The organism is Streptomyces sp. NPDC093252 (genome assembly GCF_040683675.1).
GTDB lineage: Bacteria > Actinomycetota > Actinomycetes > Streptomycetales > Streptomycetaceae > Streptomyces.
In genome coordinates this window covers 56,591-113,438 of record NZ_JBFBEM010000016.1, presented here as the reverse complement: position 1 = coordinate 113,438, position 56,848 = coordinate 56,591, and the positions used below count along the sequence as shown (strand labels likewise).

The following is a 56,848-nucleotide window of genomic DNA, read 5'->3' as shown; positions in this document are numbered from 1 at the left end:
GCGCACGGCGCCTCCGTCGTCTCCGCCAACAAGGCGCTGCTCGCCCAGGACGGGGCCGCGCTGCACGCCGTCGCCGAGGAGCACGGCAAGGACCTGTACTACGAGGCCGCCGTCGCCGGTGCCATTCCGCTGATCCGCCCGCTGCGCGAGTCCCTGGCCGGCGACAAGGTCAACCGGGTCCTCGGCATCGTCAACGGGACCACCAACTTCATCCTCGACAAGATGGACTCGACGGGGGCCGGGTACCAGGAAGCCCTTGATGAGGCCACCGCGCTCGGCTACGCGGAGGCCGACCCCACCGCCGATGTCGAGGGCTTCGACGCCGCCGCCAAGGCCGCCATCCTCGCCGGGATCGCCTTCCACACCCGGGTCCGGCTGGACGACGTCTACCGCGAGGGCATGACCGAGGTCACCGCGGCCGATTTCGCCTCCGCCAAGGAGATGGGCTGCACCATCAAGCTGCTCGCCATCTGCGAGCGGGCCGCCGACGGGGGCTCGGTCACCGCGCGCGTGCACCCGGCGATGATTCCGCTGACCCACCCGCTCGCCTCCGTGCGCGGCGCGTACAACGCCGTCTTCGTGGAGTCGGACGCCTCCGGCCAGCTCATGTTCTACGGGCCCGGTGCCGGTGGCGCGCCCACCGCCTCGGCCGTCCTCGGCGATCTCGTCGCCGTCTGCCGCAACCGCCTCGCCGGGTCCACCGGGCCCGGTGAGTCGGCGTACGCCGCGCTGCCCGTCTCGCCCATGGGTGAGGTCGTCACGCGGTATCACATCAGCCTCGACGTGGCCGACAAGCCGGGTGTCCTCGCCCAGGTGGCCACGGTGTTCGCCGAGCACGGGGTGTCGATCGACACCGTTCGGCAGCAGGGCAAGGACGGCGAGGCGTCCCTCGTCGTCGTCACCCATCGCGCGTCCGACGCCTCCCTCAGCGGGACCGTCGAGGCGTTGCGCCAGCTCGACACCGTGCGGGGTGTCGCCAGCATCATGCGGGTTGAAGGAGAGTAACCAGCAATGACCCACCAGTGGCGCGGCATCATCGAGGAGTACCGGGACCGGCTGCCCGTCTCCGCCAGCACGCCGGTCGTGACGCTCCGTGAGGGCGGCACGCCCCTCGTCCCCGCGCAGGTGCTCTCCGAGCGCACGGGCTGCGAGGTCCACCTCAAGGTGGAGGGCGCCAATCCGACCGGGTCCTTCAAGGACCGCGGGATGACCATGGCGATCACCCGGGCCAAGGAGGAGAGCGCCCAGGCGGTGATCTGCGCCTCCACCGGCAATACGTCCGCCTCGGCCGCGGCGTACGCGGTACGGGCCGGGATGGTCTCCGCGGTGCTCGTCCCGCAGGGCAAGATCGCGCTCGGCAAGATGGGCCAGGCGCTGGTCCACGGCGCGAAGATCCTCCAGGTCGACGGCAACTTCGACGACTGTCTGACGCTGGCCCGCTCGCTCAGCGAGAACTACCCGGTCGCGCTGGTCAACTCGGTCAACCCGGTCCGGATCGAGGGCCAGAAGACCGCCGCCTTCGAGATCGTCGACATGCTCGGCGACGCGCCCGACATCCATGTCCTCCCGGTCGGCAACGCGGGCAACATCACCGCGTACTGGAAGGGCTACACGGAGTACGCCGCCGACGGCCCCGCCACCCGCACCCCGCGCATGTGGGGGTTCCAGGCGTCCGGCTCCGCGCCCATCGTGCGCGGCGAGGTCGTCAAGGACCCCTCGACCATCGCCACCGCCATCCGGATCGGCAACCCGGCCTCCTGGAACCTCGCCCTCGCCGCCCGCGACGAGTCCGGCGGGTTCATCGACGAGGTGACGGACCGTGAGATCCTGCGCGCCTACCGGCTGTTGGCCGCGCAGGAGGGCGTCTTCGTCGAGCCCGCCTCCGCCGCCTCCGTCGCCGGTCTGCTCAAGGCCGCCGAGCGCGGCGAGGTCGACCCCGGCCAGCGGATCGTCTGCACGGTCACCGGCAACGGTCTGAAGGACCCCGACTGGGCCGTCGCCGGCGCCCCGCAGCCGGTCACCGTGCCGGTGGACGCGGCAGTGGCGGCGACCCGGCTGGGCCTGGCGTAAGCGCCCGAGCCCGCCCGTGAGCGTCCGAGCCCGCCCGTAGGTGCCCCGAGCCCGCCCGTGAACGCCGGGCGGGCTCCCGGGGGGGGGCGTCCCGGGGGCTTGCCCGCCGGGGGTGGCACGGGGGGCTTACGACACGCATCGTGCGCCTCCTGTGCGCCCTATGTCGCCCGGGAACCTTCCTTCGATAGGCTGTACTGAACCCGCCCGCCGCATATGCCGCGGTGCCGCGCCGTCCCCCGGCCCGGTATCCGGCCGCCGACCGCCCCGGACGAAAGCGGTCGACGGCGGCCCACGGTGGTCCACGGCGGCCGAGGGTTCGTCGTACGTCATCGAATGTCGTCCGTCGTCGCATGTCATCGAGTCTCATCGCATGTCATCGAATGTCATCGAGTGTCTTCGACAGTCACGCAGCTCAAGGAGAGTCATCGAGCGATGGCCGGTCCCGCCTTCCGCGCCGCCGCCGTACGGGTGCGCGTCCCCGCCACCAGCGCCAACCTCGGTCCGGGCTTCGACGCCTTCGGCCTCGCGCTGGGCCTCTACGACGACGTTGTCGTCCGGGTGGCCGACTCCGGACTGCACATCGACATCGCGGGCGAGGGCAGCGAGACCCTCCCGCGCGACGAGCACCATCTGCTCGTCCGGTCCCTGCGCACCGCCTTCGACGTCCTGGGCGGACAGCCGCGCGGACTGGAGATCGTCTGCGCCAACCGCATCCCGCACGGCCGGGGCCTCGGCTCCTCCTCCGCCGCCATCTGCGCCGGGATCGTCGCCGCGCGGGCGGTGACCATAGGCGGCGAGGCCCGCCTCGACGACACCGCCCTGCTGGAGCTGGCCACCGAGATCGAGGGCCACCCGGACAACGTCGCCGCCTGTCTGCTCGGCGGCTTCACCCTGTCCTGGATGGAGGCCGGCGCCGCCCGCGCGATCAGGATGGAGCCCTCGGATTCCATCGTTCCGGTGGTTTTCGTACCCGGTCGGCCGGTCCTGACCGAGACCGCCCGCGGACTGCTGCCGCGCACCGTGCCCCATGTCGACGCCGCCACCAACGCGGGCCGCGCCGCCCTGCTCGTCGAGGCCCTGACCAGGCGCCCCGAGCTGCTGCTGCCCGCCACCGAGGACCGGCTCCACCAGGAGTACCGCGCACCGGCCATGCCCGACAGCGCGGCGCTGGTGGAGCGGCTGCGGGCCGACGGCATCCCCGCCGTCATCTCCGGCGCCGGACCCACCGTGATGGCGCTGGCCGACCGGGACAGCGCCGACAAGGTCGAGGCCCTCGCCGGGGCCGACTGGGCCGCCAACCGGCTGAGCCTGGACCCGCAGGGAGCCTGTGTGCTGCCGCTCGCGACGACCGGCACCGATGCCGTCGATGCCGATTAGGGCCGAGCGGGGCACACGATTGCCGGATGTGGAGAGGGGGAATGTTTGTTGGATCCGGTAGTGTTAATCTCAAGTCTGCACCCGACCCCACCATGGCGAGGTGCCTCGTGTCCCCGTCCGGGACAGACATTCTTCCGGGAGCCCCCCAAGCCGCACTGTGTCTCGTACTTCGTATGCGGGCAGTACGCCGTACGCCGACATTGAGCGGGCCGTCGGTGGGGGCACCCCCTCAGGGGAAGCTCCGGAACCGGTGCGACCACGCCTCGTGACACTGGGTGCCACGGCTGGGGAAGCGCCACTCACCAGAAATTTCTTCCGCCGCTTTGGCGGACCACCGCCCCGGCACGGTCCACATCGAACGGACCGAAGCCGGACAGCACAACCGGTCGCCGAGCCAGACAGGCCGACGTCCGCTCCAGGGAAGGACCCTTCGTGAGCGACACCACCGATCTGATGGGCGCACGTGTCGAGGAGACCGCTGCCGCGCCCGCCACGGACGCTTCCGCGCCTGCCACCGGTGCCGGCTCCCGGCGGCGCCGCGGTACCGGCCTCGAGGGCATGGTGCTGGCCGAGCTGCAACAGGTCGCATCCGGCCTCGGTATCAGGGGCACCGCGCGGATGCGCAAGAGCCAGCTCATCGAGGTGATCAAGGAGGCGCAGGCGTCCGGCGGGGCGGCCCCCAAGGCCGAGGCCACCGCCGAGACCAAGCCCAAGCGCCGCACCACCTCCAGGACCCGTACGGGCGACACCGCCGACGCGGCCGAGAAGCCCGCCGCGAAGAAGGCGGCCCCCAAGGCCGAGGCCGCCGTCGAGCAGGCCGCCGGCCAGCAGCAGATCGAGATCCCCGGCCAGCCCTCCAAGGCCGCCTCCGGTGCCGAGCAGGCCGCCGAGGAGGCCCCGGCCGAGCGCCGGCGCCGCCGGGCCACCGCCGAGGCGGGCAGCCCCGAGACGGTCACCGCCGAGGCCAGGACCGAGCCGCGGGCCGAGACCCCGGTCCAGCAGCAGCCGCAGGGCGACGCCGGTGACGGCGGCGAGGGCCGCCGCCGCGACCGCCGCGAGCGGGGCCGCGACCGTGACCGGGACCGCGACCGCGACCGCCGGGGCAACAAGGGCGAGGACCAGCAGGGCGGCCAGAGCCAGCAGCGCCAGCAGCAGCAGAGCCAGAGCGGCGGCCAGGGCGGCGCCAACCGCCAGCAGCAGCAGGACGACGACGACTTCGAGGGCGGCCGTCGCGGTCGCCGGGGCCGCTACCGGGACCGCCGGGGCCGTCGGGGCCGCGACGAGATCGGCACCAGCGAGCCGCAGCTCGCCGACGACGATGTCCTGATCCCGGTCGCCGGCATCCTCGACATCCTCGACAACTACGCCTTCATCCGTACCTCGGGCTACCTCCCGGGCCCCAACGACGTGTACGTCTCCCTCGCCCAGGTCCGCAAGAACGGCCTGCGCAAGGGCGACCACATCACCGGCGCGGTCCGCCAGCCCAAGGAGGGCGAGCGGCGCGAGAAGTTCAACGCGCTGGTCCGTCTGGACTCGGTCAACGGCATGGCCCCCGAACACGGCCGCGGTCGCCCCGAGTTCACCAAGCTGACCCCGCTCTACCCGCAGGACCGGCTCCGCCTGGAGACCGACCCGGGCGTGCTGACCACCCGGATCATCGATCTGGTCTCGCCCATCGGCAAGGGCCAGCGCGGTCTGATCGTGGCCCCGCCGAAGACCGGCAAGACCATGATCATGCAGGCCATCGCCAACGCGATCACGCACAACAACCCCGAGTGCCACCTGATGGTCGTCCTGGTCGACGAGCGTCCGGAAGAGGTCACCGACATGCAGCGGTCGGTCAAGGGCGAGGTCATCTCCTCGACCTTCGACCGCCCGGCCGAGGACCACACCACGGTCGCCGAGCTGGCCATCGAGCGCGCCAAGCGCCTGGTGGAGCTGGGCCATGACGTGGTGGTGCTGCTGGACTCCATCACCCGTCTGGGCCGCGCCTACAACCTGGCGGCGCCCGCCTCCGGCCGCATCCTCTCCGGTGGTGTCGACTCGACCGCGCTGTACCCGCCGAAGCGGTTCTTCGGCGCCGCGCGCAACATCGAGGACGGCGGCTCGCTGACCATCCTGGCCACCGCGCTCGTCGACACCGGGTCCCGGATGGACGAGGTGATCTTCGAGGAGTTCAAGGGCACCGGCAACATGGAGCTGAAGCTCGACCGCAAGCTCGCGGACAAGCGGATCTTCCCGGCGGTGGACGTGGACGCGTCCGGTACCCGCAAGGAGGAGATCCTGCTCGGCGGCGAGGAGCTGGCGGTCGTCTGGAAGCTGCGCCGGGTGCTGCACGCCCTGGACCAGCAGCAGGCGATCGAGCTGCTGCTGGACAAGATGAAGCAGACGAAGTCGAACATCGAGTTCCTGATGCAGATCCAGAAGACGACGCCCACGCCCGGAAACGGCGACTAGCCGTCGCGGTGCGTGGCAGTGGCCGTCCCCTGACAGGGGGCGGCCACTGTGCTTGTTGTACGATCGGCGCCTTCCAAACTGCCGATCCCTAGGGGGGACTTGAGTGGGTACGTCCGTCTCTGCGGGGGGTGAGGGGCGTCACAGACGGCGGATACGGTTCGCGGTGTCCGCCACCGCCGCCGCACTCGCCGCGGCGCTCGGGGCCGCGCTGCTGACCTCGACCGCCGATGCCGCCGCACCGCCCGTCCCGACCGGGGTGACCCCGGGCCCGACCACTGTGACCCGGGCCGAGCTGGTCGACCGGGTCACCGGGGCCCTCGCCGAGGACGACCTCGCCGGGCAGGGCAACAAGACCTCGCTGAGCACCGGCGGCAGTGTCGCCGGCGGCAAGGAGGCCAAGATCATCGGTGGCGCCACCACCGCGATCACCACGGCCCCCTGGATGGCCCAGCTCTGGTACTTCGACGACCGCGGCACCACCGGCACCGCCGACGACATCGGCTTCTTCTGCGGCGGCGCGGTCGTGGCGCCCACGAAGATCCTCACCGCCGCGCACTGCGTCAAGGGCTACAACTGGTACGCCAACGGCGCCGTCATCACCGGCACCGCGAAGCTCCCCACCGACACCGGCACCGACGGCACCGTCACCCTGCCGCTGCGCCAGTGGCAGCACCCGTCCTACAACGCCAGGACGCTGGACAACGACATCGCGGTCATCACCCTGGACGTCCCGGTGAAGGCCAAGCCGATCCCGATGACGACGGCCGGGGACAGCGCCTCGTACGCCGCCGGGACCAGTGCCAAGGTCTACGGGTGGGGCCGGACCAGCTCGACCAGTGACGAGATCTCGCCGCTGCTGAAGACGGCGACCCTGCCGCTCCAGTCCGACAGCACCTGTACGCGCGCCTGGGGCGCGGAGTTCGTCAAGGGGCACATGGTGTGCGCGGGCAAGCCCGCGACCGGCAGCGACACCGGCACCGTCAGCGCCTGCAACGGCGACTCCGGCGGGCCGCTGGTGGTCAACAACCGGATCGTCGGCGTCGTCTCCTGGGGCGTGGAGGACTGTGTGGCGGCGGGCGCGTACAGCGTCTTCACCAAGGTCACCTCCTATGTCGGCGCGGTCTACCCGCGGCTCGACGACAGCAACCTCAGCCGGGACAGCCGCGCCGACATGTGGGTGCGCAAGTCGGCCGACAAGATGGGCTACTCCAAGGCGTCCAAGGGCACCACGTTCGACGCCCGCGAGGAGTGGGGCACCTGGGACGGGGTGAACAAGGTCCTCCAGACCGACCTCGACCGCGACGGCTTCCAGGACCTCGTCTACCGGCGCAGCAGCGACGGCGATGTCTTCTGGAACCACTATGTGATCGCCTCGGACACCTGGGTCACCACCAAGCTCGCCGACAACTGGAAGACCCGCACCCAGATCGTCGTGCCCGGCGATGTCACCGGCGACTATCTGCCCGACCTGCTCTCGGTGGACTCCGGCGGCGTGCTGTGGATCTACCCCGGCAAGGGGAACGGCACCTTCTCGCCGCGGGTCCGGTTCGGCGGCGGCTGGGGCCAGTACAACGTGCTCCTCGGCCACGGCGACTTCACCGGCGACGGCCGCACCGATCTGATCGCCCGCGCCAGGACCGGCAGCGCCGTCTACCTCTACAAGGGCACCGGCAAGTCCGGCTCCGCCGCCTTCTCGGCCCGGATCAAGGTCCGCACCTGGAGCGGCTTCAACGCCTTCGACGCCGTCGGCGACATCACCGGCGACGGCAAGGCCGACCTGCTGGCCCGCACCCCCGCGGGGACGCTGTCCCTGTACCCGGGGACCGGCAAGGCCAGCAGCGAGATCTTCGCCACAGCCATCACGATCGGCACCGACTTCAAGCAGTACGACATCTTCGGCTGAACCCGCAGGTGAGCGGGGCACACCCCGCCCACCTGGCTACTCCCTGTGCCCACCGCCCCCGGCGGTGGGCACAGTGCGTTGTGCAACCCTGTGCCGAGTTTCCCCGTCTGACCGTACGGAGCACGATGGATACGGGGCTCGCACCCGGTGTCGTCGGCGCGCGCCCCGCCCGCCCTGTCCGTCACCGCTGGGGGTCACCGACCGGACGAGAACCGAGGAGCACATGTCTGCCGAGAGCACGCCGGGATCCGGCATACCGGGCCCACCCGGCTCCAGAGGTTCCCGTCGCCGGACGAAGGGCCGCCGCCGCAAGCGCCGCAGCACCGGGGTGCACATCGCGGCCTGGGTCGCGGCCGGGATCGTCCTCCTCGGCGGCACCGGGGCGGGGTACGTCTACTTCAAGCTCAACGGCAACCTCAAGAGCGTCAACATCGACCAGGCCCTCGGCTCCGACCGCCCGGTCAAGGTCGACGACGGCTCGCAGAACATCCTGGTCCTCGGCTCGGACACCCGCGCCGGCGCCAACCAGGAACTCGGCGGCGGCGAGGACGACGGCAGCGCCCGCTCCGACACCGCGATGATCGTCCATGTCTACGAGGGCCGTAAGTCGGCCAGCGTCGTCTCCATCCCCCGCGACACCCTGATCGACCGCCCGGAGTGCACCGACACCGACGGCACCACCCATCAGGCGGCCGGCGGCGTGATGTTCAATTCCGCGTACTCCACCGGCGGCGCCGCCTGCGCGGTGAAGACCGTCGAGACGCTCACCGGCATCCGGATGGACCACTATCTGGAGGTCGACTTCAGCGGCTTCGAGAAGCTGGTCGACGAACTCGGCGGGGTCGAGGTCACCACCACCGAGCCCATCAGCGACCCCGACAGCCATCTCGACCTCCCCAAGGGCACCCACCAGCTCACCGGCGAGCAGGCCCTCGCGCTCGTCCGCACCCGGCACGGCGTGGGCGACGGCTCCGACCTCGGCCGGATCCAGCTCCAGCAGGCGTTTGTGAAGGCGCTGGTCGAGCAGGTCAAGAGCATCGGCCTGTTCACCAACCCGACCCGCCTCTACGCCCTCGCCGACACCGCCACCAAGACCGTCACCACCGACTCCGACCTGGGCTCGGTCGACGCCCTGATGTCCTGGGCCAACGGTCTGAAGTCCATCGGCTCCGCCAACCTGGACATGGTCACCATGCCGGTCCAGTACGACCCCGCCGACCTCAACCGGGTCCTGCTGGACGAGGCGAAGGCGGACCAGGTGTGGGCCGCCCTGAAGGCCGACAAGCCGATCCCGGAGTCGGCCACCGAGGACACGGCCACGGGCCAGGCGGACGGGGTCGTGGCGCCGTAGCCGCCGTAGGCGCCGGTGCCCCGTCGCAGGTGCCGGAGCCCCGGCACGCCCCCGGAACAGGTGCCCCTCCCCGCCCCCGGAATAGAAGACCGCAACCCCCGGTTTTGGGGGATGGCCCCAGTCCTGGCAGACTGGACCGTCGGCCCCGGTTCACGCCCCGCACCCCGCGGCGGCGACCCGGCGCCCTCCCGAAACTAGGAGACACCTTGAAGCGCGACATCCACCCCGAGTACGTCGAGACGCAGGTGAGCTGCACCTGCGGCGCGTCGTTCACCACCCGCAGCACCATCGAGTCCGGCACCATCCGGGCCGAGGTCTGCTCCGAGTGCCACCCGTTCTACACGGGCAAGCAGAAGATCCTCGACACCGGTGGCCGTGTGGCCCGCTTCGAGGCCCGCTTCGGCAAGGCCGCCGGCTCCAAGAAGTAGCGAGCCACCAACCGCCGGTCCACGGTCACGCCCTCACGAGGCGTGCCGGGACCGGCGTTTTTGGTCGCCCGCCCCTTCTTCACCGTCGTACACACAGGAGCCCAAGATGTTCGAGGCCGTCGAGGAGCTGGTCGGGGAGCACGCCGACCTGGAGCAGAAGCTCGCGGACCCCTCGGTCCACGCCGACCAGGCCAACGCGCGCAAGCTCAACAAGCGCTACGCCGAGCTGACCCCGATCGTCGCCACCTACCGCTCCTGGAAGGCGTCCGGTGACGACATCGACACCGCGCGTGAGCTGGCGGCCGACGACCCCGACTTCGCGGCCGAGGTCAAGGAGCTGGAGAAGCAGCGCGAGGAGCTGACCGAGAAGCTGCGGCTGCTGCTCGTCCCGCGCGACCCCAGCGACGACAAGGATGTGATCCTGGAGATCAAGGCGGGCGCCGGGGGCGACGAGTCCGCGCTGTTCGCCGGGGATCTGCTGCGGATGTATCTGCGCTACGCCGAGCGCGTCGGCTGGAAGACCGAGATCATCGACGCCACCGAGTCCGAGCTGGGCGGCTACAAGGACGTCCAGGTCGCGGTGAAGACCCGGGGCCAGACCGAGCCCGGCCACGGGGTGTGGGCGCGGCTGAAGTACGAGGGCGGGGTGCACCGGGTGCAGCGGGTGCCGGCCACCGAGTCGCAGGGCCGGATCCACACCTCCGCCGCCGGAGTGCTGGTCACGCCCGAGGCCGAGGAGGTGGACGTGGAGATCAACCCGAACGATCTGCGGATCGACGTCTACCGCTCCTCCGGGCCCGGCGGGCAGTCCGTCAACACCACCGACTCCGCCGTCCGCATCACCCATATCCCGACCGGCGTCGTCGCTTCCTGCCAGAACGAGAAGAGCCAGCTCCAGAACAAGGAGCAGGCGCTGCGTATCCTGCGCTCCAGGCTGCTGGCCGCGGCGCAGGAGGAGGCGGAGAAGGAGGCCGCCGACGCCCGCCGCAGCCAGGTCCGCACCGTCGACCGCTCCGAGAAGATCCGTACGTACAACTTCCCGGAGAACCGGCTCTCGGACCATCGCGTCGGCTTCAAGGCGTACAACCTGGACCAGGTCCTGGACGGCGACCTCGACGCGGTGATCCAGGCATGCGTCGACGCGGACTCGGCGGCCAAGCTGGCGGCGGCGTAACGCCACCCCCGGCGCACAGAGAAGCAGACGGCACGGCGATCGAGTACGACGACGGAGGACGGGCGTGCAGCAGTCATTCGGGGGGCGGCCCCCCAGCCCCCGCAGCGTGCTGCTCGCGGAGGTGGCCCAGGCCACCCAGCGGCTGGCCGACGCCGGTGTGCCCTCGCCCCGCACCGACGCGGAGGAGCTGGCCGCGTTCGTGCACGGGGTGAAGCGGGGCACCCTGCACACCGTGCGGGACGCCGACTTCGACGCCCGGTACTGGGAGGTCATCGCCCGCCGCGAGCAGCGTGAGCCGCTCCAGCACATCACCGGCCTCGCCTACTTCCGCTATCTCGAACTCCAGGTGGGACCCGGGGTGTTCGTGCCCCGCCCGGAGACCGAGTCGGTGGTCGGGTGGGCCATAGACGCCGTCCGGGCGATGGATGTGGTCGAGCCCTGCATCGTCGATCTGTGCACCGGCTCCGGCGCCATCGCGCTGGCCCTCGCCCAGGAGGTGCCGCGCTCCCGGGTGCACGCCGTGGAGCTGTCCGAGGACGCCCTGGTGTGGACCCGCAAGAACGTCGAGGGCTCCCGCGTCGACCTGCGCCAGGGCAACGCCCTCACCGCCTTCCCCGACCTCGACGGCCAGGTCGACCTGGTGGTCTCCAACCCGCCCTACATCCCGCTCACCGAGTGGGAGTACGTGGCGCCGGAGGCCCGGGACTACGATCCGGACCTCGCCCTGTTCTCCGGCGAGGACGGCCTCGATCTGATCCGCGGCCTGGAGCGCACCGCGTTCCGGCTGCTGCGGCCCGGCGGGGTCGTCGTCATCGAGCACGCCGACACCCAGGGCGGCCAGGTGCCGTGGATCTTCACCGAGGAGCGGGGCTGGGCCGACGCCGCCGACCACCCCGACCTCAACAACCGCCCCCGCTTCGCCACCGCCCGCAAGGCACTGCCGTGAGCACCCGCCCGACCCGTCCGACCCGACCGACCCGACCCATTTCATTCCCGCAGTTCGCGTACCGCGCGTACGTCCGCTCCGAGGAGGCCCGCTAGATATGGCACGGCGCTACGACACCAATGACGCGACCGACCGGGTGACCGGTCTGCGCGAGGCCGGGTCCGCCGTCCGCCGGGGCGAGCTGGTGGTCCTCCCCACCGACACCGTGTACGGCATCGGCGCCGACGCCTTCTCCGCCGACGCCGTCGCCGACCTCCTGGAGGCCAAGGGCCGGGGCCGCAACATGCCCACCCCCGTCCTCATCGGCTCCCCGAACACCCTGCACGGTCTCGTCACCGACTTCTCCGAACTGGCCTGGGAACTGGTCGACGCGTTCTGGCCGGGCCCCCTCACCCTGGTCGCCAAGCACCAGCCGTCCCTCCAGTGGGACCTCGGCGACACCCGGGGCACGGTCGCGGTCCGGATGCCGCTGCACCCCGTCGCCATCGAACTGCTCACCGCGGTCGGCCCGATGGCCGTCTCCTCCGCCAACCTCACCGGCCACCCGGCGCCCGAGGACTGCGACGCCGCGCAGCAGATGCTCGGCGACTCCGTCTCGGTCTACCTCGACGGCGGCCCCACCCCCGGTATCGTCCCCTCCTCCATCGTGGACGTCTCCCGCCCGGTGCCGGTGCTGCTGCGCGAGGGCGCGCTCTCGCCCGAGGAGCTGCGCAAGGTCGTACCCGACCTTGAGGTGGCCAATTGACAGCCCCTGACGCGGGGCGTGGCATAGGCAACGGGGAGAGCGCGGCCGAGATCACCACCACTTTCGTGGGGCTGCCGCGCGACAGCTTCCGGATCCTCCACGTCAGTACCGGCAATGTCTGCCGTTCACCCATCACCGAGCGGCTGACCCGGCATTACCTGAGCCAGCGGCTCGGGGTCCTGGGCGGCGGGCTGATCGTGGAGAGCGCTGGCACCTGGGGCCATGAGGGGGCGCCCATGGAGGCCAACGCCGAGGCGGTGCTGGCCGACTTCGGTGCGGACGCCTCCGGCTTCACCGGGCGCGAACTCCTCGACGAGCACGTCATCATGGCCGATCTGGTGCTCACCGCGACCCGGGACCACCGGGCGCAGGTGATCTCCATGGGCCACTCGGCGGGCCTGCGCACCTTCACCCTGAAGGAGTTCACCCGCCTGGTGCGGGCCATCGACCCGGCGACCCTGCCCGCCCTGGAGGACGGGGTGGTCGTGCGCGCCCGCGCCCTGGTCCGGGCCGCCGCCGCGCTGCGCGGCTGGCTCCTCGCCCCGACCGCCGAGGCGGACGAGGTCTACGACCCCTACGGGGCGCCCCTGCCCTTCTTCCGCTCCATCGGCGACGAGATACACCAGGCACTGGACCCGGTGGTGACGGCCCTCACCGGCGTGGCGGCCCACCGCCCCGGCGGCACCCGTAACCCGTAGGGCCGCCACCCGCAAGCGGTCCACCGCACCCCGGCCTACATTGGACGTACGTCAGCCAGTCCCGACGTGCGGAGCGGATCATGACGGTCATCCATGAGTCAGGGGCCGATGTTCTGCGGCGGCGCGATCCCGAGCTGGCCGGGGTGCTCCTCGGTGAGCTGACCCGGCAGTCGACCACGCTCCAGCTCAACGCCGCCGAGAACTTCGCCTCGCCCGCCGTGCTGGCCGCGCTGGGCTCACCGCTGGCCAACAAGTACGCCGAGGGCTACCCGGGCGCCCGCTACCACGGGGGCTGCGAGATCGTGGACGTCGCGGAGCGGATCGCGGTGGACCGGGCGCGGTCGCTGTTCGGGGCGGCCCACGCCAATGTGCAGCCGCACTCCGGTTCCTCGGCGGTCCTCGCCGCCTACGCCGCCCTGCTGCGCCCCGGCGACACCGTCCTCGCCCTCGACCTCGCCCGCGGCGGGCACCTCACCCACGGCTCACCGGCCAACTTCTCCGGCCGGTGGTACACCTTCCACGGATACGGGGTGGACCCGGAGACCGGCCTTGTCGACCACGCCCAGGTCAGGGCCCTCGCGCTGGCCCACCGCCCCAGGGCGATCGTCTGCGGCTCGATCTCCTCACCCCGCCACCCCGAGTACGCGCTCTTCCGGGAGACCGCCGACGAGGTGGGCGCCTATCTCATTGTCGACGCCGCCCATCCGGCCGGGCTGATCGCCGGGGGAGCGGCGCCCAGTCCGGTGCCGTACGCCGATGTGGTGTGCGCCACGACCCACAAGGTGCTGCGCGGGCCGCGCGGCGGGCTGCTGCTGTGCGGGCCGGAACTGGCCGAGCGGGTGGACCGGGCGGTGTTCCCCTTCACCCAGGGCGGCGCCCAGATGCACACCATCGCCGCGAAGGCGGTGGCCTTCGGCGAGGCGGCGGCCCCCTCCTTCGCCGCTTACGCCCATCAGGTCGTCGCCAATGGCCGGGTGCTGGCCGCGGGGCTGGCCGCGGAGGGGATGACGGTCGTCACCGGGGGCACCGACACCCATCTGATCGCCGCCGACCCGGCCCCCCTCGGCGTCGACGGCCGCACCGCCCGGGGCCGGCTGGCCGCCGCCGGGATGATCCTGGACTGCTGCCCGCTGCCCCGCGGCAACGGACGGGGGCTGCGGCTGGGCACGGCCGCGGTGACCACCCAGGGGATGGGCGAGGAGGAGATGGCCCGGATCGCCGGGCTGCTGGTGAGCGCGGTGCGCGGACGCGGCGACGGCGCCCGGACCCGGGACGAGGTCCGGGACCTGGCCACCGCCTTCCCGCCGTACCCCGCATGAACGCGCCGGGCCGCCGCCCGGGGCGGCGCCGCCGGCCGGGGGCGTACCCGCGGACAGGGGCCCACCGGCCGACAGCGGCGTACCCGCGGACAGCGGCGTACCGGCGGTCGGGTGCACGCGCGGACACCTTCACGGGCGCTCGTCCGTTACCACCTTGCACACCGGCACACCCCGTTGTGACCACCGTGCACTGCACAAGGCGACAATTCTGCACAGCGATACGTGCAACCATCGTCGCTACCCGGAAGTCCCCACTCATATGCGTCCCTCGCTAGGGTGTGGGGCTGTGATGGCCAGCGAGACCTGTGGGGAAGCCCGTGCGTGAATACCTGCTGACGCTCTGCATCACGGCCGCGGTGACGTATCTGCTGACAGGGCCGGTACGGAAGTTCGCGATCGTGGCCGGAGCGATGCCGGAGATCCGGGCCCGGGACGTCCACCGGGAACCCACTCCGCGGCTCGGCGGTATCGCCATGTTCTTCGGCCTGTGCGCGGGCCTGCTGGTCGCCGACCACCTCACCAACCTCAACCAGGTCTTCGAGAAGTCGAACGAACCACGGGCGCTGCTCAGCGGCGCCGCCCTGATCTGGCTGATCGGCGTCCTGGACGACAAGTTCGAGATCGACGCCCTGATCAAGCTCGGCGGGCAGATGATCGCCGCCGGTGTGATGGTGATGCAGGGTCTGACGATCCTGTGGCTGCCGATCCCCGGTATCGGCACGGTCGCGCTGACCCAGTGGCAGGGCACCCTGCTCACCGTCGCCCTGGTCGTCATCACCATCAACGCGGTCAACTTCGTGGACGGCCTGGACGGCCTCGCGGCGGGCATGGTGTGCATCGCGGCGGCGGCCTTCTTCATGTACGCCTACCGCATCTGGTACTCGTACGGCATCGAGGCCGCCGCCCCGGCCACGCTGTTCGCGGCCGTGCTGATGGGCATGTGCCTGGGCTTCCTGCCGCACAACATGCATCCCGCGCGGATCTTCATGGGGGACTCGGGGTCGATGCTGATCGGCCTGGTGCTGGCGGCCAGCGCGATCTCGGTGACCGGGCAGGTCGACCCGGATGTGATGAACCTCTTCTCCGGCTCGGAGCGCAACACCGTCCACCAGACGGTCCCGGTGTACATCCCGCTGCTGCTCCCGCTCACCATCATCGCCATCCCGGCCGCCGACCTGATCCTGGCGATCGTGCGGCGCACCTGGCGCGGGCAGTCGCCGTTCGCGGCGGACCGGGGGCATCTGCACCACCGGCTGCTGGAGATCGGCCACTCGCACAGCCGCTCCGTGCTGATCATGTACTTCTGGTCGGCGCTGATCGCCTTCGGGGCGCTGACCTACTCCGTGAACTCCGCGTCCATGTGGATTGTGCTGGCCGTGGTGGTACTGAGCGCGCTCGGCCTGGTGCTGCTCCTGCTGCCGCGGTTCACCCCGCGCGCGCCGCGCTGGGCGGAGTCCTTCGTCCCGCCGCGCTACCGGCGCCGCCGGGTCGCGGCCGTGCTCCCGGAGGAGGGGGCGGAGGCGACCGGGGAGGGCGCGGCGGGCGAGGTGCCGGCCGAACCGGAACCCGTACCGGTCGCGGCCGGTACCGGCGGTGGCGCCGGCGCTGTGGGCACCAAGGCGCGGGTGAACGGGGTCAACGGGGCGACCGCGCTGGGCCCCCGTTCGCGGCTGCTGGACCGGCGCAAGGCCGGGTCGTCGCGCTGACGCGCGAGGGGTGCGGGCGCCGGCCCCGAAGCTGTGGTGAAGGTAAGAATCTGACTAGAGCATTGCCAAATCATGGGGGAACCCTGTGGTGGCGAAGTGGGTCAATAGCAGACATGTCGCCGCCACGCTTGCACAAACGTGCAGATTCACCCTCATGTGTGACGGTGGGCACACGGTCAGGTAAAGACCTCATCAAATAGTTTGTGATACCGTTCACGAGAACCCGGGATAGGGCCGAAGGACCGTAGTGCGACGGTCCATTGGCGTGAGTTTCCCGCTCGGCCCGGGACTACGCTCGTCCATGACGACACCCCTGCCCCACTGTGAAAAAGCGGAGTTGCCGCCATGCCGTCCAATGACGCCCGGATGCTCATTCATGCCGCCGTTCCCACGGCCGCCGTGGGTGCCGTCGCCGCCGTGGTCAGCGGAGTGATCGCGGGCGGCAAGGGGGCCCTCGGAGCAGGAGTGGCCGCGCTGGTGACGATTCTCTTCATGGGAATCGGACTGCTCGTTCTCCAGAAGACCGCGAAATCGCTTCCGCACCTTTTCCAGGCCATGGGTCTGATGCTCTACGCGACCCAGATCCTGTTGCTGTTCGTCTTTCTCGCCGCGTTCAAGAACACCACGTTGTTCAATCCGCGCTCCTTCGCGATCACCCTTGTCGCGACCACCCTCGCGTGGATCGGCGCGCAGACCTACGCGCACATGAAGTCCAAGATCCTCTATGTCGAACCCGAGTCCTCGACGGCCGCCCAGCCCGAGAAGACGGGCCCCTCGCGGTGAGGGGTAGGGCCGGGATAAGGACGCGTTCGACAAGCTGCTATCGTCCGGTGCCAACTGCGGCACTGCGGGCGCGGGCATTCGAGCTGACGCCTGTTCCATCGCGAGGCTCGTCGCCGAACCGCCGCCCCCACACCAGAAACACCAGTCCCGTGCCGAACCGCGGCCCCGCGCCGCGCCGACACAACGAGGTTGCCGTACCCATGCGCCACGCTGAAGGAGCCCGCGGTGAGTGCTGACCCGACGCAGGTGCTCGCCTTCGAGACCGACTGCCAGATCTTCACGGATTGTGGTTTTCCGGCTCCCGGCCTGCACTCGTTCCTGTTCGAGCCCATCTGGGGCGACGAGAACAGCAACCTGTACTTCAACAAGCCGATGCTGCTGGCGCTGGTCAGCACGATCGTCGTGCTCGGGTTCTTCTGGGCCTCCTTCCGCAAGCCGAAGGTCGTCCCGGGCAAGCTCCAGATGGTCGCCGAGGCCGGCTACGACTTCATCCGCCGCGGCGTGGTCTACGAGACCATCGGCAAGAAGGAAGGAGAGAAGTACGTCCCACTGGTCGTCTCCCTCTTCTTCTTCATCTGGGTGATGAACATCTGGGCCATCGTCCCGGTCGCCCAGTTCCCGGTGACCTCGATCATCGCCTACCCCGCGATCCTCGCCCTGATCGTCTATGTCCTGTGGGTCTCCCTGACCTTCAAGCGCCACGGTTTCGTCGGGGCCTTCAAGAACTTCACGGGCTACAACAAGGACCTCGGCGCGGTGCTGCCGCTGGCCATGCTGATCGAGTTCTTCTCCAATCTGCTGGTCCGCCCCTTCACCCACGCGGTCCGGCTCTTCGCGAACATGTTCGCCGGACACACGCTGCTGCTGCTCTTCACCATCGCGAGCTGGTACCTGTTCAACGGCATCGGCATCGCCTACGCGAGTGTCTCCTTCCTCATGGTCCTGGTGATGACGGTCTTCGAGCTGTTCGTCCAGGCCCTTCAGGCGTATGTGTTCGTCCTGCTGACCTGCACCTTCATCCAGGGCGCGCTCGCCGAGCACCACTGAGCGCGCAGCCCGGCCCCACCCCCTAGAAACCCCCCGAGGCGTCCGGTGGCCAACCCCCACCGGTCCGTAAAGAAGAAGGAAGAACTGGCATGTCCCAGACTCTTGCCGCTGTTTCCGGCTCGCTCGGCTCCATCGGCTACGGCCTCGCCGCGATCGGTCCCGGCGTCGGCGTCGGCATCATCTTCGGTAACGGCACCCAGGCCCTGGCCCGGCAGCCCGAGGCGGCCGGTCTGATCCGCGCCAACCAGATCCTCGGCTTCGCCTTCTGTGAGGCGCTCGCCCTCATCGGTCTGGTCATGCCGTTCGTCTACGGCACCTGATCGTTCCGGCAACGACCAGCCCACTAGACGAAAGGCAATGACATGAGCCAACTGCTCATTCTGGCGGCCGAGGGGGAGACGCAGAACCCTCTCATCCCGCCGCTCCCTGAGCTTGTCGTCGGCCTGCTCGCCTTCGTCATCGTCTTCGGCTTCCTCGCCAAGAAGCTCCTCCCGAACATCAACAAGGTTCTGGAAGAGCGCCGCGAGGCCATCGAGGGCGGTATCGAGAAGGCCGAGGCCGCCCAGACCGAGGCCCAGAGCGTGCTGGAGCAGTACAAGGCCCAGCTCGCCGAGGCCCGGCACGAGGCCGCGCGACTGCGCCAGGAGGCGCAGGAGCAGGGTGCCGCCCTCATCGCCGAGATGCGGGCGGAAGGCCAGCGGCAGCGCGAGGAGATCGTCGCCGCCGGTCACACCCAGATCGAGGCCGACCGCAAGGCCGCCGCGTCCGCGCTGCGCCAGGACGTGGGCAAGCTCGCCACCGACCTGGCCGGCAAGCTCGTCGGCGAGTCCCTGGACGACCACGCCCGTCAGAGCCGTGTGATCGACCGCTTCCTCGACGAGCTCGAGGAGAAGGCCGAGGCGGCTCGATGAACGGCGCGAGCCGCGACGCCCTGGCCGCCGCACGCGAGCGACTCGACGCGCTGACGGACTCCACGTCGGTGGACGCCGCCCGGCTCGGCGAGGAACTGGCGGCCGTCACGGCGCTGCTCGACCGCGAGGTCTCGCTGCGTCGGGTCCTGACCGACCCGGCGCAGTCCGGCGAGGCCAAGGCCGCGCTGGTGCAGCGCCTGCTCGGCGCCCAGGTCGGCGGCGAGACCGCTGACCTGGTGTCCGGCATGGTCCGCGCCCGCTGGTCGCAGACCCGCGACCTGGTGGACGCGGTGGAGGAGCTGGCGAACACCGCCGACCTCACCGCCGCCCAGCGGCGCGGCACGCTCGACGCCGTCGAGGACGAGCTGTTCCGGTTCGGCCGGATCATCGCCTCCAGCACCGAGCTGCGCGCCGCGCTCACCGACCGCAAGGCCACCGCCACCGCCAAGAGCGAGCTGCTGCGCAGCCTGCTGGGCGGCCGGGCCGACGCCGTCACCGAGCGGCTCGTCACCCGTCTGGTCACCGCGCCGCGTGGACGTAGCCTGGAAGCAGGGCTCGACTCCCTGTCCAAGCTGGCCGCCGACCGCCGGAGCCGGATGGTCGCGGTGGTCACCTCGGCGGTTCCGCTGAGCGACCAGCAGAAGCAGCGTCTGGGCCGGGCCCTGGCGGGGCTCTACGGCCACCAGATGCATCTGAACCTCGACGTCGACCCCGAGGTCGTCGGCGGGATCCGGGTGCAGATCGGTGACGACGTCATCAACGGTTCCATCGCGGACCGTATCGAGGACGCGGCGCGCCGACTGGCGGGCTGACCCCGCCGCAACCGAACAAGCAGAGCAGTACCTGAGCAGTACCGGAGCAGTAATGACGGCCCATGTTGGGCCGTGCAGAGGATTCACCTCTTTCAGGGGGGAGTCCCCATCCCCCCAAGTGAAACTTCGGGCCCAACAAGGAGAGCAGGGAACCCAGATGGCGGAGCTCACGATCCGGCCGGAGGAGATCCGGGACGCACTGGAGACCTTCGTCCAGTCGTACCAGCCGGACGCGGCCTCGCGCGAGGAGGTCGGTACGGTCACCCTTGCCGGCGACGGCATCGCGAAGGTCGAGGGCCTTCCCTCGGCCATGGCCAACGAACTGCTGAAGTTCGAGGACGGCACCCTCGGCCTCGCGCTCAACCTCGAAGAGCGCGAGATCGGTGCCATCGTCCTCGGTGAGTTCAGCGGCATCGAGGAGGGCCAGCCGGTGCAGCGCACCGGTGAGGTGCTGTCCGTCGCCGTCGGCGAGGGCTACCTCGGCCGCGTTGTCGACCCGCTCGGCAACCCGATCGACGGCCTCGGCGAGATCGAGACGTCCGGCCGCCGCGCCCTTGAACTGCAGGCCCCCACGGTCATGCAGCGCAAGTCGGTGCACGAGCCGATGGAGACCGGCTACAAGGCCGTCGACGCGATGACCCCGATCGGCCGCGGTCAGCGCCAGCTCATCATCGGCGACCGCCAGACCGGCAAGACCGCCCTGGCTGTCGACACGATCATCAACCAGCGCGACAACTGGCGCTCCGGCGACCCGAAGAAGCAGGTCCGCTGCGTCTACGTCGCCATCGGCCAGAAGGGCTCCACCATCGCCTCCGTGCGGGGCGCCCTGGAGGACGCCGGCGCGCTGGAGTACACCACCATCGTCGCCGCCCCGGCGTCCGACCCGGCGGGCTTCAAGTACCTGGCGCCCTACACCGGCTCGGCCATCGGCCAGCAGTGGATGTACGAGGGCAAGCACGTCCTGATCATCTTCGACGACCTCTCGAAGCAGGCCGACGCCTACCGCGCCGTTTCCCTGCTGCTGCGCCGCCCGCCGGGCCGTGAGGCCTACCCGGGTGACGTCTTCTACCTGCACTCCCGGCTCCTGGAGCGCTGCGCCAAGCTCTCCGACGAGATGGGCGCCGGTTCGATGACCGGTCTGCCGATCGTCGAGACCAAGGCCAACGACGTCTCGGCGTTCATCCCGACCAACGTCATCTCCATCACCGACGGCCAGTGCTTCCTGGAGTCGGACCTGTTCAACGCCGGTCAGCGCCCCGCGCTGAACGTGGGTATCTCCGTCTCCCGCGTCGGTGGCTCCGCCCAGCACAAGGCGATGCGCCAGGTCTCCGGCCGACTGCGCGTGGACCTCGCCCAGTTCCGTGAGCTGGAGGCGTTCGCCGCCTTCGGTTCCGACCTGGACGCCGCGTCCAAGGCGCAGCTCGAGCGGGGTCAGCGGATGGTCGAGCTGCTCAAGCAGCCCCAGTACCAGCCGATGGCCACCGAGGACCAGGTCGTCTCCGTCTGGGCCGGCACCAACGGCCGGATGGACGAGGTACCGGTCGCCGACATCCGCCGCTTCGAGAAGGAGCTGCTGGAGTACCTGCACCGCAAGGAGCAGGGCCTGATGACCTCCATCAAGGAGGGCGCCAAGATGTCGGACGACACCATCCAGGCGATCGACGACGCCGTTGCCGAGTTCAAGAAGCAGTTCGAGACCTCGGACGGCAGGCTGCTCGGCGAGGACGCCCCGTCCACCGCCAAGTGACGTAAGGAAGGGACCTGACTCATGGGAGCCCAGCTCCGGGTCTACAAGCGTCGCATCCGCTCCGTCACCGCGACCAAGAAGATCACCAAGGCGATGGAGATGATCGCCGCCTCGCGTGTCGTCAAGGCACAGCGCAAGGTGGCGGCCTCCTCTCCGTACGCGAAGGAACTGACGCGTGCGGTCACGGCGGTGGGCACCGGGTCGAACACCAAGCACCCGCTGACCACCCAGGCCGAGACGGTCACCCGGGCGGCGGTGCTGCTGCTGACCAGCGACCGCGGTCTGGCCGGTGCCTTCAACTCCAACGCCATCAAGGCGGCGGAGCAGTTGACCGAGCGCCTGGAGCGCGAGGGCCGGCAGGTCGACACCTACATCGTCGGCCGGCGTGGGCTGGCCCACTACAACTTCCGTGAGCGCAAGGTCGCGGAGTCGTGGTCGGGCTTCACCGACGACCCGACCTACGCGGACGCGAAGAAGGTCGCCGTTCCCCTGATCGAGGCCATCGAGCGGGACACGGCGGACGGCGGGGTGGACGAGCTCCACATCGTCTACACCGAGTTCATCTCGATGATGACGCAGACGGCAGGCGGCTCCCGCCTGCTGCCGCTCAGCCTCGACGAGGTGGCCAAGGAGTCGTCCGGCAAGGGCGAGATCCTTCCGCTGTACGACTTCGAGCCGTCGGCGGAGGACGTCCTCGACGCCCTGCTGCCGCGCTATGTGGAGAGCCGTATCTACAACGCGCTGCTCCAGTCGGCCGCCTCCAAGCACGCCGCCACGCGGCGCGCGATGAAGTCGGCCACCGACAACGCGGGAGACCTCATCACCTCGCTCTCCCGACTTGCCAACGCGGCCCGACAGGCCGAAATCACCCAGGAAATCAGCGAGATCGTCGGTGGCACCGCAGCCCTGGCCGACGCGACCGCGGGGAGTGACAAGTAATGACGACGACAGTTGAATCGGCCGTTGCCACGGGCCGCGTCGCCCGGGTCATCGGCCCGGTCGTCGACGTGGAGTTCCCCGTCGACGTGATGCCGGAGATCTACAACGCCCTCCACGTCGAGGTGGCCGACCCGGCCAACGCCGGCGAGAAGAAGACGCTGACCCTGGAGGTCGCCCAGCACCTGGGTGACGGCCTGGTCCGCACCATCTCGATGCAGCCCACCGATGGTCTGGTCCGCCAGGCCCCGGTGACCGACACGGGCACGGGCATCAGCGTCCCGGTCGGCGACTTCACCAAGGGCAAGGTCTTCAACACCCTCGGCGAGGTGCTGAACACCGACGAGACCTACGAGGGCGAGCGCTGGTCCATCCACCGCAAGGCCCCCGCGTTCGACCAGCTCGAGTCGAAGACCGAGATGTTCGAGACGGGCCTGAAGGTCGTCGACCTGCTGACCCCGTACGTCAAGGGCGGCAAGATCGGTCTGTTCGGTGGTGCCGGTGTCGGCAAGACCGTGCTGATCCAGGAAATGATCATGCGTGTCGCCAACCTCCACGAGGGCGTCTCCGTCTTCGCGGGCGTCGGCGAGCGCACCCGTGAGGGCAACGACCTCATCGCGGAGATGGAGGAGTCCGGCGTTCTCGACAAGACCGCGCTGGTCTTCGGCCAGATGGACGAGCCCCCGGGCACCCGTCTGCGCGTCGCCCTGGCCGGTCTGACCATGGCGGAGTACTTCCGCGATGTGCAGAAGCAGGACGTGCTGTTCTTCATCGACAACATCTTCCGCTTCACCCAGGCCGGTTCCGAGGTCTCCACCCTGCTCGGCCGTATGCCGTCCGCGGTGGGTTACCAGCCGAACCTGGCCGACGAGATGGGTCAGCTCCAGGAGCGCATCACCTCGACCCGCGGTCACTCGATCACCTCGATGCAGGCGATCTACGTCCCCGCGGACGACCTGACCGACCCGGCCCCGGCCACCACCTTCGCCCACCTCGACGCGACGACGGTGCTCTCCCGTCCGATCTCCGAGAAGGGCATCTACCCGGCCGTGGACCCGCTGGACTCCACGTCCCGGATCCTGGACCCCCGCTACATCGCGCAGGACCACTACGACGCCGCCATGCGCGTCAAGAACATCCTGCAGAAGTACAAGGACCTCCAGGACATCATCGCGATCCTCGGTATCGACGAGCTGGGCGAGGAGGACAAGCTCGTCGTCCACCGTGCCCGTCGCGTGGAGCGCTTCCTGTCCCAGAACACCCACGCCGCCAAGCAGTTCACCGGCGTCGACGGGTCGGACGTCCCGCTGGAGGAGTCGATCTCCGCCTTCAACGCGATCTGCGACGGCGAGTACGACCACTTCCCCGAGCAGGCGTTCTTCATGTGCGGTGGCATCGAGGACCTGAAGAAGAACGCGAAGGAACTGGGCGTCTCCTGACCCCGGTTCCCTCGTGAACCCAGTGTGAGCCGAGAGGGGCGGGGTACGCCCGGCCCCTCTTCTCACGCCCCCCTAGAATGTGACCCAACACCCGGCACGAACGCCGGGGTGACCCGAGGAGCCCCCCTTGGCTGAGCTGCACGTCGCGCTGGTCGCGGCCGACCGAGAGGTCTGGTCCGGCGAAGCCACCCTGGTCGTCGCACGCACCACGTCCGGTGACATCGGCGTCATGCCCGGTCACCAGCCGCTGCTGGGTGTGCTGGAGTCGGGCCCGGTGACCATCCGTACGCGGGAGGGGGGAACGGTCGTCGCCGCGGTGCACGGCGGTTTCATCTCCTTCGCGGACAACAAGCTGTCGCTGCTGGCCGAGATCGCCGAGCTGTCGGACGAGATCGATGTCCAGCGGGCCGAGCGGGCGCTGGAGCGTGCGAAGTCGGGGGACGACGCGTCCGCCGGGCGCCGTGCCGAGGTCCGTCTTCAGGCGGCCACCACGCGCTGACCGGGGCACCTCTCAGGCCGACTAAGATCTGGGAGAGCGCCCGTATCATGACGTCACTCAGCCGCGGCTGGAACCGGAGCGATCCGGGGCCGGCCGCGGCTGTGGCAGATATGGAAGTTTTTTCCGTTCCGTTACCTGTAGCGGTACCTAGGAGACGAGGAGGTCGGTGTCGATGGTCCTCGCTCTGACTGTGTGCGGAATCGTCGTCGCCCTTGTGGTGATCGGCCTGTTCGTCTTCGGGCTGCGGCGCAGGCTGATCCAGCGCTCGGGCGGCACCTTCGACTGTTCGCTGCGCTGGGGGGTCCCGGAGTCCGGCGACACCAGCGGCAAGGGCTGGGCGTACGGCATCGCCCGCTACAACGGTGACCGGATCGAGTGGTTCCGGGTCTTCTCCTACGCTCCCCGTCCGCGCCGCGTCCTGGAGCGCGCGTCGATCGAGGTGGCCGGACGCCGGCTGCCCGAGGGCGAGGAGGAACTGGCGCTGCTGTCCGACGCGGTGATCCTGACCTGTCTCCATCAGGGTGTCCGCCTGGAACTCGCCATGAGCGAAGACGCGCTGACCGGATTTCTCGCGTGGCTGGAAGCAGCCCCGCCCGGTCAGCGCGTCAATGTTGCTTAGTTACTTGATCGGTTACTTCAGACCGTTGCTGATCGCGGTCACCAGTTCGCCGTCGGCGGTGTCGCCGCTCAGCTCCCAGAAGAACGCGCCGCCCAGGCCCTGGCTCTTGGCCCAGGTCATCTTGCCCGCGATGGTGGCCGGGGTGTCGTAGGACCACCAGTTGTTGCCGCAGTGGGCGTAGGCGGTGCCGCCGATGGTGCCGGTGGCCGGGCAGGTGGTCTTGAGGACCTTGTAGTCCTGGTTGCCGGGTTCGATGCCGGTCGCGGGTCCGGTGGCGGTGCCGCCGGGTGTCGACTGGGTGACGCCGGTCCAGCCTCTGCCGTAGAAGCCGATGCCCAGCAGGAGCTTGTTCGCCGGGACGCCCTGGGCCTTCAGCTTGGCGATGGCCTCCGAGGAGGAGAAGCCCTGCTGCGGGATGCCCGGGTAGGGGTGCAGCGGGGAGTGCGGGGCCGTCGGGCCCTGCGCCGCCCAGGCGCCGAAGAAGTCGTACGTCATGACGTTGAGCCAGTCGTAGGACGAGGCGGCGCCCGCGTAGTCGGTCTTCTCGATCTTGCCGCCCGGGGAGGCGTCGGCGGTGATGGCGGCGGTGACCAGGTTGTTGGCACCGAACTTGGCGCGCATGGCCGTCATCATGTTCTTGAAGGCCGCCGGGCCGGAGGTGTCGCAGGTCAGGCCGCAGGCGTTCGGGTACTCCCAGTCCAGGTCGATGCCGTCGAAGACATCGGCCCAGCGCGGGTCCTCGACCAGCGCGTAGCAGGACTCGGCGAACGCGGTGGGGTTCTGCACGGCCTGGGTGAAGCCGCCGGACCAGGTCCAGCCGCCGAACGACCACAGGATCTTCAGGTGCGGGTACTTGGCCTTGAGCTGACGGAGCTGGTTGAAGTTGCCCCGCAGCGGCTGGTCCCAGGTGTCGGCGACACCGGAGACGGACTGGTCGGCCGTGTACGACTTCTCGATGGCGGCGTAGGAGTCGCCCATCGTGCACTTACCACCCTGGACATTGCCAAAGGAGTAGTTGATGTGCGTCATCTTGGCCGCGGAGCCCGAGGTGTCCAGGTTCTTGGCGTGGTAGTTGCGGGCGTAGACGCCCCACTCCGCGAAGTACCCGAGGTTGGTCTTGCCGGGCGGCGGGGGCGGGTCACCGCCGGTGGTGCGGACCGCGACCGAGCCGCTGACCGGGCCGGTCTGGTCGGCGGTGTCCCGGGCCTGGATCGAGTACGAGTAGTCCGTACCCGCGGTGAGACCGGTGTTGGTGTAGGTGGTGCCGGTCACCGTGGCGACCACCGTGGAGCCGCGCAGGACGTCGTAGTTCTTGACGCCGTTGTCGTCGGTGGCGGCGGTCCAGTCCAGCTTCACCGAGGTGTTGGTGATCGCGGAGGCGGTGGGGGTGCCCGGCGCGGTCGGGGGGTTGTCGCCGGGGACCGTGGTGCCGTCGCAGTTGCCGCCGTTGAGCTTACAGTTGGCGGGCGCGCCGGAGCCGGTGCCGTTGTAGCCGAAGGTGACCGAGGCGCCGGGGGCGAGAGTCCCGTTCCAGCCCAGGTTCTTGGCGGTCCAGTGGTCACCGGTGCTGGTGATGGTGGCGTCCCAGCCGGAGCCGACCCGGGTGCCGCTGGGGTAGTCCCACTCCACCGTCCAGGAGCTGATGGTGGTGGTGCCGGTGTTCTTGACGGTCCACTGACCGGTGAAGCCGGTGCCCCAGTCCTGGGGCTTGGTGAAGGTGGCGGTCGCCGAGGTGGCGGCCTGGGCGGGCGTGGCGAGTCCGACCAGCCCCGCGAGCGGGAGCAGCAGCGTGGTGAGCGCCGCGACCGCTTTGTGTCTGAAGCGCATTGCGAAGCGCCTCCTTGGGAGTTGTCAGGGGTGTGACGCCTTGCCATGGGCATGGCGTAGTGACGCGAGAATAGAAAGGTCTGGACCACCGGTCAATAGGTCTGGACCATTGCCCAAGGAGGTTGTTCAATGCGGCACGGCCGCCGGGGCGCCCCCGTCGGCTAGATACCCAACTCCTGCGCCAGTACCGCCGCTTGCACCCGGCTGCGCAGCTCCAGCTTCCCCAGCAAGCGGCTGACGTGCGTCTTCACCGTCGCCTCCGCCATGTCCAGCCGGGCCGCGATGTCCGCGTTGGACAGCCCCTCGCCGAGACAGGACAGCACCTCGCGCTCCCGCCGGGTGAGCACCTCCAGCACGGCCGGATCGGTACCCGGCCGCTTCTCCGGCCTCGCCCCGAACTCGGCGATCAGCCGCCGCGTCACCGCCGGGGCGATCAGTCCCTCGCCGCGCGCCACCGTACGGACCGCCGTCAGCAGATCCCGGGCGTCGGTGTTCTTCAGCAGAAACCCCGAGGCGCCCGCCCGCAGCGCCCCGAAGACATACTCGTCCAGATCGAAGGTGGTCAGCACCAGGACGTCCGCGAGGCCCTCCGCGACCACCGTCCGGGTCGCCGACACCCCGTCCAGCCGGGGCATCTGAATGTCCATCAGCACCAGATCCGGCCGCAGTTCCCGGGCCAGCGCCACCGCCTGCTCGCCGTCCGCCGCCTCTCCGATCACCTCGATGTCGGGCGCGCTGCGCAGGATCAGCACCAGCCCGGCCCGTACCGCGGACTGGTCCTCGGCGACCAGCACCCGGATCACCCGGGCGCCCTCACCCACTGCGGACGGGTTCATTCCGACTCCCCCTCGGCCACGGGCAGCGACGCCCGGACGGTCCAGAACGTGCGCCGCGCCGGGTCCCCGGACTCCTCCGGGCCGGCCTCGAAGGTGCCGTGCAGCAGGGTGGCCCGCTCCCGCATCCCCACCAGCCCGGCCCCGGACCCCGGTGCGCGCGGCCCGTCCCGGTCGCCGCAGGGACTGCTCACGGTGACCGCCAGGGAGTCCCTGCGCCGCACCACCGCCACGGTGACCGTCCCCGGCCCCGCGTGCTTGAGCGCGTTGGTCAGCGACTCCTGGACGATCCGGTACGCGGCCATCCCGACCGGCGCGGGCAGTCCCTCGCCGCAGTCGGCGTCCAGCGTCACCGCCAGGCCGTTGGCGCGGGCGCTCTCCACCAGGGCGTCGAGCCCGTCGAGGGTGGGCGCCGCCGCCGGTTCCCGGTCACCGCTGTCGTCGCGCAGGATGCCGATCAGCCGCCGCATCTCGGCGAGGCCCTCCACGCTGTTCTCCCGGATCACCGCGAGGGCGTCCCGGGAGGTCTGGTCGTCGCCGAGGGAGAGGGCGGCGCTGGAGTGGATGGCGATGGCGGAGAGATGGTTGGCGACCATGTCGTGCAGCTCCCGGGCCATCCGGGCGCGCTCGGCGATCACCGCCTGCCGCCGGTCCATCTCGGCCAGCAGCGCGGTCTGCTCCGCCCGCAGCCGGGCGGCGTCGGCGGCCTCGCGGTGATTGCGCACGATCAGCCCGGTGGACGCGGGCGCGAAGGCGACGATGCCGGTGGCGACGCCGATCAGCAGGGTCTCCGGCGTCCGCCACAGGGCGAACGGCACGACGGTGGCCAGCACCGAGAGCATGCCGGTGATCCAGGGGATGCGCCGGGCGGCGGCGGGCGTGCCGTACAGCACGGCCGCGTACATCACATCCGTGAACATCACGATGGTGACCAGGCTGCCCTGCGTGAACTGGTCCAGCACCAGCGCGACGGTCGCCAGCGGCAGCGCCACGGCGGGCGCGGTCCGGCGCAGCACCTCGCAGCCCGCCATCACCGCCAGCGGCACCAGCACCGGCCACGGCCCGTCGACCAGCACGCCCAGACCGCCCTCGGGGCGCACCCCGAGCCCGACGGCCACCAGCGCGGCCCCGCCGATCAGCCCGCCGAGCGCGATACGGACGTCGAAGGGGTGCGGGCGGGGCAGACGGGACGGACGTGCGGCCATACCCCCATCCAACACGGCCGGACGCCCGGACGCCTGATCCCGGGGAACGGTCCCCGACTGCATCTTTCGATGTACCGCCACTTCCTCACCGGCGACGACGCGTCGGCCCCGCCCCGCCGGGAGCCTTGTGGGAGAAGGAAGGGAGCACCCCGTGATCGTCGCCCTGATCATCGCCTGCGAGGTCGGGTTCTGGGTCCTGCTGGCCCTGGGGCTGGCCGCCCGCTATCTGCTGAAGTGGCAGCGCACCAGCGTGGTGCTGCTGCTGTGCGAGCCGCTGCTGGAGGTCGTGCTGTTCGTCGTGACGGCGATCGACCTGAGGAACGGCGCCGAGCCGAGCTGGAAACACGGCCTCGCGGCCCTCTACATCGGCTTCACGGTCGCGTACGGCCACTACACGATCAAGTGGCTCGACGGCCATGCCGCCCACCGCTTCGGCGGCGCACCGCCCCCGCCCAGGCCCCCGCGCCACGGCAGGGCCCGCGCCGCCCACGAGGGCCGCCTGTGGCTCCGTACGCTCCTCGCGGCGGCGGTCGCCTGCGCGCTGCTCCAGGCCGCGATCTGGTACGTGGGGGAGGGCGACACCTCGTCCCTGAGGGCCTTCCAGTGGGTGGCCCTGAGAGGAGCGGGCATCCACGGCCTCATAGCCCTCACCTACACCATCTGGCCCTCAAAGGCCCCCGAGCAAGAAGAGAAACAGTTGGAGCACCGCCCCTGAAGGGGCGCTGGGGGTACCCCCTCTGGGGGAGGAACTGCGCGACCAGCCACCCACAACCCGCACCCCGCCACCAAGCGGCACCCACCCGCCGCTACCGCTCACCCCCCGGCACCCACAACACATCCCCCCGCTCCCCATTCGCCACCCGGGCCAGAATAAAAAGCAGATCCGACAACCGGTTGAGATACGTCGCGGTCAGCGGATTCATCGTCTCCCCGTACCGCTCCAGCGCCGCCCACGTCGACCGCTCCGCCCGCCGCACCACCGTGCACGCCTGGTGCAGCAGCGCCGCGCCCGCCGTGCCGCCCGGCAGGATGAACGACCGCAACTTCGCCAACTGCTCGTTGAAACGGTCGCAGTCCGCCTCCAGCCGGTCGATGTAGAACTGCTCGACCCGCAGCGGCGGGAACTCCGGCTTCTCCACCACCGGCGTCGACAGATCCGCGCCGACATCGAACAGGTCGTTCTGGACGCGGGTGAGGACCGCCGCGACCGCCTCGTCCAGACCGCCGAGCGCGAGCGCCGTACCGATGGCCGCGTTCGCCTCGTTGGCGTCCGCGTACGCGGCGATCCGCGGATCGGTCTTCGGGACCCGGCTCATGTCGCCCAGATTCGTGGTGCCCTTGTCGCCGGTCCTCGTGTAGATACGCGTCAGATTGACCATGGGTCCAGCGTAGTTACTCCCCTCGGTGTGATGTCCGTCATGTGAGACGTGACGCGCGTTACTTAGCGGTCACACACGGCCCCCGGGCCGCTAAGGTCCGGCCAGGGACACAACGACAGCGCGTATCAGGGGAGTCGCACAGGGGCGCGCAACCGCGCGGAGCCGATGCGCCGGATGGTGGACGCCGGTGACATCGGGCGCGGGAGCGGGCAGGGCTTCTACAGCCACTGAGCCCGAATGACGGCCGATCGGCCGCACAAACCTCGTGGGCATCACACCTCGGGGTGAATTCGGTATCGGTTCGCTTACAGACGGCAACCTGGGGGCATCCGGCGCAGTCAGAGGTTGCGTCGACGGACATCACCACCGCGGAGCACCACACACGCAGCACGGGGAGCGCATATGCACATCAGGGGCGACCACGTCGAGCTGGTCGTCGGGGGCCGCCTCGACGTCCGCAGCGCGGCGGACGCCCGTACGGCCCTGCACACGGCGGTCGACGACGGCGTCGGCGATCTGGTCCTGGATCTGTCCGAGCTGGACTCCTGGGACGCCACCGGACTCGGGGTGATCATGGGGGCGCACCGGCGGGCCGGGCGCTGCGGCCGGCGGCTGGTGCTGCGCGGGGTGCCGCCGCAGATGCAGCGCCTGCTGGTCGCCACCCGGCTGCACCGGATCCTCGCCGTCGAGGGCGGCCTCGGCGTGGAGTCACTGCCCCGGGTGTGACCCGGGGGGCGGCGGTCCGGGGTGTGAACGGGGTTCTGACGGGGTGTGCGTGAGCTGTGGAAATCCGCTCGACGCGCGCAATTCTCACGAGACCGTGACCTGTCGGACGGCCCGGCACCCCGGGCTGTCGTAGATACTGGGCCAAGGTTTACGGTTCGGTTGCCCGCCGTCCGACACCCTGAAGCGGGCACCGGACCAGCAGCGACAGCGCAGTGTGCGACAGGCCGGGAGGGGCCCACGCCACACGACGCTTTTGGGGGGCTTGAAACCGATGGACCCGATCGACCGGGGACCCGAGGAGTACGGCCACGAGGGCGACGGCGACGCGCCGCGTCCGCGTCCGCCCCGGGACCCCCTCACCCAGGACTTCGGCCCGCACACACCCGCGCCGGCCCGTACCGTGCAGGTCGTCACCGGTGATCTGCTGCTCACCGTCAATCCCGTCGACGGCAGCGAGATCGAGATCTGCCCGCCCGGCGAGCGCCCGGTCCGTCCCGTGAAGCAGGGCCCGGCCGCCCGCGCCGAGGCGGCCCGCGCCACCGCCCCGCCCGTACCACCCGGACCCGCCCCGCAGCCGCTGCCGCTGCTGGGCCGTCAGGAGGAGCGCGAGCGGCTGGTCCGGCTGCTCGCCCGCGGCCGTTCGGTACGGCTCACCGGACCCGGCGGCTCCGGCCGCACCCGGCTGCTCGACCTGGTCGCCGAGGACTGCGCCGATCTCGCCCCCGACGGCGTGGTCCGGCTCAGCGGCATCGGCCGGGGCCCCGCCGATCTGCTCCACGACCTCTTCTACGCCGTCCACGCGGTGCCCCGGTACCGCCCCGAGGGCGAGGAACTGCGCGCGCTGCTCGCCGAGGTGGGCGCGGTGGTGGTCGTCGACGACATCGAGTTCGGCGGCGCCGCCCTGGACGAACTCCTCGACGCCACCCCCGAGTGCGCCTTCGTGCTCGCCGCGACCCCGGACACCCCCGTGCCCGGCGCCGACTCCGCCGTCGAGGAGGTCGTCCTAGGCGGGCTCGACCGGGCCCAGGGGCTGGATCTGCTGGCCCGCGCCGCAGGCCGGGGGCTCACCGAGGAGGAGGCCAACTGGGCGGGCGACCTGTGGTTCGAGTCGGAGGGACTGCCGCTGCGGTTCGTGCAGGCCGGGGCCCTGCTGCGGCAGCGCGACCGGCTCCGGGCGGGCGCCGAGGCCCTCGACGAGGTCGGCGTCTTCCAGGAACTGCCCGAGCTGCCCGAACTCCCCGTCGACGCGCCCTTCGACGCGCACCCCGGCGACCCGGTCCACGACGACATACCCCTGCCCTCGCTCGGTGAGGGTGCCGCGCCCGCCGCGCTGCTCGCCTCCCGGCTGAGCCCCTCGGCCCGCGCCACCCTGCGGTTCGCCGTGGCGCTCGGCGGTGAGGTGCCGCACCAGGCGCATCTGCCGGCCCTGGTCGGCGACACCCACGCCGACGCCGCCCTCGGCGAGCTGCTCGGCAGCGCGCTGGTCTCCCCGGCGGGCTCCCGCTACCGCCTCGCGGCCGGGGTGCTGACCCAACTGGAGGCCGCCGGGTACGCCGACGACCTCGACGGCGACGCCCATCTGGCCGCCCAGCACTACGCCTGGTGGGCCGGGCACCCCTCGGTGACCCCGGAGCGGGTCTGCGCCGAGGCCGACGCGGTGCTCGCGGCGCTGGCCGTGCTGGTGCCGGCGACCGTGGCGCCCCCCGAGGGCGAGGAGAGCCCGGCGGTCCATCTGGCCCGCATCGCGGCCCCCGCCTTCGCGGCCGGACTGCACTGGAGCGCCTGGGAGCGGGCGCTGCGGGCCGGTGGCGAGGCGGCCCGGCTCTCCGGCGAGGTCGCGGAACAGTCCTACTTCCACCATGAGTTGGGGGTGCTGGCGCTGTGCGGCGCCCGACTGGAGCGGGCCCGCACCGAGCTGGAGACGTCCATCGGGCTGCGCGCAGCCCTCGCCGACAAGCGCGGCACGGTCGCCGGACGCCGGGCGCTGGCCCTCGTCGACGACCGCGCGGGCACCACACCGGGGGTGGGCTTCCCGGCGCTGGGCGCCGCCGCCGGGGAGGGCGCGGACGCCCGTACCGAGGAGCCGGTCCCGCTCGGCGGGGTGCAGGGCTCGCTCGCCGAGTTCCCCCCGCTCCAGCGGCTGGACGACGGCACGCTGGTGACCCACCGGATCGGCCCGGCGGCCCCGCCCCGAGCGGCCCTCGGTGGTCTGCGGGGCTTCGCCCGCCGCAATCTGGTCGCGGCGGGCGCGGGCGCCCTGCTGGCGGCCGTGCTGGGTACGGTCGTCACCCTGGGCGCCACCTCCAGCAGCGAGGGCGAGCCCCCGGGCGACCAGGTGGGCGTCAACCCCTCGGCGAGCCAGGGCGTCGGTGACGACAACCTGGGCGCCGACGACCCCGCCGACGACGGCCCCGGCACCACCCGCCCCACCGACCCCGGCCCCGACGGCACCCCGGGCACCGCCGACGACCCCACCCCGGCGGCCACCGGCACCGGCGGCGCGGGCGCGCCCTCGGACCGGCCGAGCGGCACCCAGGGCAGCGGCGGTCCGTCGCCGACCCCGAGCCGGACCTCACCGAAGCCGTCGACATCGACGCCGACGTCCCCGAACCCCTCGACGCCCACCTCACCGACCCCGACGCCCACCGACTCGGGCACCGGCTCCGGGTCGCCGAGCCCCACGGACAGCTCCGAGCCGCCGACCGACACCCCCACCCCGACCGCCACCGGCACCGGTTCGGCCTCGGCGAGCGGCCCGGCGCCGAGCGCCTCCGGCACGGCGAGCGGCGAACCCGGCACCACCCCGGACGCCTCGGACACCCCGCTCACCGGCATCTGAGTCCAGCGGCAGCACATCGGCGCCCCTTCCCTCCCGCCGGGGGAGAAGGGGCGCCGATGGTGTGAGCGGGGGCCGGGAGGCGCCGGGGCCTGTCCTGCGGATCGTCCCGGTGCGTCTCGGGACGCCCTAGAACAGCCGCAGCTTGTCGTCCTCGATGCCGCGCAGGGCGTCGTAGTCCAGTACCTGGCAGCCGATGCCCCGGTCGGTCGCGAGGACGCGGGCCTGGGGCTTGATCTCCTGGGCGGCGAAGACGCCGCGGACCGGGGCGAGATGGGGATCGCGGTTGAGGAGTTCGAGATAGCGGGTCAACTGCTCGACGCCGTCGATCTCGCCGCGCCGCTTGATCTCCACGGCGACCGTCTGCCCGTCGGCGTCCCGGCACAGGATGTCGACCGGGCCGATCGCGGTCATGTATTCACGCCGGATCAACGTGTAACCGTCGCCGAGGGTCTCGATCCGGTCGGCGAGGAGTTCCTGGAGGTGCGCTTCCACGCCATCCTTGATCAGGCCCGGGTCGACGCCGAGTTCGTGCGACGAGTCATGGAGGACCTCCTCCATGGTGATGATCAGCTTCTCGCCCGCCTTGTTGACGACCGTCCAGACGCCGTCCTCCTCGCCGCTGCCCTCCTTGAGCGTGCACGGCGGTGACATCCAGTTGAGCGGCTTGTAGGCGCGGTCGTCCGCGTGGATGGAGACGCTGCCGTCCGCCTTCACCAGGATCAGACGGGGGGCGGTGGGCAGATGGGCGGTGAGCCGGCCGGCGTAGTCGACCGAGCAGCGGGCGATGACGAGACGCATGGTCGGCAACGCTACTCGACCCGCACGGGTCCGCGCGATTCGCCCGCGGCGCACCCGTCTCTTCCGTCCCGGAGCCCCCGGGAGGCTGCCCGAGTTCTGTCGGATCACTCCTGTTCGTCCGTGGCCGATTGTGCGCGTAAAGCGTCCACCAGGTGTGCCTGTTCTCCTGGTGCGGCCTGCAACAGTTGCCTACCGTATGAACGGGAGGTCGCGATCCGTGTACGCACCGTGTTCGAAGTCGCGTACTCCCTTTTCTGTCCGGCAACCCCTGTTGTTCGGGGGTGCGAGAGGAGAACCCATGTCGCTCGACGTCTCACCGGCCCTACTCGAACAGGCCGAGCGAGGCGAGGTCGACGAAGCAGCCTTCGTCGACTGCGTCCGGACCTCCCTGCCCTACGCATGGGAGATGATCAGCTCCCTGGTGGCCCAGCTAAAGGTGGACGGCGGTCCCTTCGCCGACAACCAGACGCCCCCGCCGGACGAGCAGGCACGCGGGCAGCTCCTGCGTGCGCTCGCGAGTGACGCGATCCGTGGTGCGCTTCAGCGGCACTTCGGGGTGCGGCTGGCCTTCCAGAACTGCCACCGGGTGGCGGTGTTCCCGCTGGACGACTCGGCGGACGAGAGGCTCGCCCGTTTCACTTCGATCCGTGGTCAGTTGCTGAACCAGTCCCCGGAACTCCGGGACTGCTGAGGCGGCCTGCCGCCCGGCTTGCCGCTCCGTACACGGGAGGTGCGATACGTAACGGAGCGGCAAGCCTCCGCGGCGCCACCCGGCGCGCCCGCCCGCTCAGCGGAGCTGCGCCAGCACCTCCGTACCCAGCCGCCGTACGTTCTCCTCGGTGGCCGCCAGGTCTCCCGAGCCCTCGACCAACAGGGCGAAGCGGGAGATGCCCGTACGCTCACCGGTCGCCGCGAGGCGGTCGGCGCACAGCCGCGGGGTGCCCACCGGGTGCAGCCCGCAGAGCAGTTCGGTGTACGCCAGGGGGTCGCGCATCCGGCGCTCCCGCCCGTCCACCGTCATATGGGCGTCGAGCCCCTGCTTGAGCCAGCCCGGCATCGCCTTCAGCAGCGCCTCCTCGGCGGCCGTGCGCCGGTCGGCGATCTGGCAGACGCCCGCGGAGACATGGGCGGCGTCCAGCACCTCCCGCTCGCCGTGTCCGGCGGCCCGTGCGCAACTGCGCCAGTGGGTCACCATCTCGGCCTTCTCCTCGTCCCCGATGTGCATGCCGAGCAGCATCGGCAGACCCCGCTCCGCCGCCATCCGCACGCTCCCCGGCGAGGTGCACGCCACCAGCAGCTCCGGCCCCGGCGCGCCCGACAGCGCCTCGGACGGTCTGGGGACGACGGGCACCTCACGGAAGGCGTACCGCTCGCCGGCCGCGCCGACGGACGGCTCGCGCAGCCAGCGGGCCAGCAGATCGAGTGATTCCGGGTACCCCTGCTCGTAGGCCCCGACGCCACCGCCGAAGACCTCCAGATCGACCCAGGGTCCGCCGCGTCCGACGCCCAGCGAGAACCGGCCGCCGCTCGTCAGATGCAGCAGCGCGGCCTGCTCGCCGAGGGTGACGGGGTGGGTGGTGGGCAGCACGCTGACCGCCGTACCCACCCGGATGCGGTGGGTACGGCCGAGCAGCAGGGCCGCCAGGGTGATCGCCGACGGGCAGACCCCGTACGGCACGAAGTGGTGTTCGGCGAGCCAGACGGAGTCGAGGCCGGACTCCTCGGCGACCTCGGCCGAGCGGACCGCGCGGTGCAGCGCCTCCCCCTGGCCCTGACCCGGGAACTGGGCCGCCAACACGAATGTTCCAACGCGCATTGTCTTCCTGCTTCCTCGGCTCCGACGCGGAGCTCCCCCACCCGGCATAACCGTCTGACACGTGCCGAGGTCACGGCTCGGCGAAGAGATTTGCGGATAGTCGGGAGAATGCGTGGATCCGGCGAGGGACGTGCGGATTCTCCGGTGGACGTGCGGATTCGGCGGGGGAGTTGCCGGTTCGGCGGGGGACGTGCGGGGCCTTCGTGTTCCGCGTACCCGGGTCCGTGCCGCGTACGCTGGAGACGGACCGTGCTTCCTGTATAGACCCGAGAGGTGTTCCGTGTCCCCGCGTCGCAACCGTGCCAAGGGCCCGATGGGGGCCGACCCCGCCGGCCGCAGCCCCGAGGACGACGGCCCAGGGCGGTACGGGGGCTGGCAGTCCTCGGCCGACTGGCAGGGCGAGGAGTGGAACGTCCGGCATGTGGCCGGGGCGAGCGCGCAGGGCAAGGCGTACCGCTGCCCCGGGTGCGACCAGTCGATCCCGGACGGGGTCCCGCATGTGGTGGCCTGGCCGCAGCACTCGGGGGTGGACGAGCGCCGCCACTGGCACAAGGCGTGCTGGAACGCGCGGGACCGCCGCACCTCGCGGGTGCAGCGGTCCCGTAACGCGCCGAAGTTCTGACCGCCCCCCTTCTCGGGGGTGGGCTCACACGTCCCGCTTGTGCAGCAGCGCGAACGCCCCCGCGTAGGCGGCGGCCGTGACGCCGAGGATGATCCACAGCGGGTCCCAGCCGGACGGGCCGGTCTCGCTGAGCGAGGCGGCGTAGAAGATCGACATCTGGTTGGGGATCGAGTACTCGAACAGCGCGTCCCGCACCCCCTGGAGCGACGACGCGAACATGAACAGGGCGATCACCAGGGGTGCCAGCACGGCGGCGATCATGATGGTGATGGCGCCCGCCGAGTGCCGGATGATCGAGCCGATGATCAGCGACAGCAGTCCGAGCAGCGCCAGATAGAGCGAGATGCCGACGGTCGCCTTCAGCCACTCCCCGCCCGAGGGCTCACGGGCGTCCGGCAGCAGCGCGGTCTGGACGACGGCCACGAAAGCGGACGAGATCAGCGTCACGGTGAAGGCGAGCGTGAAGAACACGATCGACTTCGCCGCCAGCACCCGCCCCCGGGTGGGGCACGCGGTCATCGTCGTGCGGACCATGCCGGTGCCGTACTCGGAGGCCGTGGTCAGCACGCCCAGGGTGATCAGGCACATCGAGCCGAGCAGCAGCCCGAAGAAGCCGAGGGTCAGCGCGCTCTCGGAGCCCATGTCACCGGGATTGGTGTTGGCGCTGACCAGGAGGCCGACCAGCAGGCCGATGCCGACGACCAGCAGCACGAAGACGCCGAGCGTCCACATCGTGGAGCGGACCGACTTGATCTTCGTCCACTCCGAGGCGAGCGCGTGCCCGAGATGCGTCCGCACCACCGGGATCGGCGAGGTGTAGCCCGGGTACGCGGATCCGGGCGCCTGCGCCTGCCACTGGGGCGGCGCGGCCTGCGGCGGGTAGGGCTGGGGCGTACTCATCGGGCGTCCTCGGGCTTCGTGGAGTCGGCGGCGGGGGCGGCGGGGGCGGTGGGCGCCGCCGGGGCGGCTGCGGGGGCCGGGGGCGCGGCGGGGGCCGCCGGGGCAGGTGCCGCCGGGGCGGGGGCCTGGGGCGGCTGCGGGGCCGGGGGCCGGTCGCCGTACGGGCCCGGGGCGGGGGCCGCTCCGGGCTGGAGGTACGGGTTGGCGGCGCCCTGCGGCGGCTGCGGGGCGAAGGGCTGCCCGCCGCCCTGCTGTGGCGGCGGGGGCGCGTACCAGCCCGCCTGGCCCTGGCCCGGGACCGGGACGGGCGGCTGGGTGCCCGGCGGCAGCGGCTGCTGGAGCCCGGACTTCTGATCGGTGGTGGAGCGGTAGTCGACGGCGTTGGCCGTCATCCGCATGTACGCCTCCTCCAGCGACGCCTGGTGCGGGGACAGCTCCCACAGCCGGACGTCGCTGTCGTGGGCGATGTCGCTGATTCGCGGCAGCGGCAGCCCCATCACCCGCAGCGCCCCGTCCTGCTCTGGCAGCACCTGGCCGCCCGCCTCGGCCAGCGCGGTGGCCAGCTTCTCGCGGAGCTGGGGATCGGTGTCGGGGGTGCGGACCCGGGCGAAGCCGGCCGAGTTCGCGGCGATGAAGTCCCGCACGCTCATATCGGCGAGGAGCTGTCCGCGCCCGATCACGATGAGGTGCTCGGCGGTCAGCGCCATCTCGCTCATCAGATGCGAGGAGACGAAGACCGTCCGGCCCTCGGCGGCGAGCGACTTCATCAGATTGCGGACCCAGAGGATGCCCTCGGGGTCGAGGCCGTTGACCGGCTCGTCGAAGAGCAGCACCTGCGGGTCGCCGAGCAGGGCCCCGGCGATGCCCAGGCGCTGGCCCATGCCCAGGGAGAAGCCCTTGGAACGCCGCCGGGCCACATCCTGGAGGCCGACCACGCCGAGCACCTCGTCGACCCGGCGGGCCGGGATGCCGGAGAGCTGGGCGAGGCTCAGCAGATGATTGCGGGCCGAGCGCCCGCCGTGCACTGCCTTGGCGTCCAGCAGGGCGCCGACCTGCCGGGGCGCGTTGGGCAGCCTGCGGTAGGGGTGGCCGCCGATGGTGACCTGGCCCGCGGTGGGGTTGTCCAGGCCGAGGATCATGCGCATGGTCGTGGACTTGCCGGAGCCGTTGGGCCCGAGGAATCCGGTGACCACGCCCGGACGGACCTGGAAGGACAAGTTGTACACAGCGGTCTTGTCGCCGTAGCGCTTGGTCAGGCCGACTGCTTCGATCATGCTCCGCACCCATCGAAAGGATCAGGACAGCAGGGCATACGCCCCCGTAAGGGTTAGGAGGATATCGAGGTGCTGACGGTTCCGGCCAAGCCGCTGCAAAACGTTACGGCTCGGTGTCGGTCCACGATCAAACGAACCGTCCCCGCCGGCACCCCTCCTGCACACCCCCCGTGCCCCCCGCAGGCGCCTCCCGCAGCCCCTCCGCAGGCGCCCCCCGCCACGCCCCTCCGCTACGCGTCCCGCCGCTTGAGCAGCAGATAGCCGCCCAGCAGCGCCGCCACCACCCACGCCACCATGATCGCGAGCCCGCCCCAGGGGCCGTAGGGGGTGTCGTCGTTCACCGGCGTGACCACCCGCATGATCTTGCTGCCGGCCTGGTCGGGGAGGTACTGGGCGACGGTCTTGGTCGCGCTGACCGCGCTCAGGATGGTGGAGATCAGGAAGAAGAGCGGCATCAGGATGCCCAGCGAGAGCATCGGGGAGCGGAGCATCGCGGCGATCCCCATGGAGAACATCGCGATCAGCGTCATATAGAGACCGCCGCCGATCACCGCGCGCAGCACCCCCGGGTCGCCGAGGGACGCCCTGAGGTCGCCGAGCATCGCCTGGCCGAGGAAGAAGGTGATGAAGCCGGTCACCATCCCGACCGCCAGCGCCAGCGCGGTGGCCACCGCGACCTTGCTGAACAGCAGGGTCCCGCGCTGCGGCACCGCGGCCAGCGAGGTGCGGATCATGCCGGTCGAGTACTCGTTGGAGACCACCAGCACCCCGAACACGATCATCGCGAGCTGGCCCAGGCTCATCCCGGCGAAGCTGATGTAGGTCGGGTCGAAGGCGAGCCGGTCCTGCGGGCTGAGATTGTCGAACTCGTTCCTGGACAGCGCGGAGATCAGGATGCCGAGGCCGACGGTGACCACCACGGCGAGGGACAGGGTCCACACCGTGGACGCCACCGACCGGATCTTGGTCCACTCGGACCGGATGACCTGGGTCGCCGCCATGATCACGCACCCCCCTTGCCGCCGCCGCGACCGCCGTTCCAGCCCTCGCCCCACTGCTGCTGCGACACCGGCGCCGGGCCGGTCACCGCCGTACCGTCGTGTGCGTGGTACTCGACCGACTCCGCGGTCAACTGCATGAACGCTTCTTCCAGTGATGCCTGCTGCGGGCTCAGCTCGTGCAGCACGATCTGGTGGCGCGCGGCCAGCTCACCGACCTGCTCCGCCCGGCCGCCCTCGGCCTCCAGCACCCCGCTGCCCGTCTCCACCACCGTGATCCCCTCGTGGTGCAGCAGGTCGAGCAGCCGCTCGCGGTGCGGGGAGCGGATCCGGACATAGGAGCGCGAGTTCTGCGCGATGAAGTCCGCCATCGAGGTGTCCGCCAGCAGCCTGCCCTGCCCGATCACCACCAGATGATCGGCGGTCAGCGCCATCTCGCTCATCAGATGCGAGGAGACGAAGACCGTCCGGCCCTGCGCGGCGAGGGACTTCATCAGATTGCGGATCCAGTGGATGCCCTCCGGGTCCAGCCCGTTCACCGGCTCGTCGAACATCAGGATCCGCGGATCGCCGAGCAGCGCGCCCGCGATGCCGAGCCGCTGTCCCATGCCCAGCGAGAACCCCTTGGCCTTCTTCCTCGCCACCGCCGTCAGACCCACCGTGTCCAGCACCTCGGTGACCCGGGAGCGCGGGATGCCGTTGCTCTGCGCCAGGCACAGCAGATGGTTGAAGGCGCTGCGCCCGCCGTGCATCGCCTTGGCGTCCAGCAGCGCGCCGATCGCCTTCAGCGGATCCTTGAGCCGGTCGTAGTGCTGTCCGTCGATCCGCACATCGCCCGCCGTGGGACGGTCCAGGCCGAGCATCATCCGCATCGTCGTCGACTTGCCGGCACCGTTCGGACCGAGGAACCCGGTGACGATCCCCGGTCGCACCTGGAAGGTGAGGTCATGGACCGCGACCTTCTCGCCGTACCGTTTCGTCAGCCCCTCAAGCTCGATCATGCGGCAACGCTAGACCGTGACAAAGCCCTCTGCCACCCGGGCGACAGAGGGCTTTGCACGTGTTCGGCTGCGGTTTACGGGCCGTTGTCCGGCCCCGGTGTCAGCGGGACTGCTGGGCCGGGACACCCCGCGAGATCGGCTCGTCCTCGGCCGGGCTGCCGGCCGCGGCCACCGCGGCGCCAGTGAGCGTCGCCAGCATCTCCCGCACATTGGTGAGCTGCGCGTTGATGGAGTCACGCCGGTTGGTGAGGGCGGCCAGCTCGCGCTCGGATTCCGAACGGATCCGGTCGGCCTTGGCGTTGGCGTCGGCCACGATGTCCTCGGCCTGGCGCTGCGCGGTCTCCACCGTCTGGCGGGCGCGGCGCTCGGCGTCGGTGCGCAGCTTCTCGGCCTCCAGCCGGAGCTGCTCCGCGCGGTGCTCGATCTCCGCGAGACGCTTCTCCGCCTTCTGCTGACGGGACGCCAGGTCCCGCTCGGACTGCTCGCGGCGCTTGGCGAGGTTGGTCTCGAAGTCCGCGGCGGCCTGGGCGGCCTTGGCGCGGGTCTCCTCGAAGAGCGCGTCGGCCTCCTCCCGCTTGGACTGCGCGTCCTTCTGCGCCTCGGCGCGGAGCTGAGAGGCGTCGCTCTTGGCCTTCTCGACGATCCGGACGCCCTCGTCCTCGGCCTTGGCCTTGCGCTCGGCGGAGAACGACTCGGCGTCGTTGCGCACCTGCTGGGCGGCGGACTCGGCCAGCTCGCGGTGCTGCTCCGCCGCGCGCCGGGCCTCCTCACGCAGGTCCTTGGCCTCCTCCTCGGCCAGGCGGAGGATCTTCTCGACGCGGGCGCCGAGCCCGGCGTACGACGGCTCCGCGTCGCTGACCTGGGCCTGGGCGTTCTGCGTCTCGAGGTGGAGTTCCTCGATGCGCTTTTCCAGAGCGGTGATGCGGGCGAGAGCGCTGTCTCGGTCGGAGACGAGCTTGGAGATACGTTCGTCCACCTGAGCGCGGTCGTATCCACGCCGCACAAGCTCGAAGCCGTAGGGGGAAGTGTCGCTCATGGGGTTCCTGTCGAATGAGACCGGTGAGGTGATAGGGGGAATCCTAGGGGCCGAAGCGGTGTGTCATCGAGCGGATGCGCGTTTGATCTGGAGAATGACACCCCTTTTGGGTGGCTGACCGTCAGACAACTTGCCCGAGACACGGTCAAAGGCCCCAGCAGACACGGAAATCGGTGTCCCGCGCAAGCGCCGATATGACGGTCCGCAGCGGACCGGCCGGACCGCGCACCGTCGCCGACACTCTCCCATGCCCGGTTCGGGGGCGTGTCACCGCCCCCACTCACCTGCGTCGATCACCCACCGCTGGATCATGGTCACCGGGCCGCCCCGCCCGGTCCCGCCCGGCCGCGGCCCTACCCGTCCGAGGACTTGCCACTCGATCGGGGTGCCCCGACCGTCGCCCCCGCCTTGACGGAGTCCTTGCCCGCCCCCGGCGCCTCGAACGACTCCAGTGCCTCCAGCACATCCTGCACCCGGGAGATCTCCGCGTTGATGTCCTCGCGGCGGCGGACCAGCACCTCCAGCTCGCGCCGGCCCTCCTCGACCGTCCGCCGGGCCTCCCGGATCGCCTCGGCCTTCAGCTCCTCGGCCTCCTTGACCAGCGCGGCCTTCTTCGCCTCGGCCTCCTTGAGCAGGCCCTCCGCCTTCTTCACCGCGGCGATCCGGACCTTGCCCGCCTCCGAATTGGCCTCCGTGACCAGCTCCTTGGCCTTGGCCTGCGCCTTGCCGAGCTGCTCCTCGGACGCCTTGATCAGCGCGTCGCAGCGGTCGCCGGTCGACTTCATCGTCTCGGCCGCCTCCCGGCGGGCCCGCTCGTGCAACTCCTCGATCTCCGAGGTGATCCGGTTCCGCAGCTCCTCCGAGCGCTCCCTTATGGCGGTCGCGTCCCGGCGCGCACCGACCAGCAGCTCGTCCGCGTCCGTACGGGCCTTCTCCACCGTCTGGTTGCCCTCGACGGTGGCCTCCGCGACCAGCCGCTCGGCCTCGGTGCGGGCCGCGCCGACCATGGTGTCCGCCTGCGCCTCGGCGTCGGCGGTGGTCTTCTGCGCCTGCTGCTGAGCCTCCGTCAGCAGCTTGTCCGCCTCGGCCGCGGTCTCTGTGATGAGGGTGTCCACCTGCTCGGCGGCCTCGGAACGCCGCTTGTTGGCGTCCTTGCGGGCGCCGTCCAGTGTCCGGTCCGCCTCCTCGCGCGCCGCCGACGTCAGCCGCTCCGCCTCGGCGGCGGCCCGCGCCTTGACCCGCTCGGCCTCGGCCCGGATCCGCTCGGCGTGCTGCTGTGCGGAGCCCACCGTGTCGGCGGCCTCGGCGCGCAGCCGCTCGGCCTCCCCGGCGGCGTCCGAGAGCAGCTTGTCGGCCGCCCGGGTCGTCTCCGCGCGCACCCGGTCGGTGTCGGCGGCGGTCTCCGCGGTGAGCCGCTCGGCCTCCTTGCGGGCCTCGGTGATCAGGGTGTCCGCCTGCGTCGCCGCGTCCGAACGGATCCGGTTGGCGTCCTCCCGGGCGTCCGCCCGGGTCCGCGCGGCGTCCTGGTCGGCCTGCGCGATGGTGTCCGACGCCTGGGTCCGCACCCGCTGGGCGTGCTCGGCGGTCTCCGAGCGCAGCCGCTCCGCCTCCGCGATGGCGTCCGTGACCGTCCGCTCCGCGAGGGCCTTGGCGGCCTCCGACTCCTCGGTCGCCTCCCGGCGCACCCGGGTCGCGTCCTCGGACGCCCGGTCGCGCTCCGCGTAGGCGTCCGCGCGGACCCGGTCCGACTCCTCGCCCGCCTCCCGGCGGGTACGGTCCGCGGCGTGCTCGGCGGCCGAGCGCAGCCCGGCGATCTCCTCCTGCGCCTGCTCGTGCAGGCCCGCGACCGAGTCCCGCACCTGCTGGGCGTGCTGATCGGCGGCCGACACCATCTCGGTGGCCCGCCGGTCCGCCTCCTCGACCAGCCGGACCGCCTCGGCCTGCGCCTCCTCGACCCGCTTGCGCGCCGCGGCGAGCAGTTCCTCGCTCTGCTCCCGGGCCCGCTCCCGCTCCTGGTCCGCGTCCTGCCGGGCCGCGCCGAGATGCTCGTCGGCCTCGCGGCGGCGCCGGGCGGCCTCCTCCTGCGCGGCGGCCAGCGTCTCCGACGCCTCGGTGCCGAGCCGCTCGGCGGCGGCCTGCGCCTCCGCCCGCACCCGGTCCGCGGTGTCCTGCGCCTCCGCCTTCAGCCGCTCCGCCTCGGCCGCCGCCTCCGACCGCAGCCGTACGGCGACGGACTCGCCCTCGGCCCGGGACGCCGACGCGTCCGCCGCCGCCTCGTCCCGCAGCCGGACCGCCTCGGTCTCGGCCTGCTGCTGGAGGGTGCGGATCCGCTCCGCCGCCTCCGCGCGCAGCCGCTCCGACTCCTCGGCCGCCTCCCGGCGGATCCGCGACGCCTCCGCGCGGGCCTCGGTCAGCGCCTGCTCGGCCGCCGCGAGCCGGCTCTCCGCCTCCGCGTGCAGCCGGGACAGCTCCTCGGCGGCCTGGGTGCGGCGGGTCTCTATCGCCCGCTCGGTCTCCTCGTGCAGCTCGCGGGCGGCGCGCTCGGCGTCCGCCTTGATGCCCTCGGACTGCTCGACGACCTCCGCGCGGTGCCGCTCGGCCTCCGCGCGGGTGCGCTCCAGGGTCTCCTCGGCCTGCCGGCGCAGGGTGGTGGCCCGCTCGATGGCCTCGGTACGGACCTTCTCGCTGTCCGTCGTCGCGCTCTGGCGCAGCTCGTCCGCGTCCGCCTTGGCCTTGGACAGCAACTCCTCGGCCGTACGGGCCGCTTCCTCGATCTGGGCCACGGCCTCGCGCCGCGCCTCCGACCGGATCCGCTCGCCCTCGGCGACCGCGTCCGTCCGCAACTGCTCGGCCTCGCCGCGCAGCCGCCGCGCCTCCTCCTGGAGCTCGACCGTCCTGGCCCGGTACTCCTCGGTGTCGTCCTTGGCGGCGCCCTTGAGCTGCTCGGCCAGGTCGTGCGCCTCGGCGCGCAGCCGGTCGGCCTCGGCCTCCGCCTCGCCGCGGATCCGCTCGGCCTCCTCGACGGCGGCCCGGGTGGTCTGCTGGGCCTCCTCGGACGCTTTGTTCAGCACGTCCTCGGCGGTCTTGGCCGCCTTGGACAACTGGGTCGCGCTCTCCTCGGCGGTGATCGTCCGGGCCTTCTCGGACGCCTCCGCGACGATCTTCTCGGCCTGCGCGCGGGCGTCCTCGACGGACTGGTCGGCGTCCGCGCGGACCGCCTCGGCCTCCTTGGTGGCCTCGCTGACCAGCCGGGCGACCTGCTCCTTGGCCGTGCGGGTGCGCTGCTCATTGGTCGACTCGGCGCCGGACAGTGCCTTGGCGGCGGCCTCCTTGGCCTCGCCGAGCACCTTCTCCGCCTCGGACCGCGCCTTGCGCAGCGCCTCGTCCGCCTCCGTCATCCGCTGCTCGGCGGTCCGGCTCAGCTCCTGCGCGCGGCGCCGGGCCGCATCGGACTCGGTGGCCGTGGACGAGCGGAGCTGCTCGGCGTGGTCGGTGGCCTCCTGGGCCTGCGTCGAGGCCGCGTTCAGCAGCCGCTCCGCGTCCGCGCGGGCCCGGCGCAGCAACTGCTCCGCCTCGGAGCGGGTCGCCTCCGCGTCCTCGCGCAGCCGGTGGCGGGCCTCGCCGGTCAGCCGCTCGGCCTCGGCGCGGGCCGCGGCCATCGCCTTGTCGGCCTCCGCGCGGGACTCGTCCATCAGCCGGCGGGCCTGCGCCTCGCTGCGGGCCCGGAGCTGCTCGGCCCACGCCACGTTCTCATTGACGTGCGACTCGACGTTCTGCCGGCGCTCGGCCAGTTCCTGGTCGAGCTGCTGGCGCCGGGTCACCGCCTCCTGGTGCAGCTCCGCCTGGAGCCGGGCCGCCTGCTCGGCGTGCTCCTGGAGGATCCGCTGGGTCTGCGCCCGCGCCTGGCTCAGCTCGCGCTCGGCGTCGGCGCGCAACTGCTCGGCCTGAAGCTGCGCGGTGCGCAGCATCTGCTCGGCCTGGTAGCCGAGATCGGCCCCGTCGTAGGCCGGCCGGGACATGATGGTGCGCCGCGCCTCGTGCAGCTTGGCGCGCAGCACCTCGACCTGGTAGCCGAGGTCCTCGGCGTGCTGGATCGCCTTTTCCCGCTCGGTCTTCAGCCGCTTCATCTCGGCCTCGAACCGAGAGAGGTGGTCGACGTCAGCCGCCGGCTCTCGCTCCTGGCTCTCGTAGCCCCGCACTGCGCGGTCCCATCCGTCCCCTGGTCGCAAGTACTCCGTACGGGCTCCGTCCGGCCTGCGGACGGGGCCCCCGGGGAATGGTGTCAGATCAACGGCGGAGCATGGGCTGCTGCCCCGGCGCTCGACCCCCGAAACCCGGACCCCGGCACGAATCCCGCCGTCCCAGGCGGGCGGCAGGACTCGGATCGCCCCTCAAACGCCGGCGACCGCACCCAACCCTACCGGCCCCTATGTACGAGGGTCAGTGCTCAGGTGACTCAACAGGCGCCGAAGTCACCAGTTCTGTCAGTACGCCATGGCAATCCTTGGGATGCAGGAACGTGATCCGTGACCCCATGGAGCCGCGCCGGGGCTCTTCGTACAGGACCCGGACGCCCTTCTCGCGGATCGCGGCGGAGTCCGCGTCCACGTCGGCGGTGCCGAAGGCGATGTGGTGCACGCCCTCGCCGTTCTTCGCGAGCCACTTCCCGACCGGGGAGTCCTCGCGGATCGGCTCCAGGAGCTGGAGGTAGGAGGCGCCGCCGTCCGAGGTCCCGTTGATCCTGAGCATGGCCTCGCGGACGCCCTGCTCCTCGTTGACCTCGGTGTGGAACACCTCGAAGCCGTAGGTGGCCCGGTAGAAGGCGACCGTCGCGTCGAGGTCGTGACAGGCGATTCCGATGTGGTCGATGCGTGTCAGCATCCTTCCAGTGGAGCGAAGCCCCGGTGGTTACGCAACGTGCGCGCGATCACACCGACGGCCCGATGACGGCACGGAGTGCCACTCAGTACGCTCGAAGTAAACCCTCGTTCACTCCTCGGGCCGTTCAGGCCGGTAAAGGGGATCGCAGCTCATGTCTTCTGGAAATTCCGGTACGACCGGCTCGGTGATCGTCGCGGGCGCGCGCACGCCCATGGGGCGGCTGCTCGGCTCGCTGAAGTCCTTCTCCGGAGCCGACCTCGGCGGCTTCGCGATCAAGGCCGCCCTCGACCGTGCGGGGATCGGCGGCGACCAGGTGCAGTACGTGATCATGGGCCAGGTGCTCACCGCGGGCGCCGGGCAGATCCCGGCCCGCCAGGCCGCCGTCAGGGCGGGCATCCCGATGAACGTCCCCGCGCTCACCGTCAACAAGGTCTGTCTCTCCGGCCTCGACGCCATCGCCCTCGCCGACCAGTTGATCCGCTCGGGTGAGTTCGAGGTGATCGTCGCCGGTGGCCAGGAGTCCATGACCAACGCCCCGCACCTGCTCCCCAAGTCCCGCGAGGGCTACAAGTACGGGGCGATCGAGATGCTCGACGCCATGGCGTACGACGGGCTCACCGACCCCTGGGAGAACATCCCGATGGGCGAGTCCACCGAGAAGCACAACACCCGCCTCGGCCTCGGCCGCGCCGAGCAGGACGAGATCGCCGCCCTCAGCCACCAGCGGGCCGCCGCCGCCCAGAAGAACGGTGTCTTCGAGGCCGAGATCACCCCGGTGGAGATCCCGCAGCGCAAGGGCGACCCGGTCCTCTTCAGCAAGGACGAGGGCATCCGCGCCGACACCACCGTCGAGACCCTCGCCAAGCTGCGCCCCGCCTTCACCAAGGACGGCACGATCACCGCGGGCACCGCCTCGCAGATCTCCGACGGCGCCGCCGCCGTGGTCGTGATGAGCAAGGCGAAGGCGCTGGAACTGGGCCTGGAGTGGATCGCCGAGATCGGCGCCCACGGCAATGTGGCGGGACCCGACAACTCCCTCCAGTCCCAGCCGTCCAACGCCATCGCCCACGCCCTGAAGAAGGAGGGCATCGGCGTCGAGGACCTCGACCTCATCGAGATCAACGAGGCGTTCGCCGCGGTCGCCCTCCAGTCAATGAAGGACCTCGGGGTGTCCTCGGAAAAGGTGAATGTGAACGGTGGTGCCATCGCCCTCGGCCACCCGATCGGCATGTCCGGCGCCCGGCTGGTGCTGCACCTGGCGCTGGAGCTGAAGCGCCGGGGCGGCGGGATCGGGGCGGCGGCGCTGTGCGGCGGCGGGGGGCAGGGGGACGCGCTGATCGTGCGGGTGGCGCGGCCCTGACGGGTATGGGTTCCATGGATTTGTGTTCCATGGGCCTGTGTTCCATGGGCCTGTGTTCCATGGGTCTGGGTTCCATGGGTTTGTGTTCCATGGGTTTGTGGTGAACGGAGCCGAGATGCAGGACGTCCCCACCCTGGTGGCCCAGGCCCGGGAAGGCCGGCCCCGGGCCGTCGCCCGGCTGATCTCCCTGGTGGAGGGGGCGTCCCCGCAGCTCCGCGAGGTCATGGCGGCGCTCGCCCCGCTCACCGGCGGGGCGTATGTCGTCGGGATCACCGGCTCGCCGGGTGTCGGTAAATCGACATCGACTTCCGCGCTCGTGGCGGCCTACCGGGGGCGGGGGAAACGGGTCGGGGTCCTCGCCGTCGATCCCTCCTCGCCCTTCTCCGGCGGAGCGCTGCTCGGTGACCGCATCCGGATGTCCGACCACGCCTCCGACCCCGGCGTCTACATCCGCTCCATGGCCACCCGGGGCCACCTCGGCGGGCTCGCCCGGTCGGCCCCGCAGGCGGTCCGGGTGCTGGACGCGGCGGGCTGCGAGGTGATCCTGGTCGAGACGGTCGGGGTCGGCCAGTCCGAGGTGGAGATCGCCGCGCAGGCCGACACCTCGGTGGTGCTGCTCGCGCCCGGGATGGGCGACGGGATCCAGGCGGCGAAGGCCGGGATCCTGGAGATCGGCGATGTGTACGTGGTGAACAAGGCCGACCGGGACGGGGCGGACGCGACCGCCCGCGAACTCCAGCACATGCTCGGCCTCGGCGAGTCCCGCGGCCCCGGCGACTGGCGGCCCCCGATCGTCCGGACGGTCGCCTCGCGGGGGGAAGGGGTGGAGGAGGTCGTCGAGGCGCTGGAGAAGCACCGGGCGTGGATGGAGGAGCGGGGGGTGCTGGCCGCGAGGCGCCGGGCGCGGGCGGCGGGGGAGGTCGAGACGATCGCCGTGACGGCGCTGCGGGGGAGGATCGCCGATCTGCACGGTGATCGGCGGTTGGGGGTGCTGGCGGAGCGGATCGTGGCGGGGGAGCTGGATCCTTATGGGGCTGCGGATGTGTTGGTGCGGGGGGTTATGGGGGGCTGAGTTTTACCGGTTTTGCCCACCCACCCGCCCGTGCGGGGGCGTGGGATGGGGATGAGTACGGCGTGGTGGGGGGGCGGATTCTTCCGTCCCCCCACCACCACCTCAGACCAACCCCGTATCTCAGTCCTCGCTGCGGTCGTCGGCGTTGTCGGTGTCGTCGGTGTCGTCCCGGTCCGCCGTCAGCGATGCCGACTTCGTGTCCACGTTCCAGTCGGACTCCGTGCCGTCGGTGGTGTTCGACACCTCCACGTCCCAGCTCAGGGTGCGGTCGTCGGTGTCGTCGTCCAGGTCGAGGGAGGTGACGAAGCCCTTCGCGGCGGCTGCGTTCGCCGCCTCCACCGCGCTCACCTCGACGCCCCGCAGGGCCGCGCGCTCCTCGTCCGAGTCGTCGTCGTCCAGGCCGTCGCGGGTGTCCAGGACGCGGCCGGTCGCCGGGTCGACGTACACCGTGTACGACGTGTCGCCGGTGCCCAGGATGCCGATCTCCCAGCTCAGGCCTGCCGGGCCGTCATTGTCATTGTCATTGTCATTGTCATCGTCGTTGTCGTCGTCGGCGTCCTCCGCGTCCAGGTCCGCCGAGATCGCTGTGCCGGGGCGCTCCTTCAGGGCCGTCTCGATCGCCTGCGCCGCCGTGATCTTCGCGCCCCTGCGATCGTCGTCGTTCTCGCGGTCGTCGTCCTCGGACGGCGGGAGGGTGACCGTGGAGGCCGCCGTCGTGGACGACGAGGGGGACGGTGAGGTGGAGCCGTCGCCGCCGGTGGCGAACGCCAGGGTCGTCCCGCCGCCGATGACGGCCGTCACGGTGATCGCGGCGATGACGAGGTTGCGCTTCATGGGTGTTCCTCCCCGTAAGTGGCGGCGGTCCGTTCCGTCGCCTTCCGACGTCCACCAAGCTGCCTGGAGTCACCTGAAGCCACGCTGAAGGCACCTGAAGATCACTTCAGCTTCCGTTTGGGACCCTGGTACGCATGCGGCTGCTGATCGTGGAGGACGAGAAACGCCTCGCGCTGTCCCTGGCCAAGGGCCTGACGGCGGAGGGGTACGCCGTGGACGTGGTCCACGACGGGCTGGAGGGCCTGCACCGGGCCACGGAGACCCCGTACGACCTGATCGTGCTGGACATCATGCTGCCCGGCATGAACGGCTACCGGGTGTGCGCCACCCTGCGGGCCGCCGGGCACGACGTGCCGATCCTGATGCTCACCGCGAAGGACGGGGAGTACGACGAGGCGGAGGGGCTGGACACCGGGGCGGACGACTATCTGACCAAGCCCTTCTCGTATGTGGTGCTCGTGGCGCGGGTGCGGGCGCTGCTGCGGCGGCGGGGGCAGGCCAAGGGGACCTCGCCCGTGCATGTCCTCGGGGATCTGACCATCGACACCGGGGCGCGGCGCGTCGTGCGGGGGGATGGGGCTGAGGGCGGGGAGGAGATCGCGCTCACCGCCAAGGAGTTCGCCGTGCTGGAGCAGTTGCTGCTGCGGCGGGGGGAGGTCGTGTCCAAGGCGGAGATCCTGGAGCATGTCTGGGACTTCGCCTACGAGGGCGATCCGAACATCGTCGAGGTGTATGTGAGCGCGCTGCGGCGGAAGCTGGGCGCGCGGCTGATCCGTACCGTCCGCGGGGCCGGGTACCGGCTGGAGGTGCCGAGGTGAGCCGGGTGTTCGCCTCCGTACGGGCGCGGGCCACGCTCGGCGCCACCCTGGTGGTCGCGGTGGCGCTGGCCGCCGCCGGGGCCGCCGTCCTGTTCTCGCTGTACGCGAATCTGACCAACCAGGCGGGCACCGAGGCCGAGCGCGCGGCGCGCGAGGTCGCCGCCGATCTGTCGGGCGGGCTGCCCTACCGGGAACTGCGCCTGGACGACGAGGGCACCCCCACCCAGGTGCTGGCCGAGGACGGCACCCTGGTCGCGGCGAGCGAGGGGCTGGAGCGGATCAGCGGGACGGCCACCGACCAGGTGCAGCCCCGTCCCGAGCCCACCCCGGCCCCGTCCCCGACCGGTGACGACGATGACGACGACGACGGCGGCGGCTCGGGTGACGGCTCCGGGGACGACGACGGTGGCGACAGCGGTGTGCTCGGGCCCGGGGAGATCAGCGACGAGGCGCCGCGGTCCAACGGCTCGGCGACCATCGACGGGCAGTCGGGGGACTACCGGTTCGCCGAGGTCGAGGTCGCCGTGCCCGGCCAGGGCACCTTCACGGTGTTCGCGGGCGCCCCGCTGGCCGCCGAGCAGAACGCGGTGGAGACCGCGCTCAAGGTGATGCTGATCGGGTTCCCGCTGCTGCTGGGGATCGTCGCCGGGGTGACCTGGCTGGTGACCCGGCGGGCGCTCCGGCCGGTCGAGGGGATCCGGCGGGAGATGGCGGAGATCACCGCCTCGGCGGATCTGACCCGCCGGGTGCCGGAGCCGGAGACCCATGACGAGATCGCCCGGCTGGCCTCCACCACCAATGAGACGCTGGCCGCGCTGGAGGCATCGGTGGAGCGCCAGCGCCGGTTCGTCGCCGACGCCTCGCACGAGCTGCGCAGTCCGATCGCCTCGCTCCGCACCCAGTTGGAGGTGGGCGAGGCCCATCCGGAACTGCTGGATGTGCCGGGCGCGGTGCAGGACACCGTACGGCTTCAGCATCTGGCCGCCGATCTGCTGCTGCTCGCCCGGCTGGACGCGGGGGAGAAGCCGCTCGACGGGCGGGTCGAGCTGGCCGCGCTGGTCGGGGAGGCCGCGGCGGGGCGGGAGGGCGTGCGGGTGGTGGCGGCGACCGCCGGGGGGTCGGCGGTGGAGACGGCGGAAGGGGCGGGGGGAGATCCGGTGGGAGGAGCGGAGGGAGATTCGGTGGGAGGGCCGGTGGAGGTGGCTGGGTCCCGGGGGCAGCTCGAACGGGTGCTGGGCAATCTGCTGGACAACGGGCGTCGGCACGCCCGCAGCGAGGTGACGGTCTCGGTCCGGCGGGACGGCGATCAGGCGGTGGTGGAGGTCGCCGACGACGGGGACGGGGTGCCGGAGGCCGACCGGGAGCGGATCTTCGAGCGGTTCGTCCGGCTCGACGACGCCCGCAGCCGCGACGACGGCGGTGCCGGGCTGGGGCTCGCCATCGCCCGGGATGTCGCCGTACGCCATGGCGGGACGCTGACGGTGGGGACGGGGCCGGCGGGCGGAGCCCGGTTCACGCTGCGGCTGCCGCTTGCGGGGTGAGGGGGCGGGGGTGGTGGGGGTGATGGGGGTGGGGGCTGGCCCCCAGCCCTGGGTTCGCCCGGTCCCGGTGGTTCAGGCGGTCCCGTCGGTTGGCCGGTTCCGGTCGTCCGGGCGGTCTACCCGGTCCCGGTCTGCTCGGTCCCGTCAGCCCGCCCGGTCCCGGTGGTCGGGCGGGTCCGTCGGTCCGGGCTGTTCGGTGGGTCAGGGGCGTCCGCGCTGGCCGCGGAGGTGGTCCGCGATCGGCTTGAGGGACTTCTCCAGCTCGGTCAGGGATTCGGGGGTGAGCAGATCCATGAAGTGCTTGCGCACCGACGACACATGGTGCGGCGCGACCCTGCGCATGGTCTCCAGACCGTGTTCGGTGAGGACCGCGAACAGGCCCCGGCGGTCGGACTCGCAGTGCTCCCGCCGGACCAGTTGGGCGTTCTCCATCCGCGTGATCTGGTGCGAGAGGCGGCTCTTGGACTGGAGCGTGGCGGAGGCCAGATCGCTCATCCGCATCCGCAGCTCCTCGGACTCCGAGAGATTCACCAGGATCTCGTAGTCGTTCATCGTCAGGCCGAACGGTTGCAGGTCCTTTTCCAACTGGTACGCCAACAGCTTGTTGACCTCCAGATGGGTGCGCCAGGCACACTGCTCCGCATCGGTCAGCCAGCGCGTGGCCGTCTCCGTCTCCATGAATGAAGTCTACCTAAAAAGTTGAAAGGCGAACTAGTGAGGGTGGTGTGACGGTGCGCACGCGTTCGATGTCACACTCCGCAGACTACCGCTCACAGCCCGAAGCGACGCTGGAGGTCCCCTAGCTGTCCGGGAAGACGCGGTGCGCCGCCTTGCGGTGCGCGCCCTCCGTGTGCCCCGCCGCCGGGCACCCCCGCCTGGTGCGGGACCGTCCCGGTGGTCTGCTCGGCCATCAGCGTCTCGGACGACTGGAGCAGGACCGTTCCGGCGCCCACGAACTCGAACTGGTGCTCCTCCCCGGAGGCCCCGCCCAGCCCCGTCATCGCACGTAGACCGCCCATCAGGCCCGTCATGTACCCGTGGTCGTAGTGATGGCAGGGGGAGGGGCAGTCGGCCCAGCCGACCAGGGCCTGCGGGTCGACCCGGATCGGGGGTTCCATGAAGACCACCGGGCCGTTCGAGGCGGCCACGAACTTTCCGGTTCCGATGAGGGTCAGAAAGCCCGGCACGATCGACTGCTTCAGCGCGAGAGTTGGCTGAAAAGCGAGCAGATTGCCGGAGCGAATGGTCAGATTGCCCTCCTCCAGATCGAAGGAGTTCACATCGAACGCCCGGTCGGCGAGGAGCATCTTGCCGTTGCCCTCCGCCACCACCCAGTCCGCCGCGTGCAGAGGCGAATGGAACGAGGTCCGGACCAGCCGGTCGAGCCGGCCGTGCCCGATCCCGTTGAAGTCGATCGAGCCGTAGTACGAGATCATCTTCCCCTTCTGCAGAAACCACTGGGAGCCCTTCAGCTCCACGCAGAAGGTGTACGCGTTCACGTTGTCGTCGGTCGGCAGGGTCATCGGGTCGTGCACGACGGGACCGGCTCCCGATCCGGCACCCCCTCCGGCACCCCATCCCGCTCCTGGTCCGGATCCCGCTCCCGATCCCGCTCCCGGGTAGGCGCTCACAGCTTCTCCTCCGATGCCTGCACATACACCGCGCCGCTGCCGCTCAGCTCCAACTGGAACGCCTCCCCGGAGCCGCGGCCCACCATGTCCCGCCAGCCGAGGGCGGTCGACAGCTTGTTGCGCACGTCCCCGTGGTGCGCCACATATGCCTGGGGGTCGACATGGACCGGGCGCTGGGGCGTGATCGGTATCTCGAACACCCCGCCGTGCGCCATCACGGCGACTGCGCCGTGGCCCTTCAGGGTCGTGGTGAACAGGCCCTGGCCGCTGACCTGGCCGCGGACCATGCCCATCACCCCGCCCTGCGAGCCCAGGAACAGCGTGCCCTGCTGGAGCGTGCCCTCGAAGGCGAGCAGCCGGTCCGCATCCACGCACAGGGTGTCCCCGGAGAGCTGGATCACCTGGATGTGATGCCCGCCGTGCCCGAACAGGACCGTGCCGCTGCCCTCCACCGTCATCAGCGGGGTGTCCTCGTTCGCCACCCGGCGGCCGATCATCGACATCACGCCGCCCTGCCCGCCCGCGATGTTCGGCGTGAAGCTCACCTCGCCGCGGTACCCGAGCATCGCGCCGCGCTGGCTGAACAGCCGCTGACCGGGCGCGACGGTCGCCTCGACCATCTTGGAGTTGATCTCCCGGAAGCCCATCACACATCCCCCGCGATCGTGTTCCGCTCGCTGGGCTGGACGTAGACCACGCCGTCGCCCTCGAAGCGGATCTGGAACGCCTCGCCGCCGCCCTCGCCGAGCAGCGTCCGGAACGTCACCCCGGACTGGAAGGACTGCCGCAGATTCCCCTGGTGCGCCACATAGGCGCCCGGGTCCACCGTCAGCGGGTACTGCGGGCTCACCCGCAGCAGCACCGCCGGGCCGTCCGACATGAGCGCCGCCATGCCGTGGCCCTCGACCGTCGTCGTGAACAGTCCGTTGCCCTGGGTCGCGCCGCGCAGCCCGGTGAACTGCGTGCCGGTGCGCAGCCCGCCGTCCGTGGCCAGCAGATTGCTGGACTCCACGTACAGGGTCTCGCCCCGCAGGCTCACCAGATTGATCTCGGAGGCCCGGTCCGCGAACCAGACCGTGCCCTGGCCGCGCACCTCCATCACGGTCATCTGCTCACCGGTGAGCCGCCGGGTGACCATGCCCCGGATGCCCTCACCACCGCCGCTGAGCTTCTTGAAGGCCATCTGGCCGTCGTATGCGACCATCGAACCGTTCTTCGCCTTCACGGCGTCCCCGGTCATCTCGACGGCCAGCACCTTGCTGCCTTGAAGTCGAAACATCGCCACGCAGGGGAAGGTACGCCCAGCGGAGCCCCGGCGAACAGGGCCCAAGGGTGGAGAACGACCCTGAGAAGGTCCCCTAGGTACTCCTCCAGGTATCTCCAGGTACCTCTACCGGGACTCCGGCCGCTCCGGCGTCCCCGCCTCCCGGCCCACGTTCGCCGTGAGCAGCCGCAGCAACTGCTTGGCCGTCGCGTCCTGTTCCGGGGTCAGCGCCATCGCGTCGCCCATGGCCGGCGGGACGGCCCCGGCCCGCTCGCGCAGCCGCGCGCCCTCCGGTGTGAGACTGATCTCCACCGAGCGCTCGTCGTCCGCGCGGCGCTCCCGGCGCACCAGGCCGTTCGCCTCCAGCCGCTTCAGCAGCGGGGAGAGCGTGCTCGACTCCAGTTGGAGGGCGGCCCCCAGGTCCCGTACCGACACCGGGCCCCGCTCCCGGTCCCACAGCACGAGCATCGTCAGGTACTGCGGGTAGGTCAGCCCAAGGGTCTCCAGCAGCGGGCGGTACCGGGCGGTCACCGCGCGCTGGGCGGCGTAGAGGGCGAAGCAGAGCTGGTCGTCGAGGAGGAGGGAACCCGGGGCGGAGTCCTTCGGGTCCTTCGGGTCCTTCGGGGGTCCGCCTGCCGGGGTGGTCCCGGAGGGTGCCCCGGGAGATGCCCCGGGAGGTGCCCCGGGAGATGCCCCGGGAGGTGCCCCGGGAGTCGGGGCCGTCTGCTCGCTGGTCATGGCTGCCTCCTCGGGTGCCCTGCGGTCACTCTACCTTTTCGGTCCCTCTCGATTTTATAGCGCCCCAATAAGTTGCGCGCGATTGAGTCGCACGCTACTTTCGAAGGGTGCCGCCCCCCAGGGCCAAGGACGGACGGTCCGGCCCACGGCACACCGACCCGAGGAGGTCGTCATGACCGACACCACCGCCACCGAGCCCCGGCCGGTCGTCCTGGAGCCCGCCGCGAAGGCGTTCGCCGAGGCCACCGGCGCGCCGCCGTTCCTCTTCCAGCTTCCTCCGGCGGACGGCCGCAAGGCGGTCGACGAGGTCCAGTCGGGTGAGATCGCGAAGCCCGAGGTGGATGAGGAGTGGGTCACGGTGGAGGGCGGGCCCACGGGGAGTGTTCCGGTGCGGATCGTGCGGCCGAGGGGTGTCTCGGGGGTGCTGCCGGTGATCGTCTACATCCATGGTGCGGGGTGGGTGTTCGGCAATGCGCACACGCATGACC

Annotated in this window: 52 protein-coding genes (2 of these 52 cut by a window edge); 33 read left to right on the top strand and 19 right to left on the bottom strand. The window is 71.2% G+C overall.

Annotation, left to right across the window (positions count from 1 at the left end):
- The 23 genes from AB0O01_RS29895 to AB0O01_RS29785 all read left to right on the top strand — a co-directional run.
- On the top strand, positions 1 to 1,005 hold the 3' portion of the coding sequence (locus tag AB0O01_RS29895) for a homoserine dehydrogenase (protein ID WP_365318181.1). 288 nt of this gene lie to the left of the window's left edge; the window shows 1,005 of its 1,293 coding nt (coding positions 289–1,293); its start codon lies off the left edge, out of view; its stop codon occupies positions 1,003 to 1,005.
- Positions 1,006 to 1,011: 6 nt separating this feature from the next.
- Positions 1,012 to 2,070 (top strand): threonine synthase, encoded by a 1,059-nt coding sequence (gene thrC / locus AB0O01_RS29890; RefSeq protein WP_365318180.1) that lies wholly within the window; start codon positions 1,012 to 1,014, stop codon positions 2,068 to 2,070.
- 432 nt (positions 2,071 to 2,502) lie between these two features.
- Positions 2,503 to 3,447, top strand: coding sequence for a homoserine kinase (thrB, locus tag AB0O01_RS29885; RefSeq protein WP_365318178.1), 945 nt, complete (start codon positions 2,503 to 2,505; stop codon positions 3,445 to 3,447).
- 432 nt (positions 3,448 to 3,879) lie between these two features.
- Positions 3,880 to 5,904 carry a transcription termination factor Rho gene (rho, locus tag AB0O01_RS29880; protein WP_365318176.1) on the top strand — a complete coding sequence of 675 codons (2,025 nt, stop codon included), beginning with the start codon at positions 3,880 to 3,882 and terminating at the stop codon, positions 5,902 to 5,904.
- A 163-nt stretch (positions 5,905 to 6,067) separates the two neighbouring features.
- Positions 6,068 to 7,807 carry a trypsin-like serine protease gene (locus AB0O01_RS29875; protein WP_365318175.1) on the top strand — a complete coding sequence of 580 codons (1,740 nt, stop codon included), beginning with the start codon at positions 6,068 to 6,070 and terminating at the stop codon, positions 7,805 to 7,807.
- A gap of 223 nt (positions 7,808 to 8,030) precedes the next feature.
- Positions 8,031 to 9,158, top strand: a complete 1,128-nt coding sequence (locus AB0O01_RS29870; protein ID WP_365318173.1) for an LCP family protein — start codon at positions 8,031 to 8,033, stop codon at positions 9,156 to 9,158.
- A 206-nt stretch (positions 9,159 to 9,364) separates the two neighbouring features.
- Entirely contained in the window at positions 9,365 to 9,586 is a 222-nt protein-coding gene (rpmE, locus tag AB0O01_RS29865) for a 50S ribosomal protein L31 (RefSeq protein WP_015657814.1), read from the top strand.
- 106 nt (positions 9,587 to 9,692) lie between these two features.
- Complete coding sequence (gene prfA, locus AB0O01_RS29860; protein ID WP_365318171.1) at positions 9,693 to 10,760, top strand: peptide chain release factor 1; 1,068 nt, start codon at positions 9,693 to 9,695, stop codon at positions 10,758 to 10,760.
- Between the two features lie 106 nt (positions 10,761 to 10,866).
- Entirely contained in the window at positions 10,867 to 11,706 is an 840-nt protein-coding gene (prmC, locus tag AB0O01_RS29855; RefSeq protein WP_365318380.1) for a peptide chain release factor N(5)-glutamine methyltransferase, read from the top strand.
- Between the two features lie 97 nt (positions 11,707 to 11,803).
- Complete coding sequence (locus AB0O01_RS29850) at positions 11,804 to 12,451, top strand: L-threonylcarbamoyladenylate synthase (RefSeq protein WP_365318170.1); 648 nt, start codon at positions 11,804 to 11,806, stop codon at positions 12,449 to 12,451.
- Entirely contained in the window at positions 12,448 to 13,149 is a 702-nt protein-coding gene (locus tag AB0O01_RS29845; protein WP_365318168.1) for a protein-tyrosine-phosphatase, read from the top strand. The genes AB0O01_RS29850 and AB0O01_RS29845 overlap by 4 nt, the downstream gene beginning before the upstream one ends.
- 80 nt (positions 13,150 to 13,229) lie before the next feature.
- Positions 13,230 to 14,468 (top strand): serine hydroxymethyltransferase, encoded by a 1,239-nt coding sequence (gene glyA, locus AB0O01_RS29840; RefSeq protein ID WP_365318166.1) that lies wholly within the window; start codon positions 13,230 to 13,232, stop codon positions 14,466 to 14,468.
- A gap of 317 nt (positions 14,469 to 14,785) precedes the next feature.
- Entirely contained in the window at positions 14,786 to 16,174 is a 1,389-nt protein-coding gene (locus AB0O01_RS29835; RefSeq protein ID WP_365318165.1) for an MraY family glycosyltransferase, read from the top strand.
- A 345-nt stretch (positions 16,175 to 16,519) separates the two neighbouring features.
- Positions 16,520 to 16,957: a hypothetical protein gene (locus AB0O01_RS29830; RefSeq protein ID WP_365318163.1), complete on the top strand. Its 438-nt coding sequence runs from the start codon at positions 16,520 to 16,522 to the stop codon at positions 16,955 to 16,957.
- Positions 16,958 to 17,167: 210 nt separating this feature from the next.
- Positions 17,168 to 18,004 (top strand): F0F1 ATP synthase subunit A, encoded by an 837-nt coding sequence (atpB, locus tag AB0O01_RS29825; protein WP_365318378.1) that lies wholly within the window; start codon positions 17,168 to 17,170, stop codon positions 18,002 to 18,004.
- An 89-nt stretch (positions 18,005 to 18,093) separates the two neighbouring features.
- Entirely contained in the window at positions 18,094 to 18,324 is a 231-nt protein-coding gene (atpE, locus tag AB0O01_RS29820) for an ATP synthase F0 subunit C (RefSeq protein ID WP_028804225.1), read from the top strand.
- Positions 18,325 to 18,366: 42 nt separating this feature from the next.
- Positions 18,367 to 18,915: a F0F1 ATP synthase subunit B gene (locus AB0O01_RS29815; RefSeq protein WP_365318162.1), complete on the top strand. Its 549-nt coding sequence runs from the start codon at positions 18,367 to 18,369 to the stop codon at positions 18,913 to 18,915.
- A complete protein-coding gene (locus tag AB0O01_RS29810) occupies positions 18,912 to 19,727 on the top strand; it encodes a F0F1 ATP synthase subunit delta (RefSeq protein ID WP_365318160.1) in 816 nt (271 codons plus the stop codon). The genes AB0O01_RS29815 and AB0O01_RS29810 overlap by 4 nt, the downstream gene beginning before the upstream one ends.
- A gap of 157 nt (positions 19,728 to 19,884) precedes the next feature.
- The gene (atpA, locus tag AB0O01_RS29805) at positions 19,885 to 21,474 is read left to right on the top strand and encodes a F0F1 ATP synthase subunit alpha (protein ID WP_365318158.1); all 1,590 of its coding nucleotides are present in this window, start codon (positions 19,885 to 19,887) and stop codon (positions 21,472 to 21,474) included.
- 21 nt (positions 21,475 to 21,495) lie between these two features.
- Entirely contained in the window at positions 21,496 to 22,413 is a 918-nt protein-coding gene (locus tag AB0O01_RS29800; RefSeq protein WP_365318156.1) for a F0F1 ATP synthase subunit gamma, read from the top strand.
- On the top strand, positions 22,413 to 23,849 hold the full coding sequence (gene atpD / locus AB0O01_RS29795) for a F0F1 ATP synthase subunit beta (RefSeq protein WP_365318155.1): 1,437 nt from the start codon (positions 22,413 to 22,415) through the stop codon (positions 23,847 to 23,849). Before AB0O01_RS29800 ends, atpD begins: the two co-directional genes overlap by 1 nt.
- Positions 23,850 to 23,976: 127 nt before the next feature.
- On the top strand, positions 23,977 to 24,348 hold the full coding sequence (locus AB0O01_RS29790; RefSeq protein ID WP_365318153.1) for a F0F1 ATP synthase subunit epsilon: 372 nt from the start codon (positions 23,977 to 23,979) through the stop codon (positions 24,346 to 24,348).
- A 172-nt stretch (positions 24,349 to 24,520) separates the two neighbouring features.
- Positions 24,521 to 24,967: a DUF2550 domain-containing protein gene (locus AB0O01_RS29785; protein ID WP_355740436.1), complete on the top strand. Its 447-nt coding sequence runs from the start codon at positions 24,521 to 24,523 to the stop codon at positions 24,965 to 24,967.
- 12 nt (positions 24,968 to 24,979) lie between these two features.
- On the opposite strand, the gene AB0O01_RS29780 is transcribed toward AB0O01_RS29785, so the two are convergent.
- From AB0O01_RS29780 to AB0O01_RS29770, 3 genes are all read right to left on the bottom strand, one after another.
- Positions 24,980 to 26,794: a glycoside hydrolase family 18 chitinase gene (locus AB0O01_RS29780; protein ID WP_365318151.1), complete on the bottom strand. Its 1,815-nt coding sequence runs from the start codon at positions 26,792 to 26,794 to the stop codon at positions 24,980 to 24,982.
- 161 nt (positions 26,795 to 26,955) lie between these two features.
- Positions 26,956 to 27,597 (bottom strand): response regulator transcription factor, encoded by a 642-nt coding sequence (locus AB0O01_RS29775; protein ID WP_365318376.1) that lies wholly within the window; start codon positions 27,595 to 27,597, stop codon positions 26,956 to 26,958.
- Between the two features lie 29 nt (positions 27,598 to 27,626).
- Positions 27,627 to 28,832: a histidine kinase gene (locus AB0O01_RS29770; RefSeq protein ID WP_365318150.1), complete on the bottom strand. Its 1,206-nt coding sequence runs from the start codon at positions 28,830 to 28,832 to the stop codon at positions 27,627 to 27,629.
- Between the two features lie 151 nt (positions 28,833 to 28,983).
- Between AB0O01_RS29770 and AB0O01_RS29765 the strand changes: the two genes are divergently transcribed.
- Positions 28,984 to 29,547 (top strand): hypothetical protein, encoded by a 564-nt coding sequence (locus tag AB0O01_RS29765; RefSeq protein ID WP_365318148.1) that lies wholly within the window; start codon positions 28,984 to 28,986, stop codon positions 29,545 to 29,547.
- Between the two features lie 91 nt (positions 29,548 to 29,638).
- Here the strand turns inward: AB0O01_RS29765 and AB0O01_RS29760 are convergent, their stop codons facing one another.
- Positions 29,639 to 30,211, bottom strand: coding sequence for a cob(I)yrinic acid a,c-diamide adenosyltransferase (locus tag AB0O01_RS29760; RefSeq protein ID WP_365318146.1), 573 nt, complete (start codon positions 30,209 to 30,211; stop codon positions 29,639 to 29,641).
- 402 nt (positions 30,212 to 30,613) lie between these two features.
- Here AB0O01_RS29760 and AB0O01_RS29755 point away from each other — a divergent pair, with 402 nt between their 5' ends.
- The gene (locus AB0O01_RS29755) at positions 30,614 to 30,937 is read left to right on the top strand and encodes an STAS domain-containing protein (RefSeq protein WP_365318145.1); all 324 of its coding nucleotides are present in this window, start codon (positions 30,614 to 30,616) and stop codon (positions 30,935 to 30,937) included.
- A 271-nt stretch (positions 30,938 to 31,208) separates the two neighbouring features.
- Entirely contained in the window at positions 31,209 to 33,776 is a 2,568-nt protein-coding gene (locus tag AB0O01_RS29750) for an ATP-binding protein (protein WP_365318144.1), read from the top strand.
- 126 nt (positions 33,777 to 33,902) lie between these two features.
- Here AB0O01_RS29750 and nucS read toward each other — a convergent pair whose 3' ends face one another.
- Entirely contained in the window at positions 33,903 to 34,574 is a 672-nt protein-coding gene (gene nucS / locus AB0O01_RS29745; protein ID WP_365318142.1) for an endonuclease NucS, read from the bottom strand.
- 298 nt (positions 34,575 to 34,872) lie between these two features.
- Here nucS and AB0O01_RS29740 point away from each other — a divergent pair, with 298 nt between their 5' ends.
- On the top strand, positions 34,873 to 35,265 hold the full coding sequence (locus AB0O01_RS29740; protein WP_365318140.1) for an SCO5389 family protein: 393 nt from the start codon (positions 34,873 to 34,875) through the stop codon (positions 35,263 to 35,265).
- A 96-nt stretch (positions 35,266 to 35,361) separates the two neighbouring features.
- On the opposite strand, the gene AB0O01_RS29735 is transcribed toward AB0O01_RS29740, so the two are convergent.
- Positions 35,362 to 36,390 (bottom strand): LLM class flavin-dependent oxidoreductase, encoded by a 1,029-nt coding sequence (locus AB0O01_RS29735; RefSeq protein ID WP_365318138.1) that lies wholly within the window; start codon positions 36,388 to 36,390, stop codon positions 35,362 to 35,364.
- Positions 36,391 to 36,670: 280 nt separating this feature from the next.
- On the opposite strand from AB0O01_RS29735, the gene AB0O01_RS29730 reads away from it, so the two are divergent.
- Positions 36,671 to 37,012 (top strand): ATP/GTP-binding protein, encoded by a 342-nt coding sequence (locus AB0O01_RS29730; RefSeq protein ID WP_365318136.1) that lies wholly within the window; start codon positions 36,671 to 36,673, stop codon positions 37,010 to 37,012.
- Between the two features lie 24 nt (positions 37,013 to 37,036).
- On the opposite strand, the gene AB0O01_RS29725 is transcribed toward AB0O01_RS29730, so the two are convergent.
- From AB0O01_RS29725 to mce, 7 genes are all read right to left on the bottom strand, one after another.
- A complete protein-coding gene (locus AB0O01_RS29725; RefSeq protein WP_365318134.1) occupies positions 37,037 to 37,912 on the bottom strand; it encodes an ABC transporter permease in 876 nt (291 codons plus the stop codon).
- On the bottom strand, positions 37,909 to 39,186 hold the full coding sequence (locus tag AB0O01_RS29720) for an ABC transporter ATP-binding protein (protein WP_365318133.1): 1,278 nt from the start codon (positions 39,184 to 39,186) through the stop codon (positions 37,909 to 37,911). Before AB0O01_RS29720 ends, AB0O01_RS29725 begins: the two co-directional genes overlap by 4 nt.
- 230 nt (positions 39,187 to 39,416) lie before the next feature.
- Positions 39,417 to 40,187 carry an ABC transporter permease gene (locus AB0O01_RS29715; RefSeq protein WP_365318131.1) on the bottom strand — a complete coding sequence of 257 codons (771 nt, stop codon included), beginning with the start codon at positions 40,185 to 40,187 and terminating at the stop codon, positions 39,417 to 39,419.
- 2 nt (positions 40,188 to 40,189) lie between these two features.
- Positions 40,190 to 41,185 (bottom strand): ABC transporter ATP-binding protein, encoded by a 996-nt coding sequence (locus tag AB0O01_RS29710; protein ID WP_365318129.1) that lies wholly within the window; start codon positions 41,183 to 41,185, stop codon positions 40,190 to 40,192.
- Between the two features lie 100 nt (positions 41,186 to 41,285).
- The gene (locus AB0O01_RS29705; RefSeq protein ID WP_355740408.1) at positions 41,286 to 42,221 is read right to left on the bottom strand and encodes a cellulose-binding protein; all 936 of its coding nucleotides are present in this window, start codon (positions 42,219 to 42,221) and stop codon (positions 41,286 to 41,288) included.
- Between the two features lie 353 nt (positions 42,222 to 42,574).
- The gene (gene scy / locus AB0O01_RS29700) at positions 42,575 to 46,420 is read right to left on the bottom strand and encodes a polarized growth protein Scy (protein ID WP_365318127.1); all 3,846 of its coding nucleotides are present in this window, start codon (positions 46,418 to 46,420) and stop codon (positions 42,575 to 42,577) included.
- 241 nt (positions 46,421 to 46,661) lie between these two features.
- Positions 46,662 to 47,102, bottom strand: a complete 441-nt coding sequence (gene mce / locus AB0O01_RS29695) for a methylmalonyl-CoA epimerase (RefSeq protein WP_365318125.1) — start codon at positions 47,100 to 47,102, stop codon at positions 46,662 to 46,664.
- 151 nt (positions 47,103 to 47,253) lie between these two features.
- Between mce and AB0O01_RS29690 the strand changes: the two genes are divergently transcribed.
- Both AB0O01_RS29690 and meaB read left to right on the top strand, forming a co-directional pair.
- Positions 47,254 to 48,462, top strand: a complete 1,209-nt coding sequence (locus AB0O01_RS29690; protein ID WP_365318123.1) for an acetyl-CoA C-acetyltransferase — start codon at positions 47,254 to 47,256, stop codon at positions 48,460 to 48,462.
- 115 nt (positions 48,463 to 48,577) lie between these two features.
- Complete coding sequence (gene meaB, locus AB0O01_RS29685) at positions 48,578 to 49,534, top strand: methylmalonyl Co-A mutase-associated GTPase MeaB (protein ID WP_365318121.1); 957 nt, start codon at positions 48,578 to 48,580, stop codon at positions 49,532 to 49,534.
- Between the two features lie 120 nt (positions 49,535 to 49,654).
- Here meaB and AB0O01_RS29680 read toward each other — a convergent pair whose 3' ends face one another.
- Positions 49,655 to 50,368, bottom strand: coding sequence for a PepSY domain-containing protein (locus tag AB0O01_RS29680; RefSeq protein WP_365318119.1), 714 nt, complete (start codon positions 50,366 to 50,368; stop codon positions 49,655 to 49,657).
- Between the two features lie 134 nt (positions 50,369 to 50,502).
- Between AB0O01_RS29680 and AB0O01_RS29675 the strand changes: the two genes are divergently transcribed.
- Both AB0O01_RS29675 and AB0O01_RS29670 read left to right on the top strand, forming a co-directional pair.
- Positions 50,503 to 51,186 (top strand): response regulator transcription factor, encoded by a 684-nt coding sequence (locus AB0O01_RS29675; protein ID WP_365318117.1) that lies wholly within the window; start codon positions 50,503 to 50,505, stop codon positions 51,184 to 51,186.
- Complete coding sequence (locus tag AB0O01_RS29670) at positions 51,183 to 52,727, top strand: HAMP domain-containing sensor histidine kinase (RefSeq protein WP_365318115.1); 1,545 nt, start codon at positions 51,183 to 51,185, stop codon at positions 52,725 to 52,727. Before AB0O01_RS29675 ends, AB0O01_RS29670 begins: the two co-directional genes overlap by 4 nt.
- Before the next feature lie 201 nt (positions 52,728 to 52,928).
- On the opposite strand, the gene AB0O01_RS29665 is transcribed toward AB0O01_RS29670, so the two are convergent.
- The 5 genes from AB0O01_RS29665 to AB0O01_RS29645 all read right to left on the bottom strand — a co-directional run bounded on the left by AB0O01_RS29665 (position 52,929) and on the right by AB0O01_RS29645 (position 56,153).
- On the bottom strand, positions 52,929 to 53,405 hold the full coding sequence (locus AB0O01_RS29665; RefSeq protein ID WP_365318113.1) for a MarR family transcriptional regulator: 477 nt from the start codon (positions 53,403 to 53,405) through the stop codon (positions 52,929 to 52,931).
- Between the two features lie 92 nt (positions 53,406 to 53,497).
- Entirely contained in the window at positions 53,498 to 54,250 is a 753-nt protein-coding gene (locus tag AB0O01_RS29660) for an AIM24 family protein (protein ID WP_365318375.1), read from the bottom strand.
- 104 nt (positions 54,251 to 54,354) lie between these two features.
- Entirely contained in the window at positions 54,355 to 55,005 is a 651-nt protein-coding gene (locus AB0O01_RS29655) for an AIM24 family protein (RefSeq protein WP_365318111.1), read from the bottom strand.
- Positions 55,005 to 55,637, bottom strand: coding sequence for an AIM24 family protein (locus tag AB0O01_RS29650; RefSeq protein ID WP_365318373.1), 633 nt, complete (start codon positions 55,635 to 55,637; stop codon positions 55,005 to 55,007). Before AB0O01_RS29650 ends, AB0O01_RS29655 begins: the two co-directional genes overlap by 1 nt.
- A 111-nt stretch (positions 55,638 to 55,748) precedes the next feature.
- Entirely contained in the window at positions 55,749 to 56,153 is a 405-nt protein-coding gene (locus AB0O01_RS29645; protein ID WP_365318372.1) for a MarR family transcriptional regulator, read from the bottom strand.
- A 379-nt stretch (positions 56,154 to 56,532) separates the two neighbouring features.
- Here AB0O01_RS29645 and AB0O01_RS29640 point away from each other — a divergent pair, with 379 nt between their 5' ends.
- Positions 56,533 to 56,848: the 5' portion of an alpha/beta hydrolase gene (locus tag AB0O01_RS29640; RefSeq protein ID WP_365318110.1), read on the top strand. The gene runs 662 nt beyond the window's last position; only the first 316 of its 978 coding nucleotides appear in the window; its start codon is at positions 56,533 to 56,535; its stop codon lies off the right edge, out of view.

Excerpts from the sequence above, each read along its gene's own strand:
- AB0O01_RS29770 (WP_365318150.1), bottom strand. The coding sequence starts at position 28,832 with ATGGCCGCACGTCCGTCCCGTCTGCCCCGCCCGCACCCCTTCGACGTC.
- AB0O01_RS29750 (WP_365318144.1), top strand. The coding sequence starts at position 31,209 with ATGGACCCGATCGACCGGGGACCCGAGGAGTACGGCCACGAGGGCGAC.
- atpE (WP_028804225.1), top strand. The coding sequence starts at position 18,094 with ATGTCCCAGACTCTTGCCGCTGTTTCCGGCTCGCTCGGCTCCATCGGC.
- AB0O01_RS29655 (WP_365318111.1), bottom strand. The coding sequence starts at position 55,005 with ATGGGCTTCCGGGAGATCAACTCCAAGATGGTCGAGGCGACCGTCGCG.
- AB0O01_RS29810 (WP_365318160.1), top strand. The coding sequence starts at position 18,912 with ATGAACGGCGCGAGCCGCGACGCCCTGGCCGCCGCACGCGAGCGACTC.
- thrB (WP_365318178.1), top strand. The coding sequence starts at position 2,503 with ATGGCCGGTCCCGCCTTCCGCGCCGCCGCCGTACGGGTGCGCGTCCCC.
- AB0O01_RS29815 (WP_365318162.1), top strand. The coding sequence starts at position 18,367 with ATGAGCCAACTGCTCATTCTGGCGGCCGAGGGGGAGACGCAGAACCCT.
- AB0O01_RS29715 (WP_365318131.1), bottom strand. The coding sequence starts at position 40,187 with ATGGCGGCGACCCAGGTCATCCGGTCCGAGTGGACCAAGATCCGGTCG.
- atpA (WP_365318158.1), top strand. The coding sequence starts at position 19,885 with ATGGCGGAGCTCACGATCCGGCCGGAGGAGATCCGGGACGCACTGGAG.
- AB0O01_RS29870 (WP_365318173.1), top strand. The coding sequence starts at position 8,031 with ATGTCTGCCGAGAGCACGCCGGGATCCGGCATACCGGGCCCACCCGGC.
- AB0O01_RS29710 (WP_365318129.1), bottom strand. The coding sequence starts at position 41,185 with ATGATCGAGCTTGAGGGGCTGACGAAACGGTACGGCGAGAAGGTCGCG.
- AB0O01_RS29725 (WP_365318134.1), bottom strand. The coding sequence starts at position 37,912 with ATGAGTACGCCCCAGCCCTACCCGCCGCAGGCCGCGCCGCCCCAGTGG.
- AB0O01_RS29720 (WP_365318133.1), bottom strand. The coding sequence starts at position 39,186 with ATGATCGAAGCAGTCGGCCTGACCAAGCGCTACGGCGACAAGACCGCT.
- meaB (WP_365318121.1), top strand. The coding sequence starts at position 48,578 with ATGCAGGACGTCCCCACCCTGGTGGCCCAGGCCCGGGAAGGCCGGCCC.
- AB0O01_RS29680 (WP_365318119.1), bottom strand. The coding sequence starts at position 50,368 with ATGAAGCGCAACCTCGTCATCGCCGCGATCACCGTGACGGCCGTCATC.
- AB0O01_RS29830 (WP_365318163.1), top strand. The coding sequence starts at position 16,520 with ATGCCGTCCAATGACGCCCGGATGCTCATTCATGCCGCCGTTCCCACG.
- AB0O01_RS29665 (WP_365318113.1), bottom strand. The coding sequence starts at position 53,405 with ATGGAGACGGAGACGGCCACGCGCTGGCTGACCGATGCGGAGCAGTGT.
- AB0O01_RS29800 (WP_365318156.1), top strand. The coding sequence starts at position 21,496 with ATGGGAGCCCAGCTCCGGGTCTACAAGCGTCGCATCCGCTCCGTCACC.
- AB0O01_RS29780 (WP_365318151.1), bottom strand. The coding sequence starts at position 26,794 with ATGCGCTTCAGACACAAAGCGGTCGCGGCGCTCACCACGCTGCTGCTC.
- AB0O01_RS29650 (WP_365318373.1), bottom strand. The coding sequence starts at position 55,637 with ATGTTTCGACTTCAAGGCAGCAAGGTGCTGGCCGTCGAGATGACCGGG.
- AB0O01_RS29660 (WP_365318375.1), bottom strand. The coding sequence starts at position 54,250 with ATGACCCTGCCGACCGACGACAACGTGAACGCGTACACCTTCTGCGTG.
- AB0O01_RS29755 (WP_365318145.1), top strand. The coding sequence starts at position 30,614 with ATGCACATCAGGGGCGACCACGTCGAGCTGGTCGTCGGGGGCCGCCTC.
- AB0O01_RS29705 (WP_355740408.1), bottom strand. The coding sequence starts at position 42,221 with ATGAGCGACACTTCCCCCTACGGCTTCGAGCTTGTGCGGCGTGGATAC.
- mce (WP_365318125.1), bottom strand. The coding sequence starts at position 47,102 with ATGCTGACACGCATCGACCACATCGGAATCGCCTGTCACGACCTCGAC.
- AB0O01_RS29740 (WP_365318140.1), top strand. The coding sequence starts at position 34,873 with ATGTCGCTCGACGTCTCACCGGCCCTACTCGAACAGGCCGAGCGAGGC.
- atpD (WP_365318155.1), top strand. The coding sequence starts at position 22,413 with ATGACGACGACAGTTGAATCGGCCGTTGCCACGGGCCGCGTCGCCCGG.
- prfA (WP_365318171.1), top strand. The coding sequence starts at position 9,693 with ATGTTCGAGGCCGTCGAGGAGCTGGTCGGGGAGCACGCCGACCTGGAG.
- AB0O01_RS29850 (WP_365318170.1), top strand. The coding sequence starts at position 11,804 with ATGGCACGGCGCTACGACACCAATGACGCGACCGACCGGGTGACCGGT.
- thrC (WP_365318180.1), top strand. The coding sequence starts at position 1,012 with ATGACCCACCAGTGGCGCGGCATCATCGAGGAGTACCGGGACCGGCTG.
- AB0O01_RS29785 (WP_355740436.1), top strand. The coding sequence starts at position 24,521 with ATGGTCCTCGCTCTGACTGTGTGCGGAATCGTCGTCGCCCTTGTGGTG.
- glyA (WP_365318166.1), top strand. The coding sequence starts at position 13,230 with ATGACGGTCATCCATGAGTCAGGGGCCGATGTTCTGCGGCGGCGCGAT.
- nucS (WP_365318142.1), bottom strand. The coding sequence starts at position 34,574 with ATGCGTCTCGTCATCGCCCGCTGCTCGGTCGACTACGCCGGCCGGCTC.
- AB0O01_RS29760 (WP_365318146.1), bottom strand. The coding sequence starts at position 30,211 with ATGGTCAATCTGACGCGTATCTACACGAGGACCGGCGACAAGGGCACC.
- AB0O01_RS29675 (WP_365318117.1), top strand. The coding sequence starts at position 50,503 with ATGCGGCTGCTGATCGTGGAGGACGAGAAACGCCTCGCGCTGTCCCTG.
- AB0O01_RS29735 (WP_365318138.1), bottom strand. The coding sequence starts at position 36,390 with ATGCGCGTTGGAACATTCGTGTTGGCGGCCCAGTTCCCGGGTCAGGGC.
- AB0O01_RS29690 (WP_365318123.1), top strand. The coding sequence starts at position 47,254 with ATGTCTTCTGGAAATTCCGGTACGACCGGCTCGGTGATCGTCGCGGGC.